The sequence below is a fragment of the Streptomyces maremycinicus genome, assembly GCF_001184025.1.
Classification (GTDB): domain Bacteria; phylum Actinomycetota; class Actinomycetes; order Streptomycetales; family Streptomycetaceae; genus Streptomyces; species Streptomyces maremycinicus.
Genome location: NZ_BBYG01000016.1, coordinates 342,644 through 398,754 on the forward strand (window position 1 = coordinate 342,644; position 56,111 = coordinate 398,754).

The 56,111-nt window shown below is 72.8% G+C and carries 51 protein-coding genes and 1 tRNA gene (1 of these 52 cut by a window edge); 27 read left to right on the top strand and 25 right to left on the bottom strand.

The window, feature by feature from the left end; translation table 11 throughout:
* The first annotated feature begins 102 nt into the window (after window positions 1–102).
* Window positions 103–1,038, top strand: a complete 936-nt coding sequence (locus tag AOQ37_RS24800) for a PAC2 family protein (RefSeq protein WP_062646991.1) — start codon at window positions 103–105, stop codon at window positions 1,036–1,038.
* An 85-nt stretch (window positions 1,039–1,123) separates the two neighbouring features.
* Here the strand turns inward: AOQ37_RS24800 and mshC are convergent, their stop codons facing one another.
* The 4 genes from mshC to AOQ37_RS24820 form a co-directional block, all read right to left on the bottom strand.
* Complete coding sequence (mshC, locus tag AOQ37_RS24805) at window positions 1,124–2,353, bottom strand: cysteine--1-D-myo-inosityl 2-amino-2-deoxy-alpha-D-glucopyranoside ligase (protein WP_062646993.1); 1,230 nt, start codon at window positions 2,351–2,353, stop codon at window positions 1,124–1,126.
* A gap of 112 nt (window positions 2,354–2,465) precedes the next feature.
* A complete protein-coding gene (locus tag AOQ37_RS24810; RefSeq protein WP_107085286.1) occupies window positions 2,466–3,299 on the bottom strand; it encodes an Rv2133c family protein in 834 nt (277 codons plus the stop codon).
* Window positions 3,263–3,853, bottom strand: a complete 591-nt coding sequence (locus AOQ37_RS24815) for an Rv2134c family protein (RefSeq protein ID WP_062646997.1) — start codon at window positions 3,851–3,853, stop codon at window positions 3,263–3,265. Before AOQ37_RS24815 ends, AOQ37_RS24810 begins: the two co-directional genes overlap by 37 nt.
* A gap of 111 nt (window positions 3,854–3,964) precedes the next feature.
* The gene (locus AOQ37_RS24820) at window positions 3,965–4,651 is read right to left on the bottom strand and encodes a histidine phosphatase family protein (RefSeq protein ID WP_062646999.1); all 687 of its coding nucleotides are present in this window, start codon (window positions 4,649–4,651) and stop codon (window positions 3,965–3,967) included.
* A 62-nt stretch (window positions 4,652–4,713) separates the two neighbouring features.
* Between AOQ37_RS24820 and corA the strand changes: the two genes are divergently transcribed.
* Complete coding sequence (gene corA, locus AOQ37_RS24825) at window positions 4,714–5,709, top strand: magnesium/cobalt transporter CorA (protein ID WP_062647001.1); 996 nt, start codon at window positions 4,714–4,716, stop codon at window positions 5,707–5,709.
* Between the two features lie 139 nt (window positions 5,710–5,848).
* Here the strand turns inward: corA and AOQ37_RS24830 are convergent, their stop codons facing one another.
* On the bottom strand, window positions 5,849–6,637 hold the full coding sequence (locus AOQ37_RS24830; RefSeq protein ID WP_062647002.1) for a ferritin family protein: 789 nt from the start codon (window positions 6,635–6,637) through the stop codon (window positions 5,849–5,851).
* Between the two features lie 268 nt (window positions 6,638–6,905).
* Window positions 6,906–7,961: an LLM class F420-dependent oxidoreductase gene (locus AOQ37_RS24835; RefSeq protein WP_062647004.1), complete on the bottom strand. Its 1,056-nt coding sequence runs from the start codon at window positions 7,959–7,961 to the stop codon at window positions 6,906–6,908.
* A 200-nt stretch (window positions 7,962–8,161) separates the two neighbouring features.
* Between AOQ37_RS24835 and AOQ37_RS24840 the strand changes: the two genes are divergently transcribed.
* Together AOQ37_RS24840 and AOQ37_RS24845 are read left to right on the top strand one after the other, a co-directional pair.
* A complete protein-coding gene (locus AOQ37_RS24840; protein ID WP_062647005.1) occupies window positions 8,162–9,148 on the top strand; it encodes an aldo/keto reductase in 987 nt (328 codons plus the stop codon).
* On the top strand, window positions 9,145–11,550 hold the full coding sequence (locus AOQ37_RS24845) for an ATP-dependent DNA helicase (RefSeq protein ID WP_062647007.1): 2,406 nt from the start codon (window positions 9,145–9,147) through the stop codon (window positions 11,548–11,550). Before AOQ37_RS24840 ends, AOQ37_RS24845 begins: the two co-directional genes overlap by 4 nt.
* Before the next feature lie 151 nt (window positions 11,551–11,701).
* Here AOQ37_RS24845 and AOQ37_RS24850 read toward each other — a convergent pair whose 3' ends face one another.
* Window positions 11,702–12,388 (bottom strand): hypothetical protein, encoded by a 687-nt coding sequence (locus AOQ37_RS24850; RefSeq protein ID WP_062647009.1) that lies wholly within the window; start codon window positions 12,386–12,388, stop codon window positions 11,702–11,704.
* A gap of 47 nt (window positions 12,389–12,435) precedes the next feature.
* Here AOQ37_RS24850 and AOQ37_RS24855 point away from each other — a divergent pair, with 47 nt between their 5' ends.
* On the top strand, window positions 12,436–12,624 hold the full coding sequence (locus AOQ37_RS24855; RefSeq protein WP_005485166.1) for a DUF5703 family protein: 189 nt from the start codon (window positions 12,436–12,438) through the stop codon (window positions 12,622–12,624).
* An 81-nt stretch (window positions 12,625–12,705) separates the two neighbouring features.
* On the opposite strand, the gene AOQ37_RS41950 is transcribed toward AOQ37_RS24855, so the two are convergent.
* The 3 genes from AOQ37_RS41950 to AOQ37_RS24870 form a co-directional block, all read right to left on the bottom strand.
* Complete coding sequence (locus AOQ37_RS41950; protein WP_062647011.1) at window positions 12,706–13,569, bottom strand: chaplin; 864 nt, start codon at window positions 13,567–13,569, stop codon at window positions 12,706–12,708.
* A gap of 187 nt (window positions 13,570–13,756) precedes the next feature.
* Complete coding sequence (gene chpH / locus AOQ37_RS24865) at window positions 13,757–13,990, bottom strand: chaplin ChpH (RefSeq protein ID WP_062647013.1); 234 nt, start codon at window positions 13,988–13,990, stop codon at window positions 13,757–13,759.
* Window positions 13,991–14,156: 166 nt separating this feature from the next.
* On the bottom strand, window positions 14,157–15,485 hold the full coding sequence (locus AOQ37_RS24870) for a M20/M25/M40 family metallo-hydrolase (RefSeq protein WP_062647014.1): 1,329 nt from the start codon (window positions 15,483–15,485) through the stop codon (window positions 14,157–14,159).
* A 206-nt stretch (window positions 15,486–15,691) separates the two neighbouring features.
* Between AOQ37_RS24870 and AOQ37_RS24875 the strand changes: the two genes are divergently transcribed.
* Both AOQ37_RS24875 and AOQ37_RS24880 read left to right on the top strand, forming a co-directional pair.
* Window positions 15,692–15,776 (top strand) — tRNA-Leu (locus AOQ37_RS24875).
* Between the two features lie 200 nt (window positions 15,777–15,976).
* The gene (locus AOQ37_RS24880) at window positions 15,977–18,769 is read left to right on the top strand and encodes a SpoIIE family protein phosphatase (RefSeq protein WP_234436994.1); all 2,793 of its coding nucleotides are present in this window, start codon (window positions 15,977–15,979) and stop codon (window positions 18,767–18,769) included.
* A 151-nt stretch (window positions 18,770–18,920) separates the two neighbouring features.
* On the opposite strand, the gene AOQ37_RS24885 is transcribed toward AOQ37_RS24880, so the two are convergent.
* On the bottom strand, window positions 18,921–19,802 hold the full coding sequence (locus AOQ37_RS24885) for an ABC transporter substrate-binding protein (protein WP_062647016.1): 882 nt from the start codon (window positions 19,800–19,802) through the stop codon (window positions 18,921–18,923).
* A 448-nt stretch (window positions 19,803–20,250) separates the two neighbouring features.
* On the opposite strand from AOQ37_RS24885, the gene AOQ37_RS24890 reads away from it, so the two are divergent.
* The 3 genes from AOQ37_RS24890 (at window position 20,251) to AOQ37_RS24900 (ending at window position 26,076) form a co-directional block, all read left to right on the top strand.
* Window positions 20,251–24,117 carry a Pls/PosA family non-ribosomal peptide synthetase gene (locus AOQ37_RS24890; protein ID WP_062647018.1) on the top strand — a complete coding sequence of 1,289 codons (3,867 nt, stop codon included), beginning with the start codon at window positions 20,251–20,253 and terminating at the stop codon, window positions 24,115–24,117.
* A gap of 77 nt (window positions 24,118–24,194) precedes the next feature.
* A complete protein-coding gene (locus tag AOQ37_RS24895; RefSeq protein ID WP_062647019.1) occupies window positions 24,195–25,547 on the top strand; it encodes a M1 family metallopeptidase in 1,353 nt (450 codons plus the stop codon).
* An 82-nt stretch (window positions 25,548–25,629) separates the two neighbouring features.
* Window positions 25,630–26,076: a YchJ family protein gene (locus AOQ37_RS24900; RefSeq protein ID WP_159401368.1), complete on the top strand. Its 447-nt coding sequence runs from the start codon at window positions 25,630–25,632 to the stop codon at window positions 26,074–26,076.
* 4 nt (window positions 26,077–26,080) lie between these two features.
* On the opposite strand, the gene AOQ37_RS24905 is transcribed toward AOQ37_RS24900, so the two are convergent.
* Entirely contained in the window at window positions 26,081–26,782 is a 702-nt protein-coding gene (locus AOQ37_RS24905; RefSeq protein ID WP_062647023.1) for a FadR/GntR family transcriptional regulator, read from the bottom strand.
* A 140-nt stretch (window positions 26,783–26,922) separates the two neighbouring features.
* Here AOQ37_RS24905 and AOQ37_RS24910 point away from each other — a divergent pair, with 140 nt between their 5' ends.
* Entirely contained in the window at window positions 26,923–27,441 is a 519-nt protein-coding gene (locus AOQ37_RS24910) for a gluconokinase (protein ID WP_062647025.1), read from the top strand.
* Between the two features lie 83 nt (window positions 27,442–27,524).
* Entirely contained in the window at window positions 27,525–28,922 is a 1,398-nt protein-coding gene (locus AOQ37_RS24915; RefSeq protein WP_062647026.1) for a GntP family permease, read from the top strand.
* Between the two features lie 37 nt (window positions 28,923–28,959).
* Here the strand turns inward: AOQ37_RS24915 and AOQ37_RS24920 are convergent, their stop codons facing one another.
* Window positions 28,960–29,583, bottom strand: coding sequence for a cytochrome b/b6 domain-containing protein (locus AOQ37_RS24920; RefSeq protein ID WP_062647028.1), 624 nt, complete (start codon window positions 29,581–29,583; stop codon window positions 28,960–28,962).
* A complete protein-coding gene (locus AOQ37_RS24925) occupies window positions 29,567–30,355 on the bottom strand; it encodes a molybdopterin-dependent oxidoreductase (RefSeq protein WP_062647030.1) in 789 nt (262 codons plus the stop codon). Before AOQ37_RS24925 ends, AOQ37_RS24920 begins: the two co-directional genes overlap by 17 nt.
* Before the next feature lie 407 nt (window positions 30,356–30,762).
* Between AOQ37_RS24925 and AOQ37_RS24930 the strand changes: the two genes are divergently transcribed.
* The 4 genes from AOQ37_RS24930 to AOQ37_RS24945 are packed head-to-tail and all read left to right on the top strand — an operon-like array spanning window position 30,763 to window position 32,978.
* Complete coding sequence (locus tag AOQ37_RS24930; RefSeq protein ID WP_062647237.1) at window positions 30,763–31,656, top strand: DMT family transporter; 894 nt, start codon at window positions 30,763–30,765, stop codon at window positions 31,654–31,656.
* Between the two features lie 37 nt (window positions 31,657–31,693).
* A complete protein-coding gene (locus tag AOQ37_RS24935; RefSeq protein ID WP_062647032.1) occupies window positions 31,694–32,209 on the top strand; it encodes an NUDIX hydrolase in 516 nt (171 codons plus the stop codon).
* A gap of 53 nt (window positions 32,210–32,262) precedes the next feature.
* A complete protein-coding gene (locus tag AOQ37_RS24940) occupies window positions 32,263–32,655 on the top strand; it encodes a YidH family protein (protein WP_020128261.1) in 393 nt (130 codons plus the stop codon).
* On the top strand, window positions 32,652–32,978 hold the full coding sequence (locus AOQ37_RS24945; RefSeq protein ID WP_062647034.1) for a DUF202 domain-containing protein: 327 nt from the start codon (window positions 32,652–32,654) through the stop codon (window positions 32,976–32,978). The genes AOQ37_RS24940 and AOQ37_RS24945 overlap by 4 nt, the downstream gene beginning before the upstream one ends.
* A 125-nt stretch (window positions 32,979–33,103) precedes the next feature.
* Here the strand turns inward: AOQ37_RS24945 and AOQ37_RS24950 are convergent, their stop codons facing one another.
* Window positions 33,104–34,063: an NADP-dependent oxidoreductase gene (locus AOQ37_RS24950; RefSeq protein WP_062647035.1), complete on the bottom strand. Its 960-nt coding sequence runs from the start codon at window positions 34,061–34,063 to the stop codon at window positions 33,104–33,106.
* A 113-nt stretch (window positions 34,064–34,176) separates the two neighbouring features.
* Here AOQ37_RS24950 and AOQ37_RS24955 point away from each other — a divergent pair, with 113 nt between their 5' ends.
* From AOQ37_RS24955 to AOQ37_RS24965, 3 genes are all read left to right on the top strand, one after another.
* Entirely contained in the window at window positions 34,177–34,473 is a 297-nt protein-coding gene (locus tag AOQ37_RS24955; protein ID WP_062647037.1) for a hypothetical protein, read from the top strand.
* Window positions 34,474–34,703: 230 nt separating this feature from the next.
* Complete coding sequence (locus AOQ37_RS24960) at window positions 34,704–35,735, top strand: phosphotransferase family protein (RefSeq protein ID WP_062647039.1); 1,032 nt, start codon at window positions 34,704–34,706, stop codon at window positions 35,733–35,735.
* A 5-nt stretch (window positions 35,736–35,740) separates the two neighbouring features.
* The gene (locus AOQ37_RS24965) at window positions 35,741–36,955 is read left to right on the top strand and encodes an acyl-CoA dehydrogenase family protein (RefSeq protein ID WP_062647041.1); all 1,215 of its coding nucleotides are present in this window, start codon (window positions 35,741–35,743) and stop codon (window positions 36,953–36,955) included.
* Between the two features lie 95 nt (window positions 36,956–37,050).
* Here the strand turns inward: AOQ37_RS24965 and AOQ37_RS24970 are convergent, their stop codons facing one another.
* From AOQ37_RS24970 to AOQ37_RS24980, 3 genes are all read right to left on the bottom strand, one after another.
* Window positions 37,051–37,644: a TetR/AcrR family transcriptional regulator gene (locus tag AOQ37_RS24970; RefSeq protein WP_062647042.1), complete on the bottom strand. Its 594-nt coding sequence runs from the start codon at window positions 37,642–37,644 to the stop codon at window positions 37,051–37,053.
* Between the two features lie 98 nt (window positions 37,645–37,742).
* Window positions 37,743–39,416, bottom strand: a complete 1,674-nt coding sequence (locus tag AOQ37_RS24975; RefSeq protein WP_062647044.1) for a class I adenylate-forming enzyme family protein — start codon at window positions 39,414–39,416, stop codon at window positions 37,743–37,745.
* Window positions 39,413–40,177 (bottom strand): SDR family oxidoreductase, encoded by a 765-nt coding sequence (locus AOQ37_RS24980; RefSeq protein ID WP_062647046.1) that lies wholly within the window; start codon window positions 40,175–40,177, stop codon window positions 39,413–39,415. Before AOQ37_RS24980 ends, AOQ37_RS24975 begins: the two co-directional genes overlap by 4 nt.
* Before the next feature lie 224 nt (window positions 40,178–40,401).
* Between AOQ37_RS24980 and AOQ37_RS24985 the strand changes: the two genes are divergently transcribed.
* On the top strand, window positions 40,402–41,682 hold the full coding sequence (locus AOQ37_RS24985; RefSeq protein ID WP_062647048.1) for a hypothetical protein: 1,281 nt from the start codon (window positions 40,402–40,404) through the stop codon (window positions 41,680–41,682).
* 23 nt (window positions 41,683–41,705) lie between these two features.
* Here the strand turns inward: AOQ37_RS24985 and AOQ37_RS24990 are convergent, their stop codons facing one another.
* A complete protein-coding gene (locus tag AOQ37_RS24990; protein WP_062647050.1) occupies window positions 41,706–44,492 on the bottom strand; it encodes a penicillin acylase family protein in 2,787 nt (928 codons plus the stop codon).
* Between the two features lie 209 nt (window positions 44,493–44,701).
* On the opposite strand from AOQ37_RS24990, the gene AOQ37_RS24995 reads away from it, so the two are divergent.
* From AOQ37_RS24995 to AOQ37_RS25005, 3 genes are all read left to right on the top strand, one after another.
* Complete coding sequence (locus tag AOQ37_RS24995; RefSeq protein ID WP_062647052.1) at window positions 44,702–45,304, top strand: hypothetical protein; 603 nt, start codon at window positions 44,702–44,704, stop codon at window positions 45,302–45,304.
* A 445-nt stretch (window positions 45,305–45,749) separates the two neighbouring features.
* Window positions 45,750–46,463, top strand: a complete 714-nt coding sequence (locus AOQ37_RS25000; protein ID WP_062647053.1) for a 3-keto-5-aminohexanoate cleavage protein — start codon at window positions 45,750–45,752, stop codon at window positions 46,461–46,463.
* A gap of 127 nt (window positions 46,464–46,590) precedes the next feature.
* Window positions 46,591–47,658: an RNA ligase (ATP) gene (locus AOQ37_RS25005; RefSeq protein ID WP_062647055.1), complete on the top strand. Its 1,068-nt coding sequence runs from the start codon at window positions 46,591–46,593 to the stop codon at window positions 47,656–47,658.
* A gap of 1 nt (window position 47,659) precedes the next feature.
* On the opposite strand, the gene soxR is transcribed toward AOQ37_RS25005, so the two are convergent.
* On the bottom strand, window positions 47,660–48,277 hold the full coding sequence (soxR, locus tag AOQ37_RS25010) for a redox-sensitive transcriptional activator SoxR (protein ID WP_078890339.1): 618 nt from the start codon (window positions 48,275–48,277) through the stop codon (window positions 47,660–47,662).
* Window positions 48,278–48,406: 129 nt separating this feature from the next.
* On the opposite strand from soxR, the gene AOQ37_RS25015 reads away from it, so the two are divergent.
* Complete coding sequence (locus AOQ37_RS25015) at window positions 48,407–48,868, top strand: MaoC family dehydratase (protein ID WP_062647057.1); 462 nt, start codon at window positions 48,407–48,409, stop codon at window positions 48,866–48,868.
* A 65-nt stretch (window positions 48,869–48,933) separates the two neighbouring features.
* Here AOQ37_RS25015 and AOQ37_RS25020 read toward each other — a convergent pair whose 3' ends face one another.
* From AOQ37_RS25020 to AOQ37_RS25030, 3 genes are all read right to left on the bottom strand, one after another.
* Window positions 48,934–49,560 (bottom strand): TetR/AcrR family transcriptional regulator, encoded by a 627-nt coding sequence (locus AOQ37_RS25020; protein WP_062647059.1) that lies wholly within the window; start codon window positions 49,558–49,560, stop codon window positions 48,934–48,936.
* 72 nt (window positions 49,561–49,632) lie between these two features.
* A complete protein-coding gene (locus AOQ37_RS25025) occupies window positions 49,633–49,920 on the bottom strand; it encodes a YiaA/YiaB family inner membrane protein (protein ID WP_020128241.1) in 288 nt (95 codons plus the stop codon).
* Window positions 49,921–49,979: 59 nt separating this feature from the next.
* On the bottom strand, window positions 49,980–51,131 hold the full coding sequence (locus AOQ37_RS25030; protein ID WP_062647239.1) for an acyl-CoA dehydrogenase family protein: 1,152 nt from the start codon (window positions 51,129–51,131) through the stop codon (window positions 49,980–49,982).
* Window positions 51,132–51,231: 100 nt separating this feature from the next.
* On the opposite strand from AOQ37_RS25030, the gene AOQ37_RS25035 reads away from it, so the two are divergent.
* The 3 genes from AOQ37_RS25035 (at window position 51,232) to AOQ37_RS25045 (ending at window position 53,860) form a co-directional block, all read left to right on the top strand.
* Complete coding sequence (locus tag AOQ37_RS25035) at window positions 51,232–51,864, top strand: TetR/AcrR family transcriptional regulator (RefSeq protein WP_062647061.1); 633 nt, start codon at window positions 51,232–51,234, stop codon at window positions 51,862–51,864.
* Between the two features lie 34 nt (window positions 51,865–51,898).
* Entirely contained in the window at window positions 51,899–52,759 is an 861-nt protein-coding gene (locus AOQ37_RS25040; RefSeq protein WP_062647062.1) for an ArsR/SmtB family transcription factor, read from the top strand.
* Between the two features lie 114 nt (window positions 52,760–52,873).
* Window positions 52,874–53,860 (top strand): DMT family transporter, encoded by a 987-nt coding sequence (locus tag AOQ37_RS25045; RefSeq protein ID WP_062647064.1) that lies wholly within the window; start codon window positions 52,874–52,876, stop codon window positions 53,858–53,860.
* Between the two features lie 611 nt (window positions 53,861–54,471).
* On the opposite strand, the gene AOQ37_RS25050 is transcribed toward AOQ37_RS25045, so the two are convergent.
* Together AOQ37_RS25050 and AOQ37_RS25055 are read right to left on the bottom strand one after the other, a co-directional pair.
* A complete protein-coding gene (locus tag AOQ37_RS25050; protein WP_062647066.1) occupies window positions 54,472–55,554 on the bottom strand; it encodes a Zn-dependent alcohol dehydrogenase in 1,083 nt (360 codons plus the stop codon).
* A 15-nt stretch (window positions 55,555–55,569) separates the two neighbouring features.
* Window positions 55,570–56,111: the 3' portion of an aldehyde dehydrogenase family protein gene (locus tag AOQ37_RS25055; protein WP_062647068.1), read on the bottom strand. Its footprint extends 847 nt past the window's final position; 542 of the gene's 1,389 nt are visible here — the last part of the coding sequence; its start codon lies off the right edge, out of view; it ends in the stop codon at window positions 55,570–55,572.

Here is a 56,111-nt window from a genome sequence, read left to right on the forward strand (position 1 = left end):
CAGTGATCCGTTCACTCCCCCGTACAAGGGGGCTGCGAGCGCCCCCGCGGAACGCCGTAAGGTTGGGTGGTCAAGCGAGGGCACGTCGGAAGGAGGCGCTGGGTGATCGAGCTCGAGGGGGTTCCCGAGCTGATCGACCCGGTCATGGTGGCCGCGTTCGAGGGCTGGAACGATGCCGGCGACGCCGCCTCCACCGCGGTCGGGCACCTGGAGCGGGAGTGGAAGGGCGAGGTGTTCGCGGCGCTGGACGCCGAGGACTACTACGACTTCCAGGTGAACCGCCCCACGGTGTGGATGGACGCCGGCGTGCGCAAGATCACGTGGCCGACGACAAGGTTGTCGGTGGTGCGGGTGGGCGGCGAGAAGCCACGCGACCTGGTGCTCGTCCGCGGCATCGAACCGTCCATGCGGTGGCGCTCGTTCTGCAACGAGCTGCTGGGCTTCGCGCACGAGCTGGGCGTGGAGCTGGTGGTGATCCTGGGCGCCCTGCTCGGTGACACCCCGCACACGCGTCCGGTGCCGATCAGCGGGACCACGTCCGACGCGGACCTGGCGCAGCGGATGGACCTGGAGGAGACCAAGTACGAGGGGCCCACGGGCATCGTCGGTGTCCTCCAGGAGGCGTGCACGCACGCGGGGGTGCCCGCGGTCAGCCTCTGGGCGGCCGTGCCGCACTACGTCTCGCAGCCGCCGAACCCGAAGGCGACACTGGCCCTCCTCAACCGCCTGGAGGACCTGATCGACGTGCGCATCCCGCTGGGCGAGCTGCCCGAGGACGCGCGTGCCTGGCAGGTGGGCGTGGACCAGCTGGCCGCCGAGGACTCCGAGGTCGCCGAGTACGTGCAGACGCTGGAGGAGGCGCGGGACACCGCGGAGCTGCCGGAGGCGTCGGGCGAGGCGATCGCCCGCGAGTTCGAGCGCTATCTGCGGCGGCGGGACGGCGGCGGTCCGCCGGACCCCGGGGAGCGGACCCGGCCCCCGAAGCCGCCGAAGCCGAGCGGCGACGCCTCCGACGACAGCGATTCCTCGGAGGACTAGCACGGCGGGCGGACAGGGGTACGACGAGGGGCGGTGCGCGTCGGCGCACCGCCCCTCGTCGTACCCGGTGTACGGGCGCCTACGGCTACAGCGCCACGCCGAGCAGGGCGTCCACGGCCCGTGAGACGACGCCGGGGGCGCCGATGTCCGTACCGCCGTGCTCCTGCTGGAGGGCGGCCCAGCGGTCGACGGCGGCCAGCGCGGCCGGGGCGTCGAGGTCGTTGCCGAGCGCCTCGCGGATCTCCTCGACGAGCGCCTCGGCGGGCGGCCCGTCCGGCCGGGAGACGGCGGCCCTCCAGCGTCCGAGCCTGGCCTGCGCGTCGGTGAGGACCTGGTCGGTCCACTCCCAGTCGGCCCGGTAGTGGTGGGCGAGCAGGGTGAGCCGGATCGCGGCGGGGTCCACGCCGTCCTGGCGCAGCTTCGAGACGAAGACGAGGTTGCCACGGGACTTGGACATCTTCTCGCCGTCCAGGGCGACCATGCCGGCGTGCACGTACGCCTGGGCCATGGGGAACTCGCCGGTCAGGACCTGGGCGTGGGAGGCGCCCATCTCGTGGTGCGGGAAGGCGAGGTCGGAGCCGCCGCCCTGCACGTCGAAGCCCATCCCGAGGTGGTCGAGGGCGATGGCCACGCACTCGATGTGCCAGCCCGGCCGGCCGCGGCCGAGCGAGCCGCCGTCCCAGCTGGGCTCGCCCTCGCGGGCGGCCATCCAGAGCATCGGGTCGAGCGGGTTCTTCTTGCCGGGGCGGTCCGGGTCGCCGCCGCGTTCGGCGGAGAGCAGCCGCATGGCGGCCGCGTCCAGGCCCGAGACCCGGCCGAAGTTCGGGTCCGACCCGACGGAGAAGTAGACGTCGCCGTCGAGCTCGTAGGCGGCGCCGGCGTCCCGCAGCCGCTCGACGAGCGGAACGATGCCGGGTATCGCCTCGACGGCACCTATGTAGTGCCGCGGCGGCAGCATCCGCAGGGCCGTCATGTCCTCGCGGAAGAGCGCCGTCTCCTTCTCGGCGAGGGCGACCCAGTCGACGCCGTCGCGTTCGGCCCGCTCCAGGAGCGGGTCGTCGACGTCGGTGACGTTCTGGACGTAGTGAACCTGCCGCTTGGTGTCGAGCCACACGCGCTGAACGAGGTCGAACGCGTTGTAGGTCGCCGCGTGACCGATGTGGGTCGCGTCGTACGGCGTGATGCCGCAGACGTAGATACGGGCGACGGGACCGGGGTCGAGGGAGACCAAGCCGCCGGTCGCGGTGTCGTGGATCCTCAGGTCGCGGCCCTGACCAGGCAGGGCGGGGACCTCGGAAGCGGGCCAGGCATGCATGTCATGAGCCTAACCGGACGGAAGTTGCGTATACGAACCGGAGCAGGCCAGATGGCCGGGAAGGCCCTCTTGTGCGATGCGGCCCGTTATGCGTGCCGCCCGTGCGGGGCGGTCAGACCGGGGGCCAGGGGATGGCCGGCCACTCGCCGCTCGGCTCCGGGTGCTTCCCGGCCGCCAGCAGCGCCTCGGCACGCGCGCGCGTGGCGTCGACCTCGGCGGGGGTGAGGAGCGCGGCCAGGGTGAGCGCCAGCCGCCCGTCGGGTTCCAGGGCGCCTCTGAGGCCCTTGAGCACGTCGACGGCCTCACCGGTCAGCGGCTCCCCCGCCCAGCCCCACAGGAGGGTGCGCAGCTTGTTCTCGGCGTTGAAGGTGACGCCGTGGTCGATGCCGTACAGCCGGCCGTCGGCGGTGGGCAGCAGATGGCCGCCCTTGCGGTCGGCGTTGTTGATCACCGCGTCGAGGACGGCGAGCCGGCGCAGCCGTTCGTCGTCGGCGTGCACGAGCAGCGCGGTGCGGCCCTCGCCGGCCTCGGCGAAGCCGATCGCCCGCCAGCCCGGCCCGGGTTCCTCCCCGTCCACCAGGGCGAGCAGTTCGGCCTCCGGGGCCGTCTCGATCCACAGCTGGCACATGCCCTCGCCGTACGGACCGTCGCGCAGCACGGTGGGCGGCACGAGGCCCCAGCCGGTCGCCTCGGAGACCTCGTAGGCGGCGACCTCGCGCTGGGCGAGGGTGCCGTCGGGGAAGTCCCACAGCGGCCGCTCCCCGGCGACGGGCTTGTAGACGCAGGCGGCTTCGCGGCCCTCGTGCGCGACGGTGCAGTACAGGGCCGCGTTCGAGGCGTCGCGGATGCGCCCGCGGACGGTGAGCTCGCCGCGCGCGAGGAGTTCGGCGGCGGCCGGGTCGGTGGTCGTCACGCCCCCCGGCGGTATCCGTTCTGGCGCGGACATACGTGTCCTTCCGGGTCGAGCGGCAGACTGCACAGCGGACACGGCGGCCGGCCCGCGTTGACGACGTCGAGGGCGCGTTTGGCGAAGGCCCGCGCCTGCGCGCCGGTGAGCCGGACCCGCAGCATCGGGGGCCCGTTCTCCTCGTCCTGGAGAAGCTTCTCCTCGGCCTCGGCGAGGTCCTCCTCGGAGTCCGCGTCGAGCTCCACGAGGGCCTGCGCCTCGACGATCATGCGCTGTTCCTCGCCGTCCCAGGCGAGGGCCATCGTGCCGACCCGGAACTCCTCCTCGATCGGCGTGTCGAGGGGAGCCGTGTCGGTGTTCTCGGCGGGCGACATCGCGGGCACGGGGGCACTGCCGCCGCTTCGGCGCACGACCTCGTCCAGCAGTTCGTCCATGCGCTCGGCGAGCGCGGCGACCTGTGTCTTCTCCAGGGCCACGCTGGTCACCCGGGGGCCGGCGGTGGCCTGGAGGAAGAAGGTCCGGCGCCCGGGCAGTCCGACCGTACCGGCCACGAAGCGGTCCGGGGGGTCGTAGAGGAACACCTGACGGGACACGTCCTGTCTCCATGGGAATCGTGGGTCATCGTGGGCCGGGGAACGAGTGGGGGAACGTCCCTGCGGGTACGCGCGCGTTTGCGGACCGCTTCACCCTACTGCGGCCGACGATCACGGTGCGCCCGCACCACCCCCGACCGTCGCGTCCCCGGCCGGCGGCTCCTCGCGCGGGGCCAGCGACGCGAAGTCGCCGGTGTCGCCGAGGCGCACGAGAAAGGGGCGCAGCCGGGTGTAACGGATCGCGGTCACGGAACACGGTTCCACGGAGATCCGCTGGAAGAGGTCGAGATGAAGCCCGAGGGCGTCCGCCACGAGCGACTTGATGATGTCGCCGTGCGAACACATGAGATAGACGGCGTCGGCGCCGTGGTCGCGCTCCACGCGCGCGTTCCACTCCCGTACCGCCTCGGCGGCGCGGGTCTGCATGGCCCGCATGGACTCGCCGCCGGGGAACGCGGCGGCCGAGGGGTGCGCCTGCACGACCTCCATCAGGGGTTCGTCCGTCAGTTCGGCGAGTTTGCGTCCGGACCAGTCGCCGTAGTCGCACTCCCCGATCCGCTCGTCGGTGTGGACGCGCAGCCCTGGGCGGGCGTCCAGGAGCGGCCGGACCGTCTCCTGGCAGCGCTGGAGGGGGCTTGCGACGACCTCGGCGAGGGGCAGCGCGTCGAGCCGCCCGGGCAGGGCGGCGGCCTGCGCGGCTCCGCGCTCGTCGAGGGCGACGCCGGGGGTCCGGCCGGCGAGCAGTCCGGAGGTGTTGGCGGTGGACCGGCCGTGCCGGACGAGGATCAACGTGGGCATGCGGCCCAGGGTAGGCGTACCCGGGCGTGCGCCGGTGAGCGTCCGAAGGGAGAATCCGCCGAGTGATCGTCGACTGCGCTGTCTACCGTGACGGGCACCGGACGCGGGGCCCGGAGGACTTCTCGGACGCCCTGGCCGAGGCACGGGCCGCGGGCGGTTTCGTGTGGATCGGGCTGCACGAGCCCACGGAGAAGGAGTTCGACCACGTCACGCACGAGTTCGGTCTGCACCCACTGGCCGTCGAGGACGCCCTGAAAGCCCACCAGCGGCCCAAGCTGGAGATCTACGACGACTCGCTCTTCGTGGTGTTCAAGCCGGTCGTCTACGAGGCCGAGAGCGACTCGGTCTCCTCCGGTGAGGTGATGGTCTTCCTCGGTGACGGCTTCGCGGTGACCGTCCGGCACGGCGAGGGCGCGCCGCTGGCCGCCGTTCGGCACCGGCTCGAGCACGAGCCGCAGCTGCTGGCCAAGGGCCCCACGGCCGTGGTGTACGCGATCGCCGACGCCACGGTGGACCACTACCTGGACGTGGCCACGGAGCTCCAGACGGACCTGGAGGAGCTGGAGGCCGAGGTGTTCTCACCGGACGGCGGCGGCACACGGAACACCGCGTCGCGGATCTACCGGTTCAAGCGTCAGATCCTGGAGTTCCGCCGGGCCACCGGTCCGCTGGCGCCGCCGCTGATCCGGCTGGCGGGCACCAGCGCGGCCGTACCTGAGGTGCCCTTCGTGGACGAGCGGGCGCGGCCCTTCTTCCGTGACGTCAGCGACCACCTCACGCGGGTGAACGAGTCCGTGGAAGGGCTGGACCGGCTGGTCACCGACATCCTCTCGGCGCACCTGGCGCAGATGAGCGTCCGGCAGAACGACGACATGCGGAAGATCTCGGCGTGGGCGGCGATGGCCGCGATCCCCACGATGATCGCGGGGATCTACGGGATGAACTTCGAGCACATGCCGGAGCTGCACTGGGTGTGGTCGTATCCGGCGGTGATCGCGCTGATGGCCGTGCTCGAGGTGCTGTTGTACCGGTTGTTCAAGCACCGCGGCTGGCTCTAGGTACGCTGCGCGGGCCGTGCGCTCGGGCCCGGGCGTGCGCCGCGGGCGTGCGCTCCGGGCGTGCGCTTCGGTCCGGGCTCGCGGCCGGAGCGCGGGGTCCGGGGTCCGAGCTCAAGGTTCAGGGCTCAGGGTTCAGGGCTCAGGCGAACTCGGGAGCCGTGACCGCCGGACCGCCGAGCGCGTCGCGGCGCTCGGGCATCTCCAGGGAGACCATCCGCCGCCAGCCGGCGAACCGCTCCCACGCGTACACGGCGTGGATGCCGGCCGCGAGGAGCGCCGACCTGGCCCTCGGCCAGCCGAGGATGTCCCCCATGTGGGCCATGACGGCAAGGCTCACGTCGCGGTAGATCCGGATCTCGGCGAGCGCGCACGAGCGGAGCGTCTGCTGGATGGCGCGGCCGTGTCCCGCGCGGGCGAGACGCAGCAGCTCCTCGTGGCAGTAGGCGAGGTGGTTGTCCTCGTCGTTCGAGATCATCTTGACCGCGCGGCCGAGGTCGGGGTGGTCGCCGAAGTGCCGCCGCAGCAGCTCCATCTGCTCGGAGGCCCGCTGCTCGGTGACCCGGCTGTGGGCGAGGTAGGTGACGATGTCGTGCACGGTCAGCGGATGGTCGGCCCGGAGCCGGTCGTGCGCGAGGCCGATGCCGGCGCGCTCCAGGAGCATCGTGTAGTCGGTGTCGCGCGGGACGGGCACCGGGGCGAGCCCGCGCTTGCGCATCAGGGCGTTGAAGATCCGCCCGTGCTTGTCCTCGTCGGCGCCGTGCCGGGCGATCTTGGGAGCGAGGTGGTGCTCGCTCTGCGGAACGAGCGCGGCGATCCGGCCGTTCTCCCAGCCTCCCTGCGACTCCCCGCCGGCGGCGATGGAACAGAACAGCGCGAAGGACTCGTCGTTGTCGATGATCTCCTGGAACAGACTCTTGGCCGAAAGCATCGTGGGGCACCTCTCCGCATCGCGCAGGATTCCGCAGCATTCCGCAAGGAACGAGTCAAATGCGGCACGGGAGGCACTGCAACAGCTGTGTCGGACAACTCCGCCAGAAGAGGGACCCCGGGAGTCGGCCCGCGAGCGTAACCGCGCGCCGTGTGGCGCGTTGTTCCGCGTGACGGCCGTGGCGGGGAAGACCCCCGAGCCCCCACCACGGCCGCTGAACTCCCGGGAATCCCCGGGCCGGGATCCCGGGCCGGCCAGCCCAGGCCGGCTAGCCCAGGCCGGCGAGCTCGATGGCCTCCGAGCCGGCCCGCAGCGAGGCGAGACGCTCGTCCAGGGTGAAGCCGGCCGGAGCGAGGGTGAGCGTGGTGACACGCGCCGCCGCGTAGGCCTTCATCCGGTCGGCGATCCGCTCCACCGAGCCCAGCAGCGTGGTCCGGTCGATCAGCTCGTGCGGTACGGCGGCCGCGGCGCCCTGCTTGTCACCGGACAGGTACTTGTCCTGGATCTCGTCGGCGGCCGCCTCGTAGCCCATGCGCCGCGCGAGCTGGTTGTAGAAGTTCTGCTTGCGGCTGCCCATACCGCCGACGTACAGGGCGGTGTAGGGACGGAAGGTGTCGGCGAGCCGCTCGACGTCCTTGTCGTCGCCGAGGGCGAGCGGCAGCGTCGGGCAGACGTCGAAGCCGTCCAGGGTCTTGCCGGCCTTCTCGCGTCCGGCCCGCAGATGCCTGATCGCGGTGTCCTCGAGGTGCTCGGCGGACGGGAAGATGAGCAGGGCGCCGTCGGCGATCTCGCCGGTCTGCTCCAGGTTCTTCGGGCCGATCGCGGCGATGTACAGCGGGATGTGCTCGCGCTCCGGGTGCACGGTCAGCTTGATCGGCTTGCCCGGCCCGCCCGGCAGCGGCAGCGTCCAGTGCTCGCCGTCGTACGACAGCCGCTCCCGCGTCATCGCCTTGCGGACGATCTCCACGTACTCCCGGGTGCGGGACAGCGGCTTGTCGAACTTGACGCCGTACCAGCCCTCGGAGACCTGCGGGCCGGAGACGCCGAGGCCGAGGCGGAAACGGCCGCCGGAGAGCGAGTCGAGGGTGGCGGCGGTCATCGCGGTCATCGCCGGCTGGCGGGCCGGGATCTGGAAGATCGCCGAGCCGACGTCGATGCGCTCGGTCTGCGCGGCCACCCAGGTGAGGACGGTGGCCGCGTCGGATCCGTAGGCCTCGGCGGCCCAGCAGACGGCGTATCCGAGGCGGTCGGCCTCCTGGGCGACGGCGAGGTTGTCGCCGTCCATTCCGGCACCCCAGTAGCCGAGGTTGATCCCGAGCTGCATGGCCGATTCCCCTTACTGATCAGTAACGACGCTGTTGCGGAGACCATAGCGCGGGGGCCGCGGGCCCGGGAGTGCGGTGTGGCGAGGGTCGCGCCGAGCCGATCCGGGGTCCCGGCCTGCGGAACTCGGCTCCCCGTCGCGGAAATTCGGTTATCCACAGGCAACCCACTGCCCAGTTATGGCCAGTAATCTCGGCGTTCATGGAGCAGAGGCATCTCGGCCGCACCGGCCTGCGTGTGTCCCGCATCGGGCTCGGCACCCTGACCTGGGGCCGCGACACCGACGAGCACGACGCCGCGGACGTCCTGAAGACGTTCTGGGAGGCGGGCGGGACCCTCGTCGACACGGCCGACGTGTACGGCGACGGGGACGCCGAATACCTGCTCGGACGCCTGATGGAGGGCCTGGTGCCGCGCCGGGACCTGATCGTCTCCACGAAGGCGGGCAGCGTCCCTGACCCGGACCGCCGTTACGACGGCTCCCGGGGACACCTGCTGGCCGCCCTCGACGCCTCACTCGCCCGGCTGGGCACGGACCACGTCGACCTGTGGCAGGTGCACGCCTTCGACCCCGACACCCCGCTGGAGGAGACCCTCCAGGCCCTCGACATCGCTGTCACCAGCGGCCGGGCACGCTATGTCGGGGTCTCCAACTTCTGCGGCTGGCAGCTCGCCAAGGCGGCCACCTGGCAGCTCTCCGCACCGGGCACCCGGACCCGTCTCGCGGCGACGCAGATGGAGTACTCGCTGCTCCAGCGCGGGGTGGAGCGCGAGGTGCTGCCCGCCGCCCTGGACCTGGGCATAGGCCTGCTGCCCTCCTCGCCGCTGGGCCGCGGCGTCCTCACCGGCAAGTACCGCGGCGACGCCCTGCCGCCCGACTCGCGCGGCGCCTCGGACCACTTCGGGCTGTTCGTCGAGCCGTACCTCGACGACACCGCGAGCCGCATCGTGGACGCCGTCTCGACCGCCGCGGACGGACTGGCGGTGACGCCGCTCCAGGTCGCCCTCGCCTGGGTCCGCGACCGGCCCGGCGTGGCCGCCCCGATCGTCGGCGCGCGCAACGCGCAGCAGCTCACGGCCGCATTGTCAGTGGAGGCCCTTAGTCTTCCTGACGAGATCTGCCGGGCCCTCGACGATGTGTCGGCGCCCGTGCACCGCTATCCCGATCACGACTGGAGCACGCTGTGAGCACGGAGTCGGTTCCCCCGGAGAGCACCGAGAACGCCGGACGGGCGACGCCGGACGCCGCCGGGGAGCCCGGGACCCCGGACGACACCGCGACGGCACAGCCGGAGCCTGCCGACAGCGATCCGACGAGCGACCGGGGCGGGGACGAGCGCGAGGAGACGCTCGCCGCTGACGCCGACCCGGAAGGGGAAGCGGAGGCCGCCCCGGACGGGGGCGCCGACCCGGAAGCAGAAGCGGACACCGACCCGGAAGCGGACGCCGCTCCGGAAGCGGAAGCAGGGTCGGCAGCAGAAGCGGGGACAGGGGCGGGCACGACCGACGCCGCCGAAGCCGCCGCGCAGCTTTCCGAGGCGCAGGCCGAGCTCGCCGCGCAGAAGCTCGAGCGGGAGCGGATCGAGCGGCGCCGCGCCGAGAAGGCGGAGCCCATCGCCAGCGGGACCAAGCTGAGCGGCAGGGCCGCCGACCTGCTGGCGGCGGTGCGCGCGGTGGAGAGCGGGGCGAAACCCCCGGCCACCGTGTTCGCCGAGCCGGCGCCCGCCCCGCGCCGACCCGCCCCGGAGCCGGTACGCCGTCCCCAGCCGATGGCCGCCGCGCCGACGGCGGACACCGCACCGGCGCCCGCGGCGGAAGCCGTCGAGGACGTACGGCGTGCGCTCGCCGACGGCGGTGCGCCCGAGACCCTCGCACCGCAGGCCGCCGCCACGCTCGGCGAGGGTGCCGGGGAGCTGCTGCGCGAGGACCCGTGGCAGCTGCTGCGCGTCCCCGGGGTGCGTCCCGAGCAGGCCGACGGGTTCGCGCGGGCGCTGCTCGGCCCGGAGTGCGCCCCCGACGACGAACGGCGCGGCCGCGCGGTGACCGTCTGGCTGCTGGAACAGGCCGCCCTGGCCGGGCACACCGCCCTGGAGCTGCCGACGCTGACCGCCGCCCTCGGCCGGCAGGCCGTGCCGGACGCCGAGGCGGCCGTGCAGAGCGCGCTGGCCGAGGGTGAGGCCCTCGTCTTCCAGGACGCCCTGGACCCGCTGGACACCGCCCGGCCCGCCGGTCGGCCCGAGGGGAGCGCCGGGGACGGCGCGATCGGCGGGGAGGAGAGCGGGGAAGACGCCGAGGAGGCCCGGCCGGTCCGTGTCCTGGTGGGTCTCGAGCGGTACGCGCTGGCGGAGGAGAGCCTCGCCGACGCGCTGGCCCGCGTGGTCAACTCGCTCGCCAAGGAGACCTCGGCGGCGTGGGAGCCGGTGACGACCGAGGCGTCCGGCAGCACGGCCGAGCTGCTGCGCGCCGTCGCCGCCCACGGTCTGGTACTGCACACCGGCGGCGACGCCTCCCGCGCCGAACCGGCGGCGCTGCTCACCGCGGCCCGGACGCTGGGCCTGCGCGCGGTCGCGGCCTGTCACACGCCGGACGGACGGCAGCGGTTCACGGCTCTCCTCGGCGAGAAGGCGGCGGACGGCACGGTCGTCACCGTCCCCGGTCTGCTGGCCGGTACCGAGGGGCCCGGGCGGGACACGGACGGGGCCTTCGAGCTCGACCTGCTGATCGTGCTCGACGCACCGCAACTGGACGTGGAGAGCGCCGCGATGCTGGCGGAGTCGCTGCCGGACGGGGCGCGGCTGGTGCTCAGCGGTGATCCGGCGGTGCTGTGGTCGGCCGGCCCGGGCCGGGTCTTCGCCGACCTGCTCGCGGCGCGCGCGTGCCCGCAGGTCGCCTCGCGCGCACCCGACCCGGGGCCGATCGGCGAACTCGTCTCCGGCGTCGGCATCGGCGAGCTGAACCAGGTCGACGCGCCCGGCAAGGAGATCGTGATCGTGCCGGTGCGGGACGCCGGCGAGGCCGTGCACCGGACCGTGCAGCTCGTCGCCGACTCCGTGCCGCGGGCCTTCGGGATCACCCCCGAGGAGACGGTGGCGATCACCCCGGGGCACGGCGGCGCGGCCGGCACCCGCGCGCTGAACGCGGCCCTGAAGGAACGGCTCAATCCCGGCCCCGGCCGCTTCGGCGGCTTCGACCCCGGCGACCGGATCGCCTACTCGCCCGCGCCGGGCCGTACGGTGCCCGGCCGGGTGGTGTCGGCGGACGCGGAGGGGCTGCACCTGTCCTGCGCCGACGGCCCGGTGATGGTACCCAGGGAGCGGGTGGAGCAGGCCGTACGGCACGGGTGGGCGCTGACCGCGCACCAGGCCGTGGGCGGCCGGTGGCCCGCCGCGGTCGTGGTCCTTCCCGGGGACGCCGCACAGGTCCTCTCGCGCCCCTGGGTGTACACGGCGTTCGGCCGGGCGGAGCGCCATCTGTCCGTGGTGCACGGTGTGGAGCAGGTCCTGCCGAAGGCTGTCGCCGAGGTCCCGGCCAAGCCCCGCACGACCCGGCTGCCCGTGCTGCTGCGCGCCCAGGTCCCGGCGGCCGGATAACGCCGGGAAACGCGGAACGCGGAACGCGGACGGCCGAACGCGGACGGCCGAACGCGGACGGCGGCGGTCGCGAGGGGCTCCCTCGCGACCGCCGCCGTCCTGGATCCGCGGAGGCTTCGCGCCGCCGACCGTTCGCTTCCCGCCGCGGGGACTAACGGTCCGCGTCCAGTGGCTCCAGGTCCTCGTCCTCGATGTCGTCCACGAGGTCCTCGTCGTCCGCGTCGTCCCCGTCGTCGAGTTCGTCGAACACCGAACTCACGTCGAAGCGGCAGACCACCCGCCCCGGGTCGACCTGGTCGAAGGGTGTCTCCAGCCACTCGCCCGGGTCCGCCGGTTCGTCGGCCGCCAGCACCCACAGCGTGGAGTCGCCCTCCTCCAGGCCGAACTCCTTGTGCCGGGAGGCGATCTCGTCCGGCTCGAACTCGCCGAACAGAATGCCCAGCGCGCCGTGCACCGTGTCCGAGACCGCCCCGCCCACCCCTTCGCCGTCGGCCGCCTCGATCCGCTGGGCCTGCGCCAGCAGGCGCGGTGGCTCCACGACGGCGTAGTCGCGGCGGATCAGCACACTGAGCGCGTTCGGCTCCTCGGGGCCCGCGTACGGCGGCAGGGAGTCCTCCGCGCCGGGGATCTCGAAGGGCGTGACCTCGTCATGGCGGTCGTAGAGCAGTTCGTCGTAGACCTCGGCGGCCGCGGCAAGCTCGTTGAACGCCTCGTAGACGGCCGGGTCGTCCTCCCCCGTCCTGCGTTCGACCGCGGCCAGGTGGCGGTCGAGCGCGGTCTTGACCGCCTCGGCGGCGGCGCGTACCTCGGCAGCGGTGGGCTGCGCAGCATCAGACATAGTGCAGACGCTATCCGTACCGGACCCCAGACCGCACAATAGATGCGATGCCGGAATACGAATTTGTCGACGTCTACGTACCGCGCGGGGTCTCCCGCAAGGACGCGACCCGACTGCTGACCGACCATGCCGAGTACGGACACTGGGAGTTGGACCGCCTGAGCCTGCTGCGTGACGGCAGCCGCAGGGTGCGGTTGCGCCGGCGGATCATCCGCCAGGTGCGGGCCACGTGGTGAGACGGGCCGACGGATACGGAGCGGGCCCCGCCGAGGCGGGGCCCGCTCCGTCGTGGGCTCACCGGTGAGCTCCCCGCGGGCTCACGCGGCGGCGCGTGCCTTGCGGTAGAGCACCGCGCCCGCGAGCAGGGCGCCCGCGCCGGCCGGCAGGACGAGGCCCATCGGCAGCTCGCTGCCGGTGTGCGCGAGTTGCGCGGCGTGGGCGGCGGGCCGGTGGACGGCGGAGGAACCGGCCGGGGTCACGTGGTCCGATGTGGATGGCACACCCCCGGGCCGGGACGGGCTGGACTGACCGTGCCCGCCGGGCTTGCCGGGGCCGTGTTCTCCGGGCTTGCCCGGGGTCTCGTGACCGCGGGAGGGCGGCGTGTGGGGGCCGCTGTCGTTGGCGCAGTCGTTGCCGAAGGACGGGTTGAGGATCCCGACGACGTCGATGCTGTTGCCGCACACGTTGACCGGCACGTCGATCGGCGCCTGGACGTGGTTGCCGGAGCCGACACCGGGTGATCCACCGGTGTGCCCGCCCGCGTGCGCGCCACCGGAGCCGCCCTGCGCGCCGGAGCCGCCGTGGTGCCCGCCGCCGTGGTTCCCGCCGTGGTCGCCGCCCCGGCCGCCTCCGCCCTGGTGGTCGCCGTAGCCACCGCCCTGGTGGTCTCCGTGGCCGCCGCCCCGCTGGCCGCCGTAGCCGCCCGACCGCGCGCCGCCGCCCTTGTTGGCGCAGGAGTTGCCGAAGGTCGGGTTGAGCGCCCCGACGACATCGACGGTGTTGCCGCAGACGTTGACCGGCACGTTGACGGGCGCCTGCACCGAGTTGCCCGACAGGACGCCGGGCGAGTCCGTGGCCGCGCCGTGCGCGCCGGAGTCGGCGTGGGCGTAGCCGCCCGCGGCGGCGATCACCCCCGTCGCCGCCGCCACGGTCATAAGGCTTTTGCGGGTGACCTGTCGCATTGCTGAATCCCTGCTTTCAATCTCGCACTCGTCCCGAATTCGCTCGCATCATGGCAGCTGTTCGATTCGTTCCGGGCTCTTCGATTTCTTCGGCTTTTCCTTCGGAAAAAGACCGGTCGGCCCCGGAGCGCATGGCTCGCGCTCCGGGGCCGACGGTGTGGACGTACGACCCCTCAGCGGGTCGACGTCACTTGTTGATGCAGGTGTTGCCGAAGGCGGGGTTCAGCAGCCCGATCACCGAGATCGTGTTGCCGCAGACGTTCACCGGGATGTGCACGGGCACCTGGATCACGTTGCCCGAGGCGACACCCGGGGAGTGCACGGCAGCACCCTGGGCACCCGCGTCGGCAACAGCCAGACCCGCGCCCGCGAGAACCAGCCCACCAGTGGCAGCCGCAGCAGCGACGACCTTCTTGATCATTATTCCTCCTTGTTGGCAATGCGATCCCAAGCAGCGGATCGCATCACCAGTAACGAGGGGGAATTAATGAGGCTACGCGCTTATCGGCGCATTCACTCTTCCCAGTCGCGCCCGTACAGGCGGCCGATTGTCTTCGCCCGGTGACATCTCGTTGCACCGGGACGACTCAGGACGCGTCGATGAACCGGTCGAGCACGCGCACCCCGAACCGGAGCCCGTCCACCGGGACCCGCTCGTCCACGCCGTGGAACATCCCGGCGAAGTCCAGCTCCGGCGGCAGCTTCAGGGGGGCGAACCCGAAGCCGCGGATGCCGAGGTCGTCGAAGGACTTGGCGTCCGTGCCGCCGGAGAGCATGTAGGGGACGGCCTTCGCGGTCGGGTCCTCGGCGAGCAGCGCGGACTGCATCGCCTCGACCAGCGGCCCGTCGAAGGACGTCTCCAGCGCCTTGTCGGAGTGCACGTCCTCGCGGCGCACCTTCGGGCCGAGGATCCGGTCGAGGTCGGCGAGGAACTCGTCCTCGTGCCCCGGCAGGAACCGCCCGTCGACGTGTGCGGTGGCCTCGCCCGGGATGACGTTGACCTTGTAGCCCGCCCCCAGCTGGGTCGGGTTGGCGGTGTTGCTCAGGGTCGCGCCGATCAGCTTGGCGATCCCGCCCAGCCTGGCGAGGGTCGACTGCATGTCCTCGGGGTCCAGCGGGGTGCCGAGCGCGTCGCCGAGCTCGTCGAGGAAGGCACGGGTCGTCTTGGTGACCCGCACCGGGAAGGTGTGCCGGCCGAGCCGCGCGACCGCCTCGGAGAGTTCGGTGATCGCGTTGTCCCGGTGGATCATCGAGCCGTGTCCGGCGGTACCGGCCACGGTCAGCTTCATCCAGTGCATGCCCTTCTCGGCCGTCTGGATGAGGTAGAGCCGCCGCTCCTCGCTCACGGTGAACGAGAAGCCGCCCACCTCGCTGATGGCCTCGGTGACGCCCTCGAAGAGGTCGGGGTGGTGGTCGACGAGGTGACGCGCGCCGTAGGTGCCGCCCGCCTCCTCGTCGGCGAGGAACGCGAGCACGATGTCGCGCGGCGGCTTGCGCCCGGAGCGCAGCCGGTCGCGGACGACCGCCAGCGTCATCGCGTCCATGTCCTTCATGTCGACCGCGCCCCGGCCCCACACGCATCCGTCGGCGACCTCGCCGGAGAAGGGGTGGTGGGTCCAATCGACGGCGTTCGCCGGTACGACGTCGAGGTGACCGTGGATGAGCAGCGCGGGCCGGGACGGGTCCTCGCCCTCGATGCGGGCCACCGTCGAGGCGCGGCCCGGGTGCGACTCGAAGATCTTCGGCTCGAGTCCCACTTCGGCGAGCTTCTCGGCGACCCATTCGGCCGCCTTGCGTTCACCCGGGCCCGAGTGGTCGCCGTAGTTGCTGGTGTCGATCCGGATCAGCTCGCGGCAGAGGTCGACGACCTCGTCCTCGCCGGTGACGCTCGTGGCCGTGCCGTCGGTCGCGCTCACGCTGGTTCCTCCCGCTGTCACTGCTGGTGGGTCCCCCTCATCCTCCCTCTCCCCCGCTCCCCGCCCAAGGCCGGTCCCGGCCCGTCACACGCCGTTCACGCCGGACGCGGCATCCGGCGGGCGGGCCGCCCGTGATCGGGCACCCCGGAAAGCCTGGTAATGTTTACGACGTCGCCGCGGGGTAAACCCCGCACGACAGACACCTTGTCCGGGTGGCGGAATGGCAGACGCGCTAGCTTGAGGTGCTAGTGCCCTTTATCGGGCGTGGGGGTTCAAGTCCCCCCTCGGACACAGAGGCATGAATGCCGGTGAGTCTTCCGACTCGCCGGCATTCGTCGTTCCCGGAGTCTTCGACTTCCCCGCCCCTCCTCCGCCCGCTCCCCCGCCGCCCGCTCCTCCTCCGCCCGCTCGCTGCGGCGCCGACCCGACGGCGGTCAGGTCCGGGCCCGTCCTGGGCCGCGCCCTCCGGGCCGGTCACTGATACTGGGGAAATGGGCAATCTCGGGCAATACGCCCCAGCGGGCCGACGGGCCGACCGCGTGCCACCCGAGGGCGGACCGCCGGAGTCCGACCCGCAGGCCCGTCACCCTTCGGTCGGCCGACGACTGCTGTCGCTGCGGAAGCCGCGCAGCGTCGCCGGCCAGGTATTCCTGCTCCAGCTGGTGGTCGTCCTCCTGCTCATCGCCACGGCCCTGGTGGTGCTCGTGCTCCAGGACCGCAACCGCGCGATCGACGAAGCCGGCGACCGGTCACTGGTGGCGGCCGAGTCGTTCGCGAACGCCCCGGGCACCGCGGAGGCGATGCAGAGCAATGACCCGACGGCGGCACTCCAGCCGCACGCCGAGGCGGTGCGCAAGCGGACCGGCGTCGACTACGTCGTGGCGCTGAGCCCGTACGGCTTCCGGTGGACGCACCCGGACCCGGACCAGATCGGCAAGCACGTCTCCACCTCCTACGGTCAGGCCCTCGAAGGCGAGCCCCACCAGACCACGTTCGACAGCAGTCTGGGCAAGGCGGTCGACTCGACGGTGGCCGTCTTCGACGAGAAGGGGACCGCGGTCGGCCTCGTCACGGTGGGCGTCACGGTGGACAAGGTGACCGGCGCGGTGCAGGACCAGCTGCCGGTGATCTTCGCCGCCGGCGGTGTCGCCCTGCTGCTGGCCGCGGGCGGTTCGGCACTGGTCAGCGGGCGTCTGCGGCGGCAGACCCGGGGCTTGGGGCCGGTGGAGATGACCCGCATGTACGAGCATCACGACGCGGTGCTGCACGCGGTCCGCGAAGGCGTGATCATTCTGGACGGCGAGGGAAGGCTGCTGCTGGTCAACGACGAGGCGCGCCGGCTGCTCGCCCTGCCGCCCGAGGCCGAGGGCAGGCCGGTCACCGAACTCGGGCTGAACCCGGCCCTGGCCGCACTGCTGGCCTCGAGCCGGGCGGCCACGGACAAGGTCTTCCTGGCCGGTGCCCTGCTGCTCGCGGTCAACGTGCGGCCGGTGGTCGGCCCGCAGGGGGGCAGCGTGGCCACTCTGCGGGACACCACGGAGCTGCGCGCCCTCGCGGGCCGGGCGGACGTGGCGGGCGGGCGCCTCCAGCTGCTCTACGAGGCCAGCACGCGGATCGGCACCACCCTCGACATGAAGCGCACCGCCGAGGAACTGACCGAGGTGGCGGTCCCGCGCTTCGCCGACTTCGCCACCGTCGAACTGCTGGAGCCGGTGCTTCAGGGGGGCGAGCCGACGGGGGTGAGCACGGAGATGCGCCGGATGCGCCGGATCGCGGCCGAGGGCATCCGGGACGACGTGCCCCTCTATCCCGTCGGGAGGCGTATGCAGTACGCGCCCGACAACCCCGTGGCCGTCGGCATGACCACCGGCCGGCCGGTCCTGGTGGCGGACCTCGCGCTGGCCGACGGATGGCGGGTCCAGAACCCGGAGCGGGCCCGGAGGGTCATCGAATTCGGTATCCACTCCATGATCTCGGTGCCGCTGCGGGCCCGGGGCCAACTGCTGGGCGTCGTGGAGTTCTGGCGTTCGGAGCAGGAGCCGTTCGAGCCGGACGACCTGTCCCCCGCCGAGGAACTCGCCGCCCGGGCGGCCGTGTGCATCGACAACGCGCGGCGCTACACCCGCGAGCACACCACGGCCGTCACCCTCCAGCGCAGCCTGCTGCCCGGCGCGCTCCCGGAGCTGTCCGCCCTGGAGGTCGGGCACCGGTACCTGCCGGCCCAGGCGGGGGTCGGCGGCGACTGGTACGACGTCATCCCGCTGCCGGGGGCCCGGGTGGCCCTGGTGGTCGGCGACGTCGTCGGACACGGTCTGCACGCCGCCGCGACGATGGGCCGTCTGAGGACCGCGGTGCACAACTTCGCCGCCCTGGACCTGCCTCCGGACGAGCTTCTCGCGCACCTGGACGACCTGATCACCCGGATCGACCAGGACGCGGCGGCCGAGGGGAACACCGAGGCCGTCACCGGCGCCACCTGTCTGTACGCGGTCTACGATCCGGTCTCCGGGCGGTGCGTTCTCGCCCGGGCCGGCCATCCCGGTCCGGCGCTGGTCTCGCCCGACGGCTCGGTGACCTTCCCCGACATCCCCGTCGCCCCGCCCCTCGGCGTGGGAGGAGGTCTGCCGGTCGAGACGGCCGTGCTCCGGCTGGCGGCCGACAGCCGGCTGGTGCTCTACACCGACGGCCTGGTCGAGTCCCGCGGCCGTGACCTCGACACCGGGCTCGGCATGCTGAGGCAGGCGCTCGCCCATACGGACGGCACCAGCCCCGACGACACCTGCCGGGCGGTGCTCGACGCGATGCTGCGCACCAGGTCGAGCGACGATGTCGCGCTGCTCGTCGCCCGCACCCGGCTGCTCGACCCGGATCAGGTCCAGGAGTGGGAGGTGCCCGACGATCCCGCGGCCGTCTCCCGGATCCGCGCCGAGGCCACCCGCAAGCTGGAGTCCTGGGGGCTCGGCGAGGCCGCCTTCACCACCGAGCTCATCCTCAGCGAGCTGGTGACGAACGCCATCCGGTACGGAGCGAGCCCCATCAGCCTGCGGCTGCTGCGCGACCGCGACAGTCTGATCTGCGAGGTCGCCGACGGCACCAGCACCTCCCCGCACCTGCGCCGCGCGGCCTTCACCGACGAGGGGGGTCGCGGCCTGTTCCTCGTCGCGCAGATGTCCCGCCGCTGGGGGACCCGGTACACCGACCGGGGCAAGATCATCTGGGCCGAGCAGGCACTGGACGCCGGAGGCGCCGGGGACCTGGAAGGGCTTCTGATGGCGGACCTGTGACGCGGGCCGGAAACCGGACCGCCGCTCGGAGGCGGGCACACGGCGCCCGGCGCGTTCCCGACCGCTCCCTCCGCCCCGACCGTCCCATCCGCCCCGGCCGCCCCGACCGTCCCATCCGCGCCGGGCAGGTCCCGGCTGCGTGCCCGCGCGGTCAGGAGCCGTCGTCGACCGTGAAGTACGGGATCTTGGCCGGGTCCTGGCCGAATGCGGCCCCGAGATAGACGGCCGACAGCTTGGTGAGCGTCCCGTCGTCGATCAGCTGCCTGATGATCCGGTCCAGCTCGCCCTTGTCGGGTGACGCCTTCGGGTAGAGGGCGCCGTAACCCTGGTCGGTCCGGTACTGGCCCACGAGGCGCACCTTGCCCTCCCGCTTCTGCGGGTACGCCAGCAGGATCGTCGTGTCGTGGACGACCGCGTCGATGCGCCCCTCCTCCAGCGCCGTGACCATCTCCGGGTCGTTGGGGAAGGCGGTGACGGGCTTGGTCGGCCGCAGGCGCTTCTCGACGAACTCCTCGCCCGTCGTACCCTCGGCCACCCCGATGCGGACGTCGCGGATGTCGGCTTCGCCGATCTTCTCGTCGTCCCGGATCAGCACCCCCAGGGTCGAGGAGAGATAGGGAGGGGAGAAGGCGGCCACCTTGCTCCGTTCCGGGGTGATCGTGATCTGTGCCAGGGCCAGGTCGAAGTCCTTGGTCCGGCCGGACACGATCTCCGGGAAGGGGGCGTTCTCGACCTTCACCCGGTCGAGTCCTGATCGGTAGGCGATGTTGGCGGCCATGCAGTACTCGTAGCCGCTCTTGATGGAGTCCGGCGTGTCGCCGTTCCACCAGCCGGGCGCGGGCAGGGTCGTCTTGACGGTGAGGGCGCCCGCCGTCTCCGGCGACAGGTGGAACTCCCCGTAATGTCCCGAGATCGGGCAGTCGCCGTAGTGGACGTTCGGCGACTTCGACCCGCCCTGGTCACAAGCCGATGTCGCGGCGATGAGCGCCACGCCGACCGCCAGAGAGCCGATCGCCGCCACGGCGCGCGTCATGGCACCTCCGGTAGGGGCATGCTCGTCGATTCACCATAAATCACCACGAACCATACGACTGTCGGAGGCGCGCGCCAGGTCGCTCCTCGTTGGCCCGCCGTTCACCCCCGCCCCACCCCGCCCCACCCCGCTCCGCCCCGCCCCACCGCATCCCGCTCCGCTCCCGCCTTTGGCGCGCACATCTCAAACCGGGACATCACGTCGACGAAGGCGTCCTTCCCTCCGATGTGGGGCAAGTCTCGCCGTGGCACCAAGCCACCAGGTCAGAGCGCCGTCGATGATCTTCCCCGACCCCCCGGACGGCCTCCCCGAGTGGCCTGGCCACCGCGGCGACCCTAGCGTCGTACTAAAATTTCCGGCTTGTTACGGAGCTGGACCGGACAACCCCAGGCAGACCTGCGGGCCCGCCGGCGCCCCGGAGGCTTCCGGGATCGAGACGCGAGGACCGATGGCAGCCATCCACGAGAGCAGCGCTCTCGGCCTGCTCGACGGAGAGATCCGCGCACGACTCGGCGACACCGCCCGCTTCTCCGGCGGCCCCGCCGCCTCCCCCCGCACCCTCGTCGACCTCTTCGACGCGTCCGTGCGGTCGTTCCCGGACGAGCTCGCCCTCGACGACGGCGGCACCCCCCTCACCTACCGCGCCCTCGCCGTCGAGGTGGAGAACCTCCGGCGCCGGCTCTCCGCCGCCGGGGTCGGACTCGGCGACCGGGTGGGCGTCCGGGTGCAGTCCGGCACCAACGACCTCTACGTGGCGATCCTCGCGGTCCTCGCCGCCGGCGCGGCCTACGTCCCCGTGGACGCCGAGGACCCCGACGAGCGGGCCGAGCTGGTCTTCGGGGAGGCGGACGTGCGGGCCGTCGTCGGCGCCGCGCACGAGATCACCGTCCACGGCACACCCGCTGCGGCCGCCGCCCGGCCCGGCACCGAGCACGACGCCTGGATCATCTTCACCTCCGGCTCCACCGGTAAGCCCAAGGGCGTCGCCGTCAGCCACCGCAGCGCCACCGCCTTCGTGGACGCCGAGGCCGAACTGTTCCTCACCGAGGAGCCGATCGGCCCGGGCGACCGGGTCATGGCCGGGCTCTCCGTGGCCTTCGACGCCTCCTGCGAGGAGATGTGGCTGGCCTGGCGCTACGGGGCCTGTCTGGTGCCCGTGCCCCGCTCCCAGGTCCGCAGCGGCGCCGATCTGGGGCCCTGGCTGGTCGAGCAGGAGATCACGGTGGTCTCCACGGTGCCGACGCTGGCCGCCCTGTGGGAGCCCGAGACCCTCAACGACGTACGGCTGCTGATCTTCGGCGGTGAGGCCTGCCCGCCCGAGCTGGTGCAGCGGCTGGTGACGGAGGGACGGGAGGTCTGGAACACCTACGGACCGACCGAGGCCACCGTCGTGGCCTGCGCCTCCCTGATGAGCGGCGAGGAGCCGATCCGGATCGGGCTCCCGCTCAAGGGCTGGGAGCTGGCCGTCGTGGACGAGGCCGGGGAGCCCGTGCCGCTGGGCGCCAGCGGGCAGCTGGTCATCGGCGGGGTCGGGCTCGCCCGCTATCTCGACGCCGAGAAGGACGCGGAGAAGTACGCGCCGCTGGAGTCGCTGGGCTGGGAGCGGGCGTACCGCAGCGGCGACCTGGTGCGCGCCGACGCCGAGGGGCTCGTCTTCCTCGGCCGGGCCGACGAGCAGATCAAGCTCGGCGGACGGCGGATCGAGCTGGGCGAGGTGGACGCGGCGCTCCAGGCCCTGCCGGGGGTCGCGGGGGCGGCCGCCGCCGTGCGGACCGCGCGCGGCGGCAACCAGTTGCTGGTCGGATACGTGGTGACGCAGGACGGCTGGGACCAGGCGGCGGCCGTGCGGCGGCTGCGCGCCGAGTTGCCCGCCGCCCTGGTGCCGCTGCTCGCGCCGGTGGAGGATCTGCCGACCCGCACCTCGGGCAAGGTCGACCGCAACGCCCTGCCGTGGCCCCTGGCGGGCCTGGAGACGGGCGGCCCGGCGGAGCAGCTCTACGGCACCGAGGCCTGGCTGGCGGAGCAGTGGACCGAGGTGCTCGGCATCCCCGTGAGCGGTGCCCGGGACGACTTCTTCGCGATCGGCGGCAGCAGTCTCGCCGCCGCCCAGCTGACGACACGGCTGCGCACCCGGTACCCCAGCGCCGCCGTCCTCGACATCTACCAGCAGCCCACCCTGCGCAAGCTGGCCCGGCACCTGGAGAGGTCGGCGCAGGACGACGGGGCGACCCGCGCGGTCGCTCCGGTGCCCGGCCGCGCCAAGGTGATCCAGACGCTGCTGCTCCTCCCGCTGTTCACGCTGCTGGGGCTGCGCTGGACGGTGCCGCTGGTCGCCGCCGGCAACCTGCTGCCCGGGTACGCCTGGCTGCCGACCGCCCCGTGGTGGCTGGTCGTCTCCGCGGCCCTGCTGCTGTTCAGCCCGCCCGGACGGCTCGCGATCGCGGCGGGCGGGGCGCGGTTGCTGCTGCGCGGCGTGCGGCCGGGCCGCTACCCGCGTGGTGGCGGCGTCCATCTGCGGCTGTGGACCGCGGAGCGGCTGGCCGAGTTCAGCGGGGCGACCTCGCTGACCGGGTCCTGGCTTGAGCGTTACGCGCGGGCCCTCGGGGCCAAGGTCGGGCCGGACGTGGACCTGCACTCGCTTCCGCCGGTGACCGGCATGCTGAAGCTGGGCCGGGGCGCGGCCGTGGAGTCCGAGGTCGACCTGTCCGGCTGGTGGCTGGACGGCGACCGGCTGGAGATCGGCACGGTCAGGGTGGGCGCGCACGCCGTCGTCGGCACGCGCAGCATGCTCTTCCCGGGTTCCCGGGTCGGCAAGCGGGCCGAGGTGGCGCCGGGTTCGGCCGTCACCGGTCAGATCCCCACCGGTCAGCGGTGGGCGGGCGCTCCCGCGGTCAAGCTCGGCAAGGCCAAGCGCAACTGGCCCAAGGAGCGGCCGTCCCGGGGCGCGTCCTGGCGGGTGCTGTACGGCCTGTCCGGTGTCGCGCTCACCTCGCTGCCGGTGCTGGCGGCCGGGGCGGCCCTGCTGGTGGCGAGCCGCTTCATGACCCCGGGCGGCGGGCTCGGTGCGGCCCTGCGGGGCGCCGCGTTCGCCCTGGTCCCGGCCACGCTCTCCTTCGGTCTGGCGTACGCCGTGCTGCTGCTGGTGGCCGTTCGGCTGCTGAGCGTCGGGCTGCGCGAGGGCACGCATCCCACGCACAGCAGGATCGGCTGGCAGGCCTGGACCGTCACCCAGCTCATGGACCACTCGCGCGAGACGCTCTTCCCGCTGTACGCGGGGCTGGTCACGCCGGTGTGGCTGCGGCTGCTCGGGATGCGGGTCGGCAAGGGCGCCGAGGTGTCGACCGTCCTCGCGCTGCCCAGCCTGACCACGGTCGGTGAGGGCGCGTTCCTGGCCGACGACACGCTGACCGCGCCGTACGAGCTCGGCGGCGGCTGGATGCGGATCGGGCGGGCGGAGATCGGCCGGCGGGCGTTCCTCGGCAACTCGGGGATGACCGCGCCGGGGCGGAGCGTGCCGGACGGCGGCCTGGTGGGTGTGCTGTCGGCGACGCCGAAGAAGGCGAAGAAGGGCAGTTCGTACCTGGGGCTGCCGCCGGTGAAGCTGCCGCGGAACACGACCGGCGGTGACCAGAGCCGGACGTACGAGCCGCCCGCGCGGCTGCTGTGGGCGCGTGCCCTGGTGGAGCTGTGCCGGATCGTGCCGGTGTTCTGCTCGGCGGGGCTGGCCGTGCTGACGGTGGCGGCGCTGTGCGCGCTGGGCGGCCGGGCGCCGCTGCTGTCCGGGCTCGTGCTGCTCGGGGCGGGCGGTGCGGCGGCGGTCGTCTCGATCGTCGCCAAGTGGCTGCTCGTCGGACGGCATCGCAGCGGTGAGCATCCGCTGTGGTCCGGCTTCGTGTGGCGCAACGAGCTGGCGGACACGTTCGTGGAGGTCGTGGCGGTGCCGTGGCTGGCGGGCGCCGTACCGGGCACGCCGGTGATGACGGCGTGGCTGCGCGGGCTCGGCGCGCGGATCGGCAGGGGCACGTGGGTGGAGAGCTACTGGCTGCCCGAGTCGGATCTGGTCACGCTCGAGGACGGGGTGACGGTCAACCGCGGGTGCGTGCTCCAGACTCACCTCTTCCACGACCGGATCTTGCGGACGGATACTGTGGTCCTCCGTGAGGGTGCCACGCTGGGCCCTGGCGGGATCGTGCTGCCCGGCAGCACGATCGGGGCCCGGACGACGCTGGGTCCCGCGTCGCTCGTCATGGCCGCGGAGTCCGTCCCGGACGACACCCGCTGGCTCGGCAATCCGATCGAGGCATGGCGTCCCTGAGAAGGGGCTACCCGGAGTCGATGGGCGGTGCACCGGCGGCGGGTGGTTCGAGCACAGGTCAGGGAGCGGACGGGGAAGTGGCAGTTCAGCAGGCGGTCGGTCCGGATCCGTACTTCCCGGCGAACGGTGATTCCCGTTACCGGGTGCACCGCTACGAGCTCACCCTGGACTACCGGCCCGGTCCGAACCGGCTGTCGGGCGCGGCGCGGATCAACGCCATCGCGGGGCGCACGGCGCTGCCCGAATTCCAGTTGAACCTGGCCGACTTCAAGATCGGCCGGGTCCGGGTGGACGGCCGGCCGGCGCACTACACCCATCGCGGCGGGCGGCTGCGCGTGCGGCCCACGAAGCCGCTGCGCGCCGGGGCCGCCTTCACCGTCGAGGTGCACTGGTCGGGCAATCCCAAGCCGGTGCAGAGCCCCTGGGGCGGGATCGGCTGGGAGGAGCTGGACGACGGGGCGCTGGTGGCGAGCCAGCCCGTCGGGGCGCCCTCCTGGTACCCGTGCAACGACCGGCCCGCGGACAAGGCGTCGTACCTGATATCGGTGACGACACCGTCGGCGTACTCGGTGGTGGCGGGGGGCCGGCTGCTGACGCGGACGACGAAGGCCTCGACGACGACGTGGGTGTACGAGCAGTCGGCGCCGACGTCCAGCTATCTGGTCGGTCTGGCCATCGGGAAGTACCAGACCGTGCTGCTGGGCGACCCGGGGCTCGGGGGCGTCCCCCAGCACGGGCACATCCCGGCGGAGCTGCTCGCGGAGTTCTCGCGGGACTTCGCGCGGCAGCCCGGGATGATGCACCTGTTCCAACAGCTCTTCGGGCCCTACCCGTTCGACGAGTACGCGGTGGTGGTGACGGAGGAGGAGCTCGATGTCCCCGTCGAGGCCCAGGGGTTGTCGTTGTTCGGTGCCAACCACGTGGACGGCGCGCGGGGTTCGGAGCGGCTGGTGGCGCACGAGCTGGCGCACCAGTGGTTCGGCAACAGTGTGTCCATCGCCGACTGGCGGCACATCTGGCTGAACGAGGGGTTCGCGAAGTACGCGGAGTGGCTGTGGTCGGAGCGGTCGGGCGGGCGCAGCGCGCAGCAGCTCGCGGCGGTCGCGCACCGGTCGCTGTCCTCGCTGCCGCAGGACCTGCGCCTGGCCGACCCCGGCCGCAAGTCGATGTTCGACGACCGGCTCTACGAGCGCGGCGGGCTGACCGTGCACGCGCTGCGCTGCGCGCTCGGCGACGAGACGTTCTTCCGGATGCTGCGCGCCTGGCTCGGGCTGCACCGGGGCGGGTCGGTGACGACGTCGACGCTCACCGCGCACGTGGCCCGGTTCGCGCCGGAGCCGCTGGACGAGCTGTTCGAAGCGTGGGTGTACGGCACGGCGCTGCCGCCGCTGCCGGTGCCGTCGGTGGGGCGGGGCGCCGAGTCGGCGTAGCGCTCCGCGCGATCGCGGGGATGCCGCACGGTCCTCGGCCTGCGGGCCGGGGGTGATCGGCGAGGCGGGCACAATGGGGGCCATGGCCCGACGTACCGCCCGTTCCGCTCGCCCTGTCAGCTCCGGCCGCTCCGGTTCCGTGTCGACAGCCGGAGGGACGTGCCCCTGTGGGCTGCCCGCGGCCTACGAGGCGTGCTGTGGGCGTTTTCACGGCGGTGGTGACTCCGCGCCGACCGCCGAGGCGCTGATGCGGTCGCGGTACAGCGCCTTCGTGCGGGGTGATGCGGGGTATCTGCTGCGGACGTGGCATCCGCGGACGCGGCCGGAGCGGCTCGAGCTCGATCCGGGGATGCGGTGGACGGGTCTGGAGATCCTCGCGGCGGCGGACGGCAGCGCCTTCCACACGAGCGGGACCGTGGAGTTCCGGGCTTCCTACCGGGGTGGCGCGCTGCACGAGCGCAGCCGGTTCGAGCGGGTCGCCGGTGCCTGGGTGTACGTGGACGGGGAGTTCCCTGAGACCTCCGGGTAACCGGCTACGGCGCCAGGATGTCCAGTTCCTGGAGGGCGCCGATGGTGATCTCCCGGGTCAGTCGTTCCGCGCGGGCCGCGTCGCGCTCGCGGACCGCCTCCGCGACCTGGACGTGGAGGGTGACGGCGGCCGGGAGGGGGTCCTCGAACATGACCTCGTGGTGGGTGCGGCCCGCGAGGACCTCCGCGACGACGTCGCCGAGGCGGGCGAACATCTCGTTGCCCGAGGCGGCGAGGATCACCCGGTGGAAGGCGACGTCGTGGACGAGGTACTTCTCCAGCCGGTGGCCACGTGAGTTGGCCACCATGCCGAGGGCGCACTCCGTGAGTTCGGCGCACTGCTCCGCCGTGGCGTGTCTCGCCGCCAGGCCCGCCGCCACGGGCTCGATCGCCGAGCGCAGGACGGTGAGCGAGCGCAGCTGGTGCGGGCGGTCGGCGCCGGCCAGCCGCCAGCGGATCACCTGCGGGTCGTAGACGTTCCACTCGGCTTTGGGCCGGACCGTCACGCCCACCCGGCGGCGGGACTCGACCAGGTGCATGGACTCCAGGACGCGGACGGCCTCGCGCATGACCGAGCGGGAGACGTCGAAGCGCTGGGCCAGTTCGTCGGTGCGCAGAACACTGCCCGGCGGGTACTCACCCGCGGTGATGGCGGGGCCGAGGGCGTCCAGTACTTGGCCGTGCAGACCCCGGCCCGGAGTGGTCATGCACTCAGAGTACGGGGTGGATCACACAGCCAAAAAGTCAGACTTATTTGTCACACACTCTTGAATTCGTCGTACCTAATCGGTTTCAGTGTCGTCGGCGCCCGTCGGCGCCGGACGTAACGGCAGACAGCGAGGCAGAGATGCGTACCCCCCACGTCGTCGTGGTCATGGGCGTCGCCGGCACGGGCAAGACCACCATCGGTCCCCTGCTCGCCGCCCGGCTGGGCGTTCCGTACGCCGAGGGCGACGACTTCCACCCGCAGGCCAACATCGACAAGATGTCGGCCGGCGTCCCGCTCGACGACGACGACCGGTGGCCGTGGCTCGACGCCATCGGCGGCTGGGCGGACGCGCGGGCCGGTCTCGGCGGGGTCGTCAGCTGCTCGGCGCTGAAGCGGTCGTACCGCGACCGGCTGCGGGCGGCGGCCCCCGGGGTCGTCTTCGTGCATCTCGCGGGCGACCGCGCGCTGATCGAGGACCGCATGGCGCACCGGCAGGGCCACTTCATGCCGACCGCGCTGCTCGACTCCCAGTTCGCCACGCTCCAGCCCCTCGAGGCGGACGAGGCGGGAGACGTCGTCGATGTCTCGGGCAGCCCGGAGGCCATCGCCGGGCGGGCCGTGACCGCGCTCGACGCGCTTGGTCAGCCCGCCGAGTAGTTCCGCAAGCCTGCGAGCAGTACCGGATCCCTCCCCCGTCCCCCGTCCCCCGTCCTCACCCCTACCTGACAGAGGAATCACCCGTGACCAGACTCAGTGTCGAGACACTGGCAGCGGACACCGTCGAGCCGATCACCTCGGCCGGCCACGCGCAGCTGGGCATCGCCGTCCTGGCGGGCATCGCCGTGATCGTCGTGCTCATCACCCGGTTCAAGCTGCACGCCTTCCTGGCGCTGACCATCGGCTCGCTGGCGCTGGGCGCCTTCGCCGGGGCGCCGCTCGACAAGGCCATCGCCTCGTTCACCACCGGGCTCGGCGCCACCGTCGCCGGGGTGGGCGTGCTGATCGCGCTGGGCGCGATCCTCGGCAAGATGCTCGCGGACTCCGGCGGCGCCGACCAGATCGTGGACACGATCCTGGCGAAGGCAGGCGGCCGGTCGATGCCGTGGGCGATGGTGCTGATCGCCTCCGTCATCGGTCTGCCGTTGTTCTTCGAGGTCGGCGTGGTGCTGTTGATCCCCGTCGTGCTGATGGTCGCCAAGCGGGGCAACTACTCGCTCATGCGGATCGGCATCCCGGCGCTGGCCGGTCTGTCGGTGATGCACGGTCTCGTCCCGCCGCACCCCGGTCCGCTGGTCGCGATCGACGCGGTCGGCGCCAACCTGGGCGTCACGCTGGCGCTCGGCGTGCTCATCGCCGTCCCGACGGTCGTCGTCGCCGGTCCGCTGTTCTCCCGGGTCGCGGCCCGCTGGGTGGACGTCCCCGCCCCGGACCGCATGATCCCGCAGCGGCCCTCCGAGGACCTGGAGAAGCGGCCCGGCTTCGGCGCCACGCTGGCCACCATCCTGCTGCCCGTCGTGCTCATGCTGTCCAAGGCGCTGGTCGACATCGTGGTGGACGACCCCGAGCACACCGTGCAGCGCGTCTTCGACGTCGTCGGCTCGCCCCTGATCGCCCTGCTCACCGCCGTGCTCGTGGGCATGTTCACGCTGCTGAGGCCCGCCGGGTTCGCCAAGGAGCGGGTCTCGGGGCTGGTCGAGAAGGGGCTCGCCCCCATCGCGGGCATCCTGCTGATCGTCGGCGCGGGCGGCGGCTTCAAGCAGACGCTGATCGACTGCGGCGTGGGCCAGATGGTCCTGGACATCTCCGAGGACTGGTCGATCCCGGCGCTGCTGCTGGCCTGGCTGATCGCGGTGACCATCCGGCTGGCCACCGGTTCGGCGACCGTGGCGACGATCTCGGCGGCCGGCCTGGTGGCGCCCCTCGCGGCCGACATGTCGACCACCCACACCGCCCTGCTGGTCCTGGCCATAGGTGCCGGCTCGCTGTTCTTCAGCCATGTCAACGACGCGGGGTTCTGGCTGGTGAAGGAGTACTTCGGGCTCAGTGTGGGCCAGAACATCAAGACCTGGTCGGTCATGGAGACCATCATCTCCGTGGTCGCGGGCGGCCTGGTCCTGCTCCTCTCCCTGGTCATCTAGCGGTCCGGCCGCGGCCGGACCGGGCCGCGGCCGCCCGCTAGGGCCGCCAGAGGCGGTGTTCGCGTTCCGCCCACTCGCGGCTCACCGAGCCCGTGCGCATCCCGCGGCGGGCTTCCGGGTCGCCCAGCGCCATGCCGATGTGGCCGGCCAGGACGACGCCGACGGTGAGCGCCAGCCAGTCGTGGACGAAGGTCGCGCTGGTGCGCCACATGATCGGGGTGAGATGGGTGAACCACATGAGCAGGCCGGTGCCGAGCATCACGAGGGTCGCCCCGGCGATCCAGGCCGCGTAGATCTTCTGCCCGGCGTTGAACTTGGCCGCCGGACGCGAGCGCCGGCTCCTGTCCCGGCGCAGGGCGGCCCCCAGCCAGCGCCGGTCGTGCGGGCCGAAGCGGTTGAGGTGGCGCAGGTCGGCGCGGAACGCCCGGGAGGCGAGACCGGCCAGGACCGGGACGGGCAGGGCCAGTCCGGCCCATTCGTGGACCCGGACCACCAGCTCGCGGCGGCCGACGAGCTGCGCGAACTCGGGGATGTACAGGACCGCCGCCGTCACCACGCACAAGCCCATGAGCAGGGCCGTGGTGCGGTGGACCCACCGTTCGGCGGGGGTGAAGCGGGGGATCCGCGCGGTCGCCGGCGGCGCCTCAGCTCGTAGGCTCATCGTCCCGTCCGTTCGAGCGGCCGACCCAGGCGTCGACGTCGTAGCCACGCTCCTCCCAGTAGCCGGGCTTCACCTTCTCGGTGACGGTGATGCCGGACAGCCACTTGGCGGACTTGTAGAAGTACATCGGCGCCACATAGAGGCGGACGGGGCCGCCGTGGTCGTGGCCGAGGTCCTTGTCCTGCATCCGCAGGGCGACCAGGACGTCGGCACGGCGGGCCTGGGCGAGGGTGAGGCTCTCGCTGTAGGCGCCGTCGAAGCAGGTGAAGCGGACCGCGCCGGCCTCGGCGCGGACGCCCGCCGCGTCGAGCAGGGTGGACAGCCGCACGCCCTCGAAGGGCGTGCCCGGTACCCGCCAGCCGGTGACGCACTGGACGTCTCTGACCATCCGGGTCTGCGGCAGGGCCCTGAGGTCGGCCAGGGTGTAGCCGGCGGGCCGGTCCACCAGGCCGTCCACGGTCAGGCGGTAGTTCGTGGCGTTCCGGTGCGGGACCGAGGACGTCACCGAGTAGTAGCGGAAGCCGCCGCCGTTGGGGAGCAGACCGGTCAAGCCGGTGGGGTCCTTGTCGGCGGCGCTGCCGAGGAAGGCCTCCATACCGCGCTGGAGCGGGGGCGCCGCGACGACGCCCAGGGCGCCGAGGGCGAGCGTGCCGAGGAAGACCCGCCGGCCGACGGGTGCACCGCGTTCCGCGGGCGGCCCCGCCGGACGGGCCGCCTCGGACCGCTCGGGGGGTCCGGCTGCCTCGGCCGGCTCGGGTGGTTCAGGGTTCACCCTTCCATTCGAGCACTCGGGGACCCGTCGGGGCCAGGGATCCCGGGCGGCCGTCAGACTTCCGTCACCACTTCTTACCCGGCTCTCGGACCGAGCGCGGCGGCCCGGGCCGCCGGGAAGGCCCGGTGGGGGTCGGCTGACGGCTGATCCGGGGGCGGAACGGCGCTGGTGGGACCCCCTGTGGCCGGGTGTCCCGGCGTGCCGGTGTGGCGTACGCCATGGCGCGGCCCGTCCGGAGCCCACACCATGGCCGTAGGGCCGCCCCGCACCCCCGGCCCTGCTCCCGGGCGCCGCGGCCGAGTCGGCCGCCCCGTTCCGGGTACTCGAGGCGCCGAGGGCGCTGGGACGCTACAGTCGGCCACTACGCATCCCGTCCGTGGTCCGACCGGATGATCGAGGTAGGCAGCGTGTCGGTTCTGGTTCTGGTTCTCGCCGTGAGTGCCGCCTGCTGCCTCGGCTTCGGGTTCGTGCTCCAGCAGAACGCCGCGCAGCGGGCGCCGCTCGGCGACTTCCTCTCCCCGCGGCTGCTGCTCGACCTGATGAAGGTGCCGCGCTGGCTGGGCGGCATCGGCCTGATGGTGGCGGGTATGGCGCTGGGCGCGGTCGCGCTCGGCCAGGGCGAGCTCTCCCTGGTGGAGCCGCTGCTCGCCACCAATCTGCTGTTCGCCCTCGCGCTCTCCCGGCACCAGACGAAGCAGCCGCTGGGCCGCCAGGGCTGGGCGGGTCTGCTCCTGCTCGCGGGCGGGGTGACCACCTTCATCGTGGCGGGCGAGCCGCGCGGTGGCACGGCGGTCACGGATCCGCTGCGGCACTGGCTGATCATCGGAGTGATGGTCGGCGTCGCCCTGCTGCTGACCACGTACGCCAAACGTTCCCGGCTGAGTTCCGGCCCGGTGCTGCTGTCCCTCGCGGCCGGCCTGCTGTACGGCGTCCAGGACGCGCTGACCAGGGTCAGCGGGCAGCGCTTCGCCGCGGGCGGCCTCGGTGAGCTGCTGACCGGCTGGCAGCCGTACGCGGTGCTCGCCCTCGGTGTGACGGGCCTGGTGCTGGTCCAGAGCGCGTTCGAGACGGCGCCGCTGCGGATGTCGCTGCCCGCGCTCACCGCGGCGCAGCCCCTGGCCGGGATCATCTGCGGGGTCGGCTTCCTCGGCGACCGGCTGCACACCGACACCGGCGCGCTGGCCTGGGAGGCGGCGGGGCTCGCGGCGGTCATCGTGGGCATCGTGCTGCTCGGACTGCACCCCGCGATGCCGCGCGGCACGGCGCCCCGGGAGCGGGTCCCGGACCTCCAGCCCCAGTAGCCCCCGGCCCCGGTGGCGGTGCTGCTTGGATGGGGCCATGAGCGCTGCTGACGAAATCCTCGACATCGTCGACGAGCACGACCGGGTGGTCGGGCAGTTCCCTCGCGGGCAGGCGTACGCCGAGGGCCTGCGGCACCGCTGCGTCTTCGTCCGGGCCAGGGACGCCGAGGGCCGGATCTTCGTCCACCGCCGGACCCCGACGAAGCTGGTCTTCCCCTCGCTGTACGACATGTTCGTCGGCGGGGTGGTCGGCGCGGGCGAGAGCTACGACGACGCCGCGCTGCGCGAGGCCGAGGAGGAGCTGGGGGTGAGCGGCCTGCCCCGCCCGGAGTTCGTCTTCAAGTTCCTGTACGACGGCGGGGCCGCGGGGAGCTGGTGGTCGGCCGTCTACGAGGTCCGCTGCGAGCTGCCGGTGCGTCCGCAGGTGGAGGAGGTGGCCTGGCACGACTTCCTCCCCGAGGAGGAGGTCGAACGGCGGCTCTCCGACTGGGAGTGGGTGCCGGACGGCCTGGCGGCGTACGAACGGCTGAAAGCGCACCGCGCGAGCGGCTGAGCTGGGCGGATCCGGCGGTCGGCGGCCGACGGCAGCCGGGTAGGGTCCCCGGGGTGATCGAGTTCGTACGGAACGTCCGGTTGTGGTTCGCTCCCGAGCAGGTACGGGAGGAGGGCCGCACGCCCGACTACCGGTTCTCGCTGGCGAACGAGCGCACGTTCCTGGCCTGGCTGCGCACCGCGCTCGCGCTGATCGGCGGCGGTTTCGCGGTGGACCAGTTCCTGCCGGACCTGCGCTGGGGCTGGCGGGTCGGACTGGCCCTCGCGCTGCTGGCCGCGGGCGTGCTGTGCTCGCTGCGCGCGGTCAATCACTGGATGCGCTGCGAGCGGGCGATGCGCCGGGGCGAGGACCTGCCCGCCTCGCGCTTCCCGGCGCTGCTGGGCGTGCTGGTCGCGGTGGTGGCGCTGGCGATGGCCGTCGTGGTGCTGGTGGGGTGGGAGGGGTGAGCGAAGCGGTCGGGCCGGCGCGGGACCCCGGTCTCCAGCCGGAGCGGACCCGGCTCGCCTGGCGGCGTACGACGCTGGCGAGCACCGTGGCCGCCGTGCTCGCCGCGAAGGCGGCGCTGCACGGCGGGGTGTCGGTGGCCGGGATCGTCGCGGGCGCGTTGTGCTGCGGCCTGTGGCTGGCCTTCCTGCTGCTCGCGCACCGCCGGATCGTCGCCCTCTCCGGTCAGGGGGTCCCGGCGGCCCTGACCCCGCGGCACGCGACGGCGGCGGTCCTGTGCGCGGTCGCGACGGCGGTGTGCGCGGCGGCGCTGGTGGTGGTCTAGGGGCGCGCGCCGGGACCCGGCCGGTGTCACCGTTCCGCGGACTCCCGGGCCTCCCGGGCCTTCTGGCCTTCTGGCCGTCTGGCCGTCTGGCCGTCTGGCCGTCTGGACCTCCTGGGCCAGGTTTCCTAGGCCCCGTCGGCTCCGTCGGTCTCGTCCGCCCAGTCCACCGTGACCACGATCTTGCCCCGGGTGCGGCCCTGTTCGTTCAGCCGGTGGGCGTCCGCGGCGCGTTCCAGCGGGAAGGTCTCGGAGACGTGCACGGAGACGACGCCCTGTTCGGCGAGTTCCGACAACCGGGTGAGGTCGTCGGCGTCGGGCCGGACCCAGAAGTACCGGCCGCCGTACCCGACGACGTCCCCGTCGGCGACCGACGCCAGGCGCCCTTCCGGGGCCAGCAGGTTGGCGGAGATCTTCAGCGTGTCACCGCCGACGGTGTCGAAGGCCGCGTCCACGCCCTCGGGGGCCAGCCCGCGCACCCGTTCGGCCAGTCCCTCGCCGTAGGACACCGGCTCGCCGCCCAGTGAGCGGACGAAGTCGTGGTTGGCCTCGCTCGCCGTGCCGATCACCCGGGCGCCCAGATGGCGGGCCAGCTGTACGGCGATGGAGCCGACGCCGCCCGCGGCCGCGTGCACGAGAACGGTCTCGCCCCGCTTCACCTCGAGGGCCTTGGTCAGCACCTGGTAGGCGGTGAGCCCGGTCAGCGGCAGGCCCGCGGCCTCCTCCCAGGTGAGGTTGCGCGGCTTGCGGGCGAGGGTGCGCACGGGAGCGCCGACGTACTCGGCGAAGGTCCCGCGGGAGAGGAAGTCCTCGCGGACGTAGCCGATGACCTCGTCGCCGACCGCGTACTCCACGACGGAGACCCCGAGCTGCACGACGACCCCGGAGACGTCCCAGCCGGGAATCACCGGGAAGACGGCGTCGATCATCGGGTCCAGATATCCCTCGCGGGCCTTCCAGTCGACGGGGTTCACGGCCGCCGCCCGGACCTTCACCAGCACCGAGTCGGGGCCGATCTTGGGCTCGCGGACGTCTCCGTACGCGAGCGTCTCGGCGCCGCCGTAGCGTGAGTAGCTGATGGCCTTCATGGGTCCGACCCTCCGGGGTACCCGGACGCCACGCAAGCCGAATGACCCGATATGCGGAGTTTGCGTGACAGCCTGTCCGACGTCATCACCCCGCGGCTTCGAAGGTGAGCAGCATGACCACCCTCCATCTCGAGCACTCCGCCCACACCCACGCGCACGGCCCGGACTGCGGGCACACCGAGGTGCGGCACGGCGACCACGTCGACTACGTCCACGACGGACATCTGCACCGTGAGCACGGCGGCCACTGGGACGAGTGCGAGCCGGGCGGGCACGTGACCCACGCCGGGCACGAGCACCGGCACGGCGAGGGCTGCGGGCACGCGCGCGTGGCGCACGGCGACCACATGGACTACCTGCACGACGGGCACCGGCACGCCGAGCACGACGGCCACTGGGACGACCACTGACGCACCCGGCGGACACCCGCCGGCACACCGGACGCGACCGCCGGCGCGCCCCGCGGCCGACCGCCGAGGCGGCCGGGAAACACCCTGACGACGGCTCCCCGGGCACGGCCCGGGGAGCCGTCGTCCTATCGTGGCTCCGATCACGTTGGGCGCGACCACTGGACGGCATACCGACCGGTCGGCATCATAGTGCGCATGCTGATTCCCCGTTCCGTCCGTAGGAGCCGCGCATGAGCCCCGACCACCCGCCCGGACTCGACCTCGACCGGCTGCGCGCCCTGCTGGAGCGCGAGCGTCCGGGTCTGGTCGACGGCCCCCTCACCGGCCGGCTGATCGAGGGCGGACGGTCGAACCTCACCTACGCGGTCTCCGACGGCACCGCGAAGTGGGTCGTGCGGCGCCCCCCGCTCGGTCACGTCCTCGCCACCGCGCACGACATGCGGCGCGAGCACCGGGTGATCAGCGCCCTGCACCCGACCAGCGTGCCGGTGCCCCGCCCGGTGCTGCTGTGCGAGGACCCCGACAACGGGGCGGCGCCCGGAGCGCCCTTCTACGTCATGGAGTTCGTCGAGGGCACCCCCTACCGCACGGCCGCCGAGCTCGCCCCGCTCGGCGAGCGGCGCACCCGGGACGCGGTGCTCTCGCTGGCGGACACGCTGGTGGAGCTGCACGCGGTGGACCCGGCGGCGGTGGGCCTGGCCGACTTCGGCCGTCCCGAGGGCTTCCTCGACCGGCAGCTGCGCCGCTGGGCCAAGCAGCTGGACGCCTCCCGCAGCCGTGACCTGCCCGGGATCGACGAGCTGCACGCGGCGCTCGGCCGCGGGCTGCCGCAGTCCCCCACCCCGGCGGTCGTGCACGGCGACTACCGGCTCGACAACGTCCTGATCGGGAGCGGCGACACGATCCGGGCGATCCTCGACTGGGAGATGTCGACGCTCGGCGACCCGCTGACCGACCTCGGGCTGCTGGTGATGTACAGCGTGCCGCTGGAACTCCCGAACTCGCCCATCTCCACGACCGCGTCGGCGCCCGGGCACCCGTCGCCGGCCGAGCTGATCGAGCGCTACGCGACCCGCTCGGGGCGGGACGTCTCGGCGGTCTCCTGGTACACGGCGTTCGCCTGGTTCAAGCTCGCCGTGATCCTGGAGGGCATCCACTACCGGTACACGCTGGGCCAGACGGTCGGACGCGGCTTCGACCGCATCGGGGAGCTCGTCCCCGTCTTCATCGAGCACGGACTGACCACTCTCCAGGAAGGCTGACCCGCATGGACTTCGCGTTCGACGCACGCACCGAGGAGCTCCGCGCCAAGCTGCTCGCCTTCATGGACGAGTACGTGTACCCGGCCGAGGCCGTCGCCGAGGAGCAGCGCGCGCTGCTCGCCTCGCCGTGGGACACGCCGGCGGTGGTCGAGGAGCTGAAGGAGCGGGCCCGCGGCCTGGGCCTGTGGAACCTGTTCCTCCCCGACGCCGAGCACGGCGCCGGTCTGACGAACCTCCAGTACGCGCCGCTGGCCGAGATCACCGGCCGCTCGCCGCAGCTGGCGCCGACGGCACTGAACTGCGCCGCCCCGGACACCGGGAACATGGAGGTGCTGGCCCAGTTCGGTGACGAGCGGCAGCGCAAGCAGTGGCTGGAGCCGCTGCTCGCCGGGGAGATCCGCTCGGCGTTCGCGATGACCGAGCCGGAGGTGGCCTCCTCCGACGCCACCAACATCACCACGCTCATCCGGCGGGACGGCGACGACTACGTCATCACCGGGCGCAAGTGGTACATCTCCGGGGCGATGAACCCGGACTGCAAGATCTTCATCGTGATGGGCAAGACGGATCCGGACGGCGCCGACATCCGCCGTCAGCAGTCCATGGTGCTGGTGCCCCGCGACACACCCGGTGTGACCGTCAAGCGCGCCATGCGGGTGTTCGGCTACGAGGACCACTCCCACGGCGGCCACGCCGAAGTGGTGTTCGACGGGGCGCGGGTGCCGGTGACGAACCTGATCGGCGAGGAGGGCGGCGGCTTCGCCATCGCCCAGGCGCGGCTCGGCCCCGGCCGCATCCACCACTGCATGCGGCTGATCGGCATGGCGGAGCGGGCGATCGAGCTGATGTGCCGCCGGGCGGTCTCCCGTGACGCCTTCGGCAAGGCGCTGGCCCAGCAGGGCGTGGTCCACAACTGGATCGCGGACGCGCGGGTGACGGTGGAGCAGCTGCGGCTGCTGGTCCTCAAGACCGCGTGGATGATGGACACGGTCGGCAACCGGGGCGCCCACTCGGAGATCCAGGCCATCAAGATCGCGACGCCCCGCGCGGTCGTCGACATCATCGACCGGGCGATCCAGCTGCACGGCGCGGGCGGCGTCAGCCAGGACTTCCCGCTGGCCGAACTGTACGCGGGCGCCCGTACGTTGATGATCGCCGACGGCCCGGACGAGGTCCACCAGCGGTCGCTGGCCCGGCGTGAGCTGAAGAAGTACCTCTAGCGCCCGTCCTGCGGCGACCGGTGTCCGCGAGGAGGAACGAGGAAGGCCCCGGCGTCGTCGCCGGGGCCTTCCGCACGGGCCGGACAGGCCGCTCGTCAGGGTCGCAGTGCCCTCAGCAGCAGGTCGGCCAGGTGGTCGGCGACCTCCTGCGGCCCCATCGGACCGCCCGGGCGGTACCAGGTCGACAGGTGGTGGACGGAGCCGAAGTGGTAGTCCACGACCAGGTCGGCCGGGGTGGCCGTGGAGAAGACCCCGGCCTCCTGGCCCTCCTCGACGAGGGCGCGGAAGCGTTCGTGGTAGCGCCGGCGCTCGGCCCGCACCTGCTTGTTCTTCTCGGGACTCAGATGGTGCATCGAGCGGAAGAAGATCGACGCGTCGTCGAGGTTCTCGATCGTCGTGACGACGACGTCCGCCGCCGCGCCCCGCAGCCGCTTCTCGATCGGCTCGTCGGCGTTCGCGAAGGCGTCCAGCCGCTCCTGCTGCACACGCAGCACGCGCGCGTACACCTCGTGCAGGAGGTCGTCCTTGGAGCCGAAGTAGTGGTAGAGCGCCCCCTTGGTGACGCCTGCCGCCTCGACGATCTCCTGCACCGAGGTGCGGTCGTAGCCCTGCTCGGCGAAGAGCCGGGTGGCGGCGGCCAGCAGCCGCTGCGGCACGGGTGTCCCGTCACCGTCCGTCGTCCTGGGCACTGCCGCCACCTGCCTTCCTCTATGCCGCATCGGCGAGCCGTACCCGGCTGTCGTGCTGCTTTCCTGCCGCTGACTGACTACTGACTAGCCACTGATTGTCACTGACTGTCCTGTGGACGGGAGCGCAGCTCCCGACGGAGGATCTTGCCACTAGCCGTTTTGGGCAGTTCGGGCAGGATCTCCACCTGGCGCGGATACTTGTAGGCCGCCAGCCTGTCCTTGCAGTAGGCGGCGAGCGTACCGGCATCCGCGTCGGCGCCGGGACGCAGGCTGATGTAGGCCTTGACGGTCTCCCCGCGGTAGCCGTCCGGCACCCCGACGACGGCCGCCTCGCGCACCGCCGGATGCGTGTACAGCACGTCCTCGACCTCGCGGGGCCACACCTTGAAGCCGGACGCGTTGATCATGTCCTTCTTGCGGTCGACGACGTAGAGCCAGCCCTGTTCGTCCATGAACCCGATGTCGCCGGTGCGCAGTTCGCCGTCGGGGAAGGTCTCGGCGGTGGCCTCGGGCCGGCGCCAGTACCCGGGGACCACCTGCGGGCCCCGCACGAGGATCTCGCCCTGCTCGCCGAAGGGCACCTCGGCGCCCTGGTCGTCGACGATGCGGACGACCGTGTCGGGTCCGGGCACGCCGACGGCCAGGGTCCCGGAGGCAGGGTCGACCGGCGCCTCGAGCTGGGGCGGCACGGAGGCGCACGGGGCGGTGCACTCGGTGAGTCCGTAGCCGTTGCGGATGTACGGCCCGAAGCCCGCCCGGAACTTCTCCACCAGGGCGGGCGGCACCGGCGCGCCGCCGGAGGAGATGTTCACGAAGGACGCGAAGTGGTCGCGGGTGACGTCGGGGTGGGCGGCCAGCGCCATGAAGGCGGTGGACGGACCCACCGTGTAGTGCGGCCTGTGCTCGGCGAACGCCTCCAGCACCACGCCCGCCTCGAAGCGGTAGGTCAGGACGAGCGTCCCGGCGCTGTTCAGACAGGCGCCGAGCTGGCAGACCATGCCGGTGATGTGGAACAGCGGCGCGAGCGCGTAGTAGACGGGCGCCTCGGGCAGCCGCAGTCCGGTGCGCTGCCGCTCGGCGTTGACCATGATGTTGCGGTGCGTGTTGGTGGCGCCCTTGGGTGCCCCGCTCGTGCCCGAGGTGTAGCTGATCAGGGCGATGTCGTCGGGGGCGGCCTCGCGGCCCCCGGGGGCCTTGTGGCCGGCCCGGGCGACGGTGGCCAGGTCGTCGGCGTCCGACGCCCGCGGAAGCCGTTCGAAGGTGAGCACACGCGCGTCGTCCCGGGTCTGGAAGTCCAGCTCGCAGCCGGTGAGCACGGTCCGCACCGGCGAGTCGGCGGCCGTCTGCCGCAGATACGTCTCCCAGGCCCGGTCGGAGCAGATCAGCGCGGCCACCTCGCCGTCCCGCAGGACATGGGCGACCTCACCCGACTTGTACATCGGGTTGACGGGGACGACCGTCGCGCCCGCCTTCCACGCGCCGAGCAGCGCCAGGACGAACAGCGGCGAGTTCTGGAGCAGCACGGCGACCCGGTCGCCGGGTTCGAGGCCGCGGGCGGCGAGGTGACCGGCCACGGAGTCGCTCAGCTCGTCGACCTCGCGGTAGCTGAGCCGTCCGTCGAAGTAGGCGAGGCAGGTGCGGTCGGGGGCCTCGGCGACGGACCTGCGGAAGGCGTGCACGAGGGAGTCGGCGGGGTCGATCGGGGCGCGCTGGGCCTCGTCGAGGAGGGCCACCCAGGGTTTGGCGGCGTAGCGGGAGGCGGGCGCGGTCATCCGGCGGTCTCCCACTTCTGCTGGAGGTGGTTCATGTTGGTCAGCCAGCGGTCGGGATCCCCGGCCCGCACCTGGTAGTACCCGGCGACCTCGGGGTGCGGCAGGATCAGGAAGCGGTCCTCCGCGATGCCCTTGAACAGGGCGTCCGCCACGTCCTGGGGCTCGATCGCGGTCGGCTTGAGCACCAGGTCGCCCGCGCTGCCGGTGGCGTCGAGCATGTCGGTGCGGACGCCCTGGGGGCAGATCGCGTGGACCTTGATCCCCCGGTGGCGGTAGGTCAGCGACAGCCACTCGGCGAAGGCGTACGCGCCGTGCTTGGTGATGCTGTACGGGGCGGCGCCGATCATGGTGAGCAGTCCGGCGGCGGACACGGTCGAGACGAACCGGCCGCGGCCGCGCTCCAGCCAGTCCGGGAGCAGCGCGTGGGCCGCGCGGACGTGCGCCATGACGTTGACGTCCCAGGCGAGCGCCCAGACGTCCTCGCCGGCCGACTCCGAGCCGCCCGAGCCGACTCCGGCGTTGGCGCAGTACACGTCGACGGTGCCGCCGAGCGCCTCCCGGGCCCGGTCGACGACGTCGGAGGCGTCGCCGGGGACCGCGATCCCGCCGATCTCGTCGGCGACGGCGTGCGCCCGGTCCGCGTCCAGGTCGTTGACGACCACCCGGGCTCCCTCGGCGGCGAAGCGGCGGGCCAGCGCGGCCCCGATACCGCCTCCCGCTCCGGTCACGACCACTCCGGCATCCTGCACGGCTTCCACCATCGGTCTCCTTCGACGCGACTGCGGCACGAATCGGCTCTGCGGTCAGACTAACCAGTCGGTATGTTGTGACGGAAGGGGTGCCCCGGATCGGCTCGGAGCCGGTCGCGCCGCACCGGGCGGGATCGTCCCTTGTACGCATGAGCCGTGACGTATGGCGGATCGCCCCCGTTCGCAGGACGATGCGCGCACCTGGCGCACCGCCCCGGAGGACGAGGGGGACTGTCATGGCGGATCCGGCGATGAGCGTGACTCCCTACTGGGAGCTGGTCTTCGACGCCGACGGGGACGTCGACGGCGGGCGGCGGGACCGGCTGCTGACCGGGGTGAGGCGGAGCGGCGTGCGGGACCTCATCGTCTTCTCGCACGGCTGGAACAGCGACCGCTCCGGCGCGACCCGGCTCTACAGCCGCTTCTTCGCCCCGATCCCCGCGCTCGCCCCGGCGGCCCGTATCGGCTACGTGGGTGCGGTGTGGCCGTCGATGCGGTTCTCGGACGAGCCGATCCCCGACTTCCCGCACTCCGCGGCGGCCGCGGGGTCCGCGCGCCCGGCCCTGGACGGGGAGACCCGGCACGCGCTGCTCGAGACCTTCCCCGGCCGGGCCACGGTGATCGACCGGATCGCCCGGCTGCTGGAGCAGCGGCCGCCCGAGGAGGCCGGGCTGGAGGAGTTCGGACGGCTGGTGCGACTGCTGGTGGACGTGGTGCCGCCGGGACCGCAGGCCCTGTTCGGCGCGGACACTCTGGCGGAGGGGGTGCCGCAGGACGATCCGGAGATGTTCGCCTGCCCGACGGCGGTGGCCTGCGAGCGGTTCGCGCGGGCCCTGTCCGGCCTCGACCGCGCGCCGGGGACCGGGGAGTTCGCGCTGCCCGGCCCGTGGGACGGGGCGCACGAGCTGCTGCGGCAGGCGACGTACTACGCGATGAAACGGCGCGCCGGGACGGTCGGGGAGCGCGGACTCGGGCCGCTCGTCGGGCGGCTGGCGGCGGTGGCCCCGGCCGTCCGGGTGCATCTGGTGGGGCACAGCTTCGGCGGGCGGCTGGTGTCGTTCGCGCTGCGCGGGCTCCCGGACGGGGTGCGCACCGTGAAGTCGGTGACGCTGCTCCAGGGGGCCTTCTCGCACTACGCGTTCGCCCCGCGCGGGGTGCTCCACGGCCAGCAGAAGCGGATCGACGGCCCGCTGGTGTGCTGTTACTCGCGGTTCGACCGGGCGCTGAGCACGATGTACCCGCTGGCCTCACGGATGGCGGGCGACGCCCGCGGGCTCGTCGGGGAGACACTGGGCGCCGAGTGGGGCGCCCTGGGACACGACGGGGTGCAGGCCGTGCCGGGCACCCGCGCGTGCGGGCTCGCCGAGGCGCTGGCCGGGCCGCTGCCGAGGTCGGGGTGTGTGAACGTCGACGCGGCGGCGGTGGTCCGGCGCGGCGGGGCGCCCGCCGGGGCGCACAGTGACATCGTGCACCCCGAGCTGGCGCGGCTGGTGCTGGCGGCGGGCCGGATCCGTTAGGACGCGGACCGCCGCCACGGGCTCTACCGGTGCGAGGTGAACTCCACCACCTGCTGGAAGGTGGGCCGGTTCTGCCAGCTGATGTTGCCGTGCTTGATGCCGCCCAGGGTTCGCTGGACGATCGAGTCGGCGCACCACTGGTTCCCGGCGGCGCACAGGGTGTCGCCGGGATAGACCTGCGCCGCGGTCCGGCCGGCCGCCGTCTTCAGGGTGCTGATGAGGATGTCCCGGCAGCTGCTGACGGTGCCGCCGCCGCAGTACTTCCGGGGCAGCGCGCCCTGCACCGGTTCACCGAGCACGGACCGGATGTCCTTGTCGACATAGCTCCACCAGCCGTACTGGAAGGAGCTTCCGGCGTGCGCCCCGGTCGGGCCGTGGGCGGCCGACGGAGCCTCGTCGACCGGCAGGTTCGCGGTGAACGCCGTGTACAGGCCGGTGCCCAGGCCCGGTTCGAACTCGGCCTTCACCAGCAGCGGCCACCAGGCGTCCAGGATGCGGATCGCGTCGGCGTCGGCGTACGTCTTCGAACCGGCCGTCGTCTCCGTCCGCCTGCCGCCCGCCGTCAGCCAGGCCTGGAGCTTGGTCACCGCGGCCGCGGCCGTGGTGTCGGTGACCGTGGAGCTGTTGATCACCTTCAGCAGGTCGGGCAGGACGTCCTCGGCGCGCAGGTCGGCGAGCGCCGCCTCCGCCATCGCCTTCGTCAGGGACGCGCGCGTGACGCCGCCGGCCGCGACCAGCTTCTTCACCCGGTCCTCGAGCAGGTTGCCGCGGTGCACGGACCCGTCGCCCCAGGAGGCCGTGGAGTAGTCCTTGGCCTGCTTGTTGTTCCAGGAGATGTAGTAGTCCTGGTCGATGGAGTTGGGGTGCGCCGAAGCCGGGGTGTACTCGGCCCTGTTGGTGGCCGGCACCCAGTTCTTCCACTCGTACGCCGACTGCGCCCACACCGGGAACTCGGTGTCGACACCGCTCGCCCGCACCGGGTTGTCGCCGCTGTTGTAGTACGCGGTGTGCGTGGAGTCGGCGTAGAACCAGTTGAAGGTGTAGTTGATGTGCTGCACCGCGCTCTGGAAGGTCTGCGGGCTTTTGACGTAGTCCGGGTCGTTCAGCATCTGGAAGCCGATGATCGAGTCGGCCTCGTGCATGAAGGAGGAGCGCAGGGTCGTGTAGGCGACCTTCTTGCCGCCCACGGTCGCCCGGTACTCCACGGGACCGTACTTCGTGCGGTAGACGCGCATCGTGTACGAACCGGCCGCCGTCCCGTCCGCGGTGGTCGGCTTCCAGGCGTTCTTCTGCTCCACCACGTCCATGGCCGTGCAGGTGCCGCGGAAGAGGTAGTGGTAGTCGTCCTGGCACAGTTCGACCGCGTAGGTGTCGATGATGTCCTGGCCGGAGGTCGTGGCGCTCCACGCGTAGTCCTGGCCGCGGCCGAGTTCGACGTACATGCTCAGCCCCGCGAAGGAGGCGCCGCGGGCGCTGATGCCCGGGCCCTGGATCTCCTGGAGCATGAGCAGCTGCGGGGCGAAGTAGCCGGTCTGCGGGCCGAAGACGGCGATCGGGTGGCCGCTCGCGGTGGACTGACCGCTGACGACGAGGGCGTTGGACATACCGCGCCTGGCCGAACCGAGCGCGGTCGCGGTCGCCGTGGCGGAGGCGGCCGTGGCCGAGGCGCCGGTCCCGGTGCCCGTGGCGTCGTAGATCAGCGGCTCCGCCGTCGCCGAGCCGCCGTCGGGCAGTGCCGCGCCCTGGGGGCTCGCGGGCTTGGTGGCGTAGGGGAAGCTCCGGCCGTCGTGGACGGTGAGCACGGCCTCGGGGTCGTTGCGCTCGCGGAACGCCTCCCAGACCTGGGTGCCCTGCTCCACGCCGTACTTCTCCTGCGCGGCGAGCAGCGACACCGCGTTGCCGACCTCGCCGCCGCCGCCCGAACCGAAGAGCGCGCCGATGACCGAGGCCAGCGCCACCAGGTCGGTGATCTTGAAGTGGTCGATGGTGCCCGCGTTGGTGATTGAGTCCTTGTGGCCCGTCAGGACGTATTCACCGGGGAAGTACCGGCCGCTGTCGGAGGCGTCGATATAGGCGTTGACGCCGGCCAGGTAGGCGTTGGCGTCGGCCAGGGCCTGCTGGCCGCGGGCGCCGTTGCCGGCCACGGCGTTGTCGATCTGGGCCTGGAGGTCTGCCTCGGTGTACGGAGCGTTGCGCCAGAACTGCTGTTCAAGACCCTGGTTGGAGGGGTCGCCGCCCGCGAAGGTGGTGAGCCGGCCACGGCCGACGTGCCGGAAGACGTCCATGAGCCACAGCCGGTCCTGGGCCGCCGCGTACCCGGCGCCGAACTCGGTGCCGTATCTGGTGGTACCGGTGATGTGCGGCACACCCGTCTTCTTGTCGCGGACGATCGTCACGTCGCCTCGGCCCGCGGGGCTCAGGGTGGAGGCGACTTGATCGGGGGCGACACCGAACGACGCGTCGTTGAAGAACGTGTTGATCGTGGCGTTGGTGAGGGCGGGATAGCCCTTGGCCAGGTTGGCGTAGGGGCCGAGCTGGTCCTCGGCGTGGTCGGGCTGGGTGCCGAAGGCCTGGTTGAGGAGGATCTGCGCCAGGGTGGCGTTGCCGTTCTCACCGGGCGGCAGGATGTCGGAACACCGACCGCCGCAGTAGTCGTTCGCCGCTGTGACCTCGGCGGCGGCGGCCGCTTGGGAAAGCGGCGACAAAAGACCGGCAATCAGCGCGCATACGGAGGCTGTCTTCAGGAACCCGGAGATTCTGCCGGGAGTTCTCAGTCTGTCGAGAGTGAAGCGGGGGGTTCGCCGTGGCATCGGCTGCTCCTAGCGACGGGGGGTCGGCGGAAGGTTACCGGCGGTATCCCCGGGATTGAAGATGAGCATGCGTCAAGTTTTCGACAGGTGGAGGTCCTCGGAAATCGGATGGAGCCGAATCGCATGTCGATACGTCTATTCGACGACGTCCGTACGACGACGCCGAAGTGACCGAAGTGCAGATGCAGATGTGACGGAGGTGCAAGGCGATGGCCGGTTTCCGGAGTCTGGCGAGACAGGTGCGAGACCCCCGGTGCGATCTGGCACTGCGGCGGTACTCCCTGCGCAAGTGCCTTGAGCGGTTCGCCCCTTACGGACACCGCGCGACCTGGGACCACCTGTGCTCCCGGGCCGGGTTCGGTCCCGAGGACCGCTCCCCCGATCCTGCGCGGCTCGTGGCCGCGTTGGACGAGCTGGAGGAGGCGCGGGCGGTATGGCTGGCCTACGAGGTCGAGTTCGCCGAGCGCCGCAAGAAGGAGAAGCACGACGGGCTGCGCCGGCCCGGCAGTGTGGACGACTGGCACCGGCTGACCTGGGGCGGTTTCGGTGTCGCCTGGTGCGACGACCCGCGGCTCCATCCCCGTGAGCCGCTGGCCGACGTGTTGGGCAAGCTGATCGCCGCGCTGGAACGCGCGCCGGGTTCCGGCTGCCCGGTGTGCGGCGGCGAGCGGCTGCCCTGGAAGTACGACCTGGATCACGAACCGTCGGCCGGTCCGGTCTGCGCGGACTGCGGAATCCTCGTACCGCGCCCCGTGCTCACGCCCGACGCCCTGGCGAACGCCAGGAGCGGACGACTGCTGGTGTCGGCCTGACACCGGCCTGAGCTCTGCCCAAGGCCGGCCCACGCCCGGCCTGCGAGCACGGCGGGGGTGCGCCGGGGATGCCGCACCCTCGGTCATGCCGGTCCGGCGGACGAGGCGGCCCACCGCGACCGTCACCAGGACCGTCGGGCGCGGCCGTTCACCGGGGCGGTTGGCCAGGGCCGTTCACCGAGACCGTCGAGCAGGGCCGTTCACCGAGACCGTCGACCCGGGGCCGTCCTCCGCGCGCGTGGATCGGTTCCATCGGCCGGGCCGTGCACCGACCGTGGAGCGACGCCGTCGGACCGGGCCGTGGATCGCTTCCGTCGGGCCGGGCCGTGCACCGACCGTGGAGCGACGCCGTCGGACCGGGCCGCAGATCAAGATCGGCGGCCGGGGCCGTGGATCGGTTCCGTCGGGCGGGGCCGTTGTCGGTGGGGGATGTCACCATCGGGACATGGTGCAGGTCTGTCTCAACGGAGCGCGTGGCGCCGCGGACGGAGCGGTCGTGCCGCTGACGCCCGAGGCGATGGCGGGGGCCGCGGCCGGAGCCGTCGCGGCGGGGGCCACGGATGTCCATGTCCACCCCAAGACACCGTGCGGACAGGACACGTTGTCGCCGCGGGTGGTGGCGGCGACCCTCGACGCGATACGCGCCCGGGTCGCGGTGCCGGTCGGTGTGACGACGGGCGCCTGGGCGCACCCGGACGACCCCGCGGCCCGGCTCGCCCGGGTGCGCGACTGGACGGTGCTGCCCGACCACGCCTCGGTCAACTGGCACGAGCCGGGCGCGGAGGATCTGGCCGCCGCCCTCGTCGAGAGGGGCGTGGGCGTGGAGGCCGGCATCTGGTCCGGTACCGACGGGGCGGCGCGGTTCGCCCGCTCTCCCCTCGGCCCGAAGGTGCTGCGGGTGCTCGCGGAGGTGACGGACACCGCCCCGGACACGGCCGAGTCGACCGCGCACGCGCTCCTGGCCGAGCTGGGCACCGCGTTCGGCCGTCCGGTCCTGCTGCACGGGGAGGACGGCGGCGCGTGGCCGGTGCTGCGGCTGGCGGGGCGGCTCGGTCTGACGACCCGGGTGGGCCTGGAGGACACCCTGCGCCTGCCGAGCGGGGAACGGGCGCTGTCCAACGCCCAGTTGGTGGCCGAGGCCCTGGCCGGGCACGGGTGAGCGCCGCCACTCGGAGGGGGCACGCTATCAACCGCTAATCGGGTCGCTCCACCCCTTTGCGGCGGGGACAGTTGGCGTTGATGAAAACCGACCGAGCCACGCCTCGAAGGCCCTGAAGGAGCCCCTCATGTCGACGCTGCGCGTCACCGCCGAAGTGCTGACCGTCCACGAACACCCCAACGCCGACGCCCTCGAACTGGCCCAGGTCGGCCTGTACCGGGCCGTCGTCGCCAAGGGCGCGTACCGCACCGGCGAGGCCGCCCTGTACATCCCCGAGCAGTCGGTGCTCCCCACCGCGCTGGTCGAGGAGCTGGGGCTGACCGGGCGGCTGGCGGGCAGCGGGTCGGACCGGGTGAAGGCGGTGCGGCTGCGGGGCGAGCTGTCGCAGGGGATCGTGTGCCGACCGGCCGCGCTGGAGGACGTCGACCTGGCGCTGGCCGCGGCCGAGGGCACCGACTTCGCGGAGCGGCTGGGCATCGTCAAGTGGGTGCCGCCGATCCCGCCGACCATGAGCGGTGACGTCGAAGCGGCGCCGGATCTGCTGCCGTGGGTCGACATCGAGAACATCCAGCGCTACCCCGGCATCTTCGAACCGGGCGAGCCGGTGGTCCTGACCGAGAAGCTGCACGGCTCGGCGTGCCTGCTGACGTATGTCGCGGACGAGGAGCGGGTGCACGTCACCTCGAAGGGCTTCGGCTCGAAGTCCCTCGCCCTGACGGAGGATCCGAGGAACCTGTACTGGCGGGCCGTACGCGGCCACGGCGTCCCCGAGGCGGCCGCCCGGCTCGCCGAGCGGCTGGGCGCGCGCCGGGTCGGCGTCTTCGGGGAGGTCTACGGAGCGGGCGTGCAGGATCTGACGTACGGCGCGGACGGCCGGCGCGACACCCTCGGCTACGCGGTGTTCGACGTGTCCGCCGAGATCGACGGCGAGGTGCGCTGGCTGGACGCGGCCGATCTGCTGGCCGGTGAACTGCCCCTCGTGCCGCGCCTGTTCGAGGGGCCGTACGACAGCGAACGGGTACTGGAGATCGCGACCGGCCGCGAGACGGTGTCCGGGCGCGGACTGCATCTGCGCGAGGGCGTGGTGATCCGGCCGGCCGTCGAGCGGTACAGCCCGGTGACCGGGGGCCGGGCGATCGCCAAGGCGGTGAGCGGCGCGTATCTGACCCGCAAGGGCGGCACCGAGTACGAGTGAGTCAGCAGCAGCCGGCCGCGTTCTCCTCCGCGCTCCGCTCGCCCGCGCGCCCGTCGGCCGGCCGCTCGCCTCCCCGCCGGTCCGCTGCCCGCTCGTCCCTCGCCCGCCGGGCCGACGCCTGCTCGTCGACCGCCCGCTTGTCCTCCGCCCGCCTGTCCTCCGCCCGCTTCTCCACCAGCAGTCGGGAACCGGACGACCGTTCGCCGAAGGCGTCGTCCGGGTTGGACAGGACACAGGTGGCGAGGGACAGGCAGCCGCAGCCGATGCAGTCGGTGAGGTGGTCGCGGAGCCGGTTGAGCTGCTTGATGCGCTCGTCCAGCTCCGCGCGCCAGGCCGCCGAGAGGCGGGCCCAGTCCTCACGGGTCGGGGTGCGTTCCTCGGGGAGTTCGGCGAGGGCCTCGCGGATCGTGGCGAGCGGGATGCCGACGCGTTGCGCGGCCCGGACGAAGGCGACGCGGCGCAGCGCGTCGCGGTGGTAGCGGCGCTGGTTGCCCGCCGTGCGACGGCTGCTGATCAGCCCCTTCGTCTCGTAGAAGTGCAGGGCGGAGACGGCGGCGCCGCTGCGCGCGGCGAGCTGGCCGACCGTGAGCTCGTGGATCTTCTCGGGAATCTGGGGCACCCCTCGAAGCCTACCCACCGCCGCGTCCGGGGTCCGTTGACATCGGCCCTCCATCCGACCATGCTAAGCAGTTGCTTAGACCTATGGCACGGTGACATGGGCAGCTAGTGACGCGAGAGGGCCGCAGACATGGCAGAGCCGAAGATCTTCACGTCCGCCGACGACCTGAAGGCGGCGGTGGGCGAGCAGTTGGGGTACACCGACTGGCTGGAGGTCGACCAGAAGCGGATCGACCTCTTCGCGGAGGCGACCGGGGACCACCAGTGGATCCATGTCGACCCCGAGAAGGCCGCCGCCGGCCCCTTCGGCACCACCATCGCGCACGGCTACCTGACGCTGTCCCTGCTGCCGCTCTTCGGCCCGCAGCTGATCAAGGTCGAGAACGTGAAGATGGGCGTCAACTACGGGACGAACAAGGTCCGCTTCCCCGCCCCGGTGCCCGTGGGCTCACGCGTGCGCGCCACCGCGACCATCACCGGCGTCGAGGACGTCGCCGGCGGCGTCCAGGTGTCCATCGCCTTCAGCGTGGAGCGCGAGGGCGGGGACAAGCCCGTGTGCGTGGCGGAATCGGTGTCCCGCTACTACCTCTAGGGCCTGTCCGGCGCTACTACCTCTAGGGCCTGTCCGGCGCTACTGCCTCCAGGACCTGTCCGGCGCTACTTCGCCGCGCCCACCATCCGCAGCACGAGGTCGGCGTACAGCGCGCCGACCTCGTCGGGGGTACGGGGGCCGTCCACGTTGAACCAGCGGGCCACATCGATGCAGAGGGACAGCACGGCGAGGGTCGTGCCGTGCACGTCCAGCACGGCGAACTCGCCGCTCGCCACGCCGTCCTCGATGATCCCGCGCACCTCGGCGTCGACCTGCCGGCGCAGGTCGAGGATCTCGGCGCGGGCGTCGGGCCCGAGCGCGTCCAGTTCGTACTGGACGACCCGTGCCGTGGTGCGCCGTCCGGCGTGCCAGCGGACGAAGGAACTCACGGCGTCCGCGAGCCGCCCGGTGGCGTCGCCCTCACCCGCGGCCGCCGTGCGCAGGATGCTCAGCGCGCGGTCGTGGCCGATCCGGCTGATCCGGTGGAGCAGCTCTTCCTTGGTCTTGTAGTGGATGTACAGGGCGGCCGGGCTCATCCCCGCGCGGCCCGCGATGTCGCGGGTGGTCGTCGCGTGGTAGCCGCGCTCGGCGAAGGCCTCCACGGCGGCGACCAGCAGTCGCCGGGCCGCGTCAGGGGTGACCTCTTCCCACGGCTCGATCTCGCCGCCGGTCGTCTCCTCCGCCGTACTCATCGCTCGTTCGCCCCTCTCGGTACAGGAGCTACACCATACCGCCGAAGGTGAGCGGCCGCTTAGCGTGCCTGCTCAGATCTTCTCGAAGGGGTCGTGGTCGGCGAGGAGCTTCTCCAGCCGGGCCTGGTCCACCCGGCTCACGATCTGCCCGGCCTCCTGGCGGTCGCGGATCACCTTCGCCAGCGTGAAGGCGGAGGTGACCAGATAGAGGACGGCGATCGCCAGGAAGCCGCGGACCCAGGCGTCGGTGTGGAGGTTGTAGATGCCGATCGCGGTGGCGGCGATGGCGATACCGAAGGAGGCGACGGCCTGTCCGTAGAACGCCGCCGTGCTCTGCTGCTTGACCGGTGTGTCACTCATGGGGAGAAGCTTCGCCGGAGGCCACCGCCGCCACATCCGTCCGGCTACTCAGAAGCTACTCAGAACGCGGAGACCCCGGTCAGGGCCCGCCCGATCAGCAGCTTCTGGATCTGGCTGGTGCCCTCGTAGAGGGTCATCACCCGGGCGTCGCGCAGGAGTTTGCCCGCCGGGTACTCGTCGATGTAGCCGTAGCCGCCGAAGACCTGGAGGGCGTTGTTGGCGGCGCGGACGGCCGCCTCCGAGGCGAAGAGCTTGGCCTTGGAGGACTCGGTGGCGAAGGGCAGGCCCCGGTCGATCAGGTCGGCGACCCGCCAGGTCAGCAGCCGGGCCGCGTCCACGTCGACCGCTATGTCGCTGATCAGTTCCTGGACCAGCTGATGGTGGGCGATGCTCCGGCCGAACTGCTCGCGCTCGCCCGCGTACCGCACCGCCGCGTCGAGGGCGGCCTGCGCGATGCCGACACAGCCGGCGGCGACCGACATCCGGCCCTTGGCCAGGGCCGACATCGCGACGGAGAAGCCCTTGCCCTCGGGCGCCAGCATGGCCGAGGCGGGGACCCGGACGTCCTCCAGGACCACTTCGGCGGTCGCCTGGCCGCGCAGGCCGAGCTTGCCGTGGATCGCGCGACGGCCGACGCCCGGGGTGTCGGTGGGGACGAGGAACGCGGAGACGCCCTTGTGGCCCGGCGCGTCCGTGGAGCGGGCGAAGAGCAGGACCACATCGGCCCAGGTGCCGTTCGTGATGAACATCTTGGTGCCGTTGATGACGTACGAGTCGCCGTCGCGGACCGCGCGGGTGGTGAGGTTGCCGGCGTCCGAGCCGGTGCCGGGCTCGGTGAGGCCGAAGCAGCCGACGTACTCGCCGGACGTCAGTCCCGGCAGCCAGCGCCGCTTCTGCTCCTCGCTCCCCCAGGCCGCCACGCTCTTGGCGACCAGCCCGAGCGAGACGGAGACGATCCCGCGCACGGACGAGTCGCCGCGGCCCAGCTCCTCCGTGACCAGGCAGTACGCGAGATGGTCGCCGCCCGAGCCGCCGTACTCCTCGTCGATCGTCAGGCCGAGGAAGCCGACCTCGCCGAGCTTCTTGACCAGGGACCGGTCGATGTCCTCGGCCCGGTCCCAGGCGACGACATGCGGGGCCACCTCACGGTCGACGAAGTCCTTGGCGAGCCGCCGGACGGCCTCCTGCTCCTCGCTGAGCGCCAGATTCACCACGAGATCACCTCACAGGGGAAGGCCTTCAGGGCTGCTTCACGATTGCTTGTTAAATTAGCACTGCTAGTTTTCACGGTGCAGCTCTACTATGTGCGCCATGGCCCGACCGCGCAAGCCCCTTCTCAGCACCGACCGGATCGTCGAGACCGCACGGACGCTCGTGGACGCGGAGGGCCTGCCGGCCGTCTCCACCCGCCGGCTCGCCGCCGAGCTGGGGGTGAGCGGGCCCTCGCTCTACAACCACTTCCGCACCAAGGACGAGATCCTGGAGGCCGTCGCCGACTCGGTGAGCGCACAGGTCGACCTGTCGATGTTCGACGACGGCCGGGAGTGGCGGACCGCGCTGCACGACTGGGCGCTCTCCTACCGCGCCGCCCTGCGCGACCACCCGAACATCGTCCCGGTCCTCGCCCAGGGCCCCGGCCGCCGGCCCGCGGGGCTGCGGCTCGCCGACGCGGTGTACGGCGCGATGGTCCGCGCCGGGTGGCCGCCCGCGCAGGCCACCTCCATCGGCGCGCTGATGCGGTACTTCGTCATGGGTTCCGCGCTCGGCTCGTTCGCCGGCGGCTTCGTCGACGACGTCAGCGCCTACGACCCGGCCGACTACCCGCACCTCGGCCAGGCCCACCTCCTCGCCGAGCAGCAGGAGAAGATCGACGAGCGGGCGTTCGAGACCGGGCTGAGGGCCCTGCTGGACGGGCTCTCCCAGCAGTTCGAGCAGCTGCCCTGACACGGTTCGGCCGGCACCGAAGTGTCCGTCGCGCATGCTGGAACACGTGAGCATCACGGAGACCGGGAACGACAGGGACGCGCGGGCGCCGGGGCTGGCCGCCCTCGCCGGGCTCGTCGCCGACGAGACGCGGGCCGCCTGTCTGCTGGCGCTGCTCGACGGGCGGGCGTGGACCGCCGGTGAGCTGGCCCGGCACGCGGGCGTGGCCCCGTCGACGCTGAGCGAGCACCTGGGCAAGCTGGTGGCGGGCGGGCTGCTGGCCGAGGAACGTCAGGGGCGGCACCGGTACGTGCGGCTCGCCGGCACCCGGGTCGCCCAGCTCGTGGAGGACCTGGCCGTCCAGGTCGCCCCGCACCCCGCGCCCCGGCCGCGCACCCTGCGCGCCGCGAGCGCCGGATCGGCGATGGCCCGGGGCCGGACCTGCTACGACCACCTCGCCGGCCGGATCGGCATCGCCGTCACCGACGCCCTCACCGCCCACGGACTGCTGAGCAGGCTGCACGAGCCCGGGGGACGGACCGGCGGGGCGGAACCGGCACCTCCCCCGGGCGGCGCGACGTCCTCTGCGCCCGCTGCGCCACCCGGGCCACCCGGGCCACCCGCGTCCAGGGAACGGGCCACCGGGTTCCTGCTGACCGAGGCCGGGCTGCGGTGGTTCGAGCGCAGTGGCATCGCGCTCGACCGCTCGACCCGCCGCCCGCTCGCCCGCGCCTGTCTCGACTGGACCGAGCGCCGTCCCCATCTGGCGGGAGCGGCGGGCGCGGCCCTGTGCCGGCACGCCCTCGACGCGGGATGGTGCGTGCGGATCGGCTCCGAGCGGGCCGTGAAGGTGACGGCGGCGGGCGAACGGGCCCTGGCCGAACTCCTGGGCATCGACGCGCACAGCTTGCGCTGACCCACCCGCACCACCACCCGGAGCTCTCGGCCCCGGCCTCGGCCCCGGAGCCGACCCGGGCGTCCGAAATCCGCGAGCCTTCGACCCGTCCCCCTTTCTGGCCTGAGGAGCATGATGAACAGCCCCCGGCGTCCCGAACGCCGAACCGAGTTGCTCGCCGCCGGTGCGGCCACCGTGACCGTCGTGCTGTGGGCCTCGGCCTTCGTGTCGATCCGCAGCGCGGGCGACGCCTACTCGCCGGGGGCGCTGGCGCTCGGGCGACTGGCCTCCGGGGCGCTGGTGCTGGGGGTCATCTGCGCCGTACGGCGGGCGGGGTGGCCGCCCAGGGCCGCCTGGGGCGGGATCGCCGTGTCGGGCGCGCTGTGGTTCGGCTTCTACATGGTCGTGCTCAACTGGGGTGAGCAGCAGGTCGACGCGGGGACGGCGGCGCTGGTGGTGAACATCGGGCCGATCCTCATCGCCCTGCTCGGCGCGCGGCTGCTCGGCGATCCGATGCCACCGCGGCTGCTGGCGGGGATGGCGGTGTCGTTCGCGGGGGCGGTCGCGGTGGGGCTGTCGATGTCGGGCGAGGGCGGTTCGTCCGTGCTCGGGGTGGTGCTGTGCCTGCTCGCCGCCTTCGGGTACGCGGGCGGCGTCGTCGCGCAGAAGCCCGCCCTGGGCCGGGCGAGCGCGCTCCAGGTGACGACGTTCGGGTGTGTCATCGGGACGGTGCTGTGTCTGCCGTTCACGGGGCAACTGGTGCACGAGGCGGCCGACGCGCCGGTCTCCGCGACGCTGAACATGGTCTACCTGGGCGTCTTCCCCACCGCGCTCGCCTTCACCACCTGGGCGTACGCGCTGGCCCGGACCACCGCGAGCCGCATGGGCGCGACCACGTACGCGGTGCCCGCGCTGGTCGTCCTGATGTCGTGGCTGGCACTGGGCGAGGTACCGGGCCCGCTCACCCTGGCGGGCGGGGCGCTGTGCCTGGCCGGTGTGGCCGTCTCCCGCTCGAGGCCGCGCCCACCGCGCACGGAAGCGGCGCACGGGGCGCCGGGGACGGCACCGGCAGACGCCACAGCCCCCGGCCCCGACCGGGAGGTCGGCCCCCGGACGGGCTGAGGCCGCCGGACCCGGTCCGCACCTCCCGGACCGGCGCACAACGGCGCACACCGGCCGGGCGGGTCCACAGCACCCGGGCCGGGCCGACGCAGGGGCCGAAGCGGCGCGGGGCGCTGACACGGCGCCAGCCGACGTCGCGGCGCACGGCCCCGACCGGGAGGTCGGCCCCCGGACGGGCTGAGGCCGCCGGACCCGGTCCGCACCTCCCGGACCGGCGCACACCGGCCGGGCGGGTCCACAGCACCCGGGCCGGGCCGACGCAGGGGCCGAAGCGGCGCGGGGCGCTGACACGGCGCCAGCCGACGTCGCGGCGCACGGCCCCCGACCCGGACGTCGACCCCTCGACCGGGAGGACGGCCCCCGGCCCGGAGGTCGGTGCCCCGACCGGGAGGTCGGCCCCCGAACGGGCTGGCACCACCGGAGCCGGTCCGCACGGCGCACGCAGCCGTCACCGCGCCCCGGCCCTGACCGGCAGGTCCGGTCCCCGGACGGGCTGGAACCGGCGGAGCCGGCCCAGGTCGGTTTCCGGCTACCGGGCCGATCGGGGCCGCACGGGCGGGGTCACACCGGCGGAGCCCGGCCCGCACCGCCCGGGTCGGCCGGGTCGGGGGTCAGAAGATCACCAGGGCTCGGCCTCCCTTGCCTGCCAGCATGTTGTCGAAGGCGGACGGGATGTCCTCCAGGGTGATGCGTTCCGTCACCAGGGCGGTCAGGTCGAGGCGGCCCGCCCGGACGTGGTCGGCGAGGACGGGGAGGTCCCTCGCCGGGTCGCAGTTGCCGTAGACGCAGCCGGCCAGGGTGCGGCCCCAGTGGAAGATCTCCAGGGCGTTGAAGGTGACCTGCTGGTCCTTGCCGCCGATGCCGACGACCGTGGTGCGGCCGCCGCGCCGGGTGGACTCCCAGGCCGTGCGGATGGTGACCGCGCGGCCCACGCACTCGACGGCCACGTCGACGCCCTGCTTGCCGGTGAGGGCGCGGATCTCACGGGGCGTCCGCTCGGAGGCGACCAGGTACTCGGTGGCGCCGGCCGCCCGCGCCAGATCCTCCTTCTCCGGGGAGACGTCGACGGCGACGATCGTCGAGGCACCGGCGATCCGGGCCGCCTGGAGGGTGGCCAGGCCGACTCCGCCGACGCCGAAGACGGCGACCGTCTCGCCGGGGCGGACCCGCGCGCTGTGGTGGACCGCGCCGTAGCCGGTGAGGACGGCGCAGCCGAGCAGGGCCGCGTCGGTGAGCGGGATGCCGTCCGGCAGCGGCAGCACGCAGGAGGCCGGGACGACGGTCTCCTCGGCGAAGGCGGCGACGTTCAGCCCGGGGTGGAGGCCCGTGCCGTCCTTCGTGCGGGCGTACACCTCGGCGGCCCCGTTGAGGGCGTTCACGCACAGCCACACCTCGCCGAGCGTGCAGGGGTGACAGTTCCCGCAGGACGGGGCCCAGTTGAGGATGACGCCCGCGCCCGGCGCCAGGTGGTCGACCCCCTCGCCGACGGCGACGACCGTGCCCGCGCCCTCGTGGCCCAGTACGGCGGGAAGCGGCAGCCGCATGGTGCCGTCGGACAGGGACAGGTCGGAATGGCAGACGCCTGCGGCGGCGAGCCGGACGCGGACCTGGCCGGGGCCGGGGTCCGGTAGGTCGATCTCCGTGATCTCCAACGGAGCGCCGATGGCGGGGAGTACGGCGGCGCGGACAGCCATGTTCGGTTGACTCCCTTAGAACTGGAGGGACTTGGTCTGGAGGTACTCGGCGAGGCCGTGGGCCCCGAGCTCGCGGCCGACGCCCGACTGCTTGTAGCCGCCGAACGGCGCGAGCGGGTTGAAGCGGCCGCCGTTGATGTCGACCTGGCCGGTGTCCATCCGGCGGGCGAAGGCCACCGCCTCCGCCTCGTCGCCGGCCCAGACGGCGCCCGCGAGACCGTAGACCGTGCCGTTGGCGATCCGCAGGGCGTCCTCCTCGTCCTCGTAGCGCAGGACGGACAGGACGGGGCCGAAGATCTCCTCCTGGGCGATGGCCATGTCGGGGGTGACGTCGGCGAAGACCGTGGGGCGGACGAAGTAGCCCTGTTCGCGCGGGGATCCGGGACCGCCGGCGACCAGCCGCGCGCCCTCGGCGACGCCCTTGTCGATGTAGCCGAGCACCCGGGCCCGCTGTGCGGCGTTGACGACCGGGCCGATGCGCTCGGCGTACTTGGCGGCCGCCGCCGCGGCGAGCTCGACCGCCTCCTCGTACCGGTCGCGGTGGACGAGCATCCGGG

Coding starts and splice junctions, on each gene's coding strand:
- AOQ37_RS25040 (WP_062647062.1), top strand. CDS start 51,899: ATGCTGGAACACGTGAGCATCACGGAGACCGGGAACGACAGGGACGCG.
- AOQ37_RS24850 (WP_062647009.1), bottom strand. CDS start 12,388: ATGTCTGATGCTGCGCAGCCCACCGCTGCCGAGGTACGCGCCGCCGCC.
- AOQ37_RS41950 (WP_062647011.1), bottom strand. CDS start 13,569: ATGCGACAGGTCACCCGCAAAAGCCTTATGACCGTGGCGGCGGCGACG.
- AOQ37_RS24810 (WP_107085286.1), bottom strand. CDS start 3,299: ATGTCCGCGCCAGAACGGATACCGCCGGGGGGCGTGACGACCACCGAC.
- AOQ37_RS25000 (WP_062647053.1), top strand. CDS start 45,750: ATGGTGCAGGTCTGTCTCAACGGAGCGCGTGGCGCCGCGGACGGAGCG.
- AOQ37_RS25035 (WP_062647061.1), top strand. CDS start 51,232: ATGGCCCGACCGCGCAAGCCCCTTCTCAGCACCGACCGGATCGTCGAG.
- AOQ37_RS24980 (WP_062647046.1), bottom strand. CDS start 40,177: ATGGTGGAAGCCGTGCAGGATGCCGGAGTGGTCGTGACCGGAGCGGGA.
- AOQ37_RS24990 (WP_062647050.1), bottom strand. CDS start 44,492: ATGCCACGGCGAACCCCCCGCTTCACTCTCGACAGACTGAGAACTCCC.
- AOQ37_RS24830 (WP_062647002.1), bottom strand. CDS start 6,637: ATGCTTTCGGCCAAGAGTCTGTTCCAGGAGATCATCGACAACGACGAG.
- AOQ37_RS24935 (WP_062647032.1), top strand. CDS start 31,694: ATGAGCGCTGCTGACGAAATCCTCGACATCGTCGACGAGCACGACCGG.
- AOQ37_RS24920 (WP_062647028.1), bottom strand. CDS start 29,583: ATGAGCCTACGAGCTGAGGCGCCGCCGGCGACCGCGCGGATCCCCCGC.
- chpH (WP_062647013.1), bottom strand. CDS start 13,990: ATGATCAAGAAGGTCGTCGCTGCTGCGGCTGCCACTGGTGGGCTGGTT.
- AOQ37_RS24965 (WP_062647041.1), top strand. CDS start 35,741: ATGGACTTCGCGTTCGACGCACGCACCGAGGAGCTCCGCGCCAAGCTG.
- AOQ37_RS24885 (WP_062647016.1), bottom strand. CDS start 19,802: ATGACGCGCGCCGTGGCGGCGATCGGCTCTCTGGCGGTCGGCGTGGCG.
- AOQ37_RS25025 (WP_020128241.1), bottom strand. CDS start 49,920: ATGAGTGACACACCGGTCAAGCAGCAGAGCACGGCGGCGTTCTACGGA.
- AOQ37_RS25045 (WP_062647064.1), top strand. CDS start 52,874: ATGAACAGCCCCCGGCGTCCCGAACGCCGAACCGAGTTGCTCGCCGCC.
- AOQ37_RS25005 (WP_062647055.1), top strand. CDS start 46,591: ATGTCGACGCTGCGCGTCACCGCCGAAGTGCTGACCGTCCACGAACAC.
- AOQ37_RS24900 (WP_159401368.1), top strand. CDS start 25,630: ATGGCCCGACGTACCGCCCGTTCCGCTCGCCCTGTCAGCTCCGGCCGC.
- AOQ37_RS24840 (WP_062647005.1), top strand. CDS start 8,162: ATGGAGCAGAGGCATCTCGGCCGCACCGGCCTGCGTGTGTCCCGCATC.
- AOQ37_RS24955 (WP_062647037.1), top strand. CDS start 34,177: ATGACCACCCTCCATCTCGAGCACTCCGCCCACACCCACGCGCACGGC.
- AOQ37_RS24995 (WP_062647052.1), top strand. CDS start 44,702: ATGGCCGGTTTCCGGAGTCTGGCGAGACAGGTGCGAGACCCCCGGTGC.
- AOQ37_RS24880 (WP_234436994.1), top strand. CDS start 15,977: ATGGGCAATCTCGGGCAATACGCCCCAGCGGGCCGACGGGCCGACCGC.
- AOQ37_RS24905 (WP_062647023.1), bottom strand. CDS start 26,782: ATGACCACTCCGGGCCGGGGTCTGCACGGCCAAGTACTGGACGCCCTC.
- AOQ37_RS25050 (WP_062647066.1), bottom strand. CDS start 55,554: ATGGCTGTCCGCGCCGCCGTACTCCCCGCCATCGGCGCTCCGTTGGAG.
- AOQ37_RS24835 (WP_062647004.1), bottom strand. CDS start 7,961: ATGCAGCTCGGGATCAACCTCGGCTACTGGGGTGCCGGAATGGACGGC.
- AOQ37_RS24960 (WP_062647039.1), top strand. CDS start 34,704: ATGAGCCCCGACCACCCGCCCGGACTCGACCTCGACCGGCTGCGCGCC.
- AOQ37_RS24820 (WP_062646999.1), bottom strand. CDS start 4,651: ATGCCCACGTTGATCCTCGTCCGGCACGGCCGGTCCACCGCCAACACC.
- AOQ37_RS24890 (WP_062647018.1), top strand. CDS start 20,251: ATGGCAGCCATCCACGAGAGCAGCGCTCTCGGCCTGCTCGACGGAGAG.
- AOQ37_RS24855 (WP_005485166.1), top strand. CDS start 12,436: ATGCCGGAATACGAATTTGTCGACGTCTACGTACCGCGCGGGGTCTCC.
- mshC (WP_062646993.1), bottom strand. CDS start 2,353: ATGCATGCCTGGCCCGCTTCCGAGGTCCCCGCCCTGCCTGGTCAGGGC.
- AOQ37_RS24975 (WP_062647044.1), bottom strand. CDS start 39,416: ATGACCGCGCCCGCCTCCCGCTACGCCGCCAAACCCTGGGTGGCCCTC.
- AOQ37_RS24950 (WP_062647035.1), bottom strand. CDS start 34,063: ATGAAGGCCATCAGCTACTCACGCTACGGCGGCGCCGAGACGCTCGCG.
- AOQ37_RS24910 (WP_062647025.1), top strand. CDS start 26,923: ATGCGTACCCCCCACGTCGTCGTGGTCATGGGCGTCGCCGGCACGGGC.
- AOQ37_RS25020 (WP_062647059.1), bottom strand. CDS start 49,560: ATGAGTACGGCGGAGGAGACGACCGGCGGCGAGATCGAGCCGTGGGAA.
- AOQ37_RS24985 (WP_062647048.1), top strand. CDS start 40,402: ATGGCGGATCCGGCGATGAGCGTGACTCCCTACTGGGAGCTGGTCTTC.
- AOQ37_RS25015 (WP_062647057.1), top strand. CDS start 48,407: ATGGCAGAGCCGAAGATCTTCACGTCCGCCGACGACCTGAAGGCGGCG.